Consider the following 49,765-nt stretch of genomic DNA (forward strand, 5'->3'; position numbering starts at 1 on the left):
GCACTAGCGTGAACGGCACCCTCATTGTACCGAGTGTGGTCGCGTCGAACGTGGAAGTCACCAGCGTTGGTCGGCCTCGGACACTGGAGCAGACACGCACCGTGTCCGGCGAGATCGCCGCGACCGCTTGGCTAAGCGGGTCGCGTTCGAGGGCCGTCGCAGCGGCGCCATTGATGTCGTAGGGGCAATCGCAGCGGACGGTGCGGCTGATCGATCTGCTTTGTACTAGCGCTCCGATCGCCGCCGCGAGCGTGCGTCATATCAATAGCTCGCTCATTGTAGTCGCGAACGGTGCGATGCCGGCGCAGTCTCCCTCGGAGACCGGCCAGCCGGGCAGGCCCGGATGAGCGCTATGAACGATGCGCGGTGTCGGCCAGTTATCCAGCGGCATCGGTTATACTTCGGAATCAGTTCGCGCTCGACGCGGCCCCCCAACGAACGGCAGAAGCCGCGTAATTGAGAAGCCGGCGAGGTCGCTGGCAAGCTGTTTGTTCGTTCCCCTTCATTCTCTAAAATGTGCGTTAACGTTTAACGGGCAAACTTGCCTTGGGAATAATGACGTTTCTTGTCGCGGAGCTGTTTTAGGTGCCGCATGAGAGCCATTGCCTCGACTGACCTTATTGCCGAACTCGACTATGTTTTGAGAGCCAGCCTGCCGGACCGCCGTGAGCAGATGTTGCGGCAGGTGGCCGAACTCTTCATTGAGTACGCTCATCGGCTGAGTGAGCGCCATATCGATATGTTCGACGACATTCTGATCCGCTTGACGGAGGATGTAGCGTTACGAAGTCTGACCATGCTCAGCCGCTCGTTGGCCGATTTGCGCCCGGTGCCAAGAGAGTTGGCCCGGCGCCTGGCCAATCACGATGACGCCGATGTGGCCGCGCCCATCTTGCGGCAATGCGACTGTATTCCCGATGCCGATCTGGTCGATATCGCGTGGATGCGCGCCGAGGGGCACCTTTGTGCCATCGCGAGCCGCAAGACCGTGAATCGAGAACTCGTGGACATCCTGTTGATGCGCGGGGATAGTAACGTGGCGCGGGCGCTGGCTCGCAATCCCGGCGCCGTCATCGACGGCGCGGGCTTCGCCATGTTGGTCGATGCGGCCGAACGCGACGAAGACATCGCCTGCTCGCTGATATCGCGCGGCGACCTACCACCCAGCTTCCTTAGCGGTCTGATTTCGAGGGTGCCCCCGCGCCTGCTGGCTCGCCTTGTCAAATGTGCCCCGGCATCCGCTCAGAGTGCGATCCGCATCGCCATCGATGCAGGTGCCCCGCGGAAGGCTCCCATCATCAACTACGTGGATGCGCAGGCCACAGTTTCGGCCCTTAACAAGGCCGGGCAATTGAACGATTCGAGCGTCAATCGCTTCGCCATGAGAGGCGAGCGCAGCAATGTTGTAGCTGCATTGGCGCAACTCGCGACCGTCCCGATTGAGGCGATCGAGCCGTTGATGGAAGCCGCTGATATCACGGGCTTGATTGTCGCTTGCAGGGCGTCGCGATTGAACTGGGATACAACTGCCGCCATCGTCAAGAACCGGGAGGACAAGCGAGCGGTCGCGATAAAGGAATTGGATGGCGCCAGACATATGTTTGACGCGCTCTCGCTCTCGATCGCGCAGCGTACGATCCGGTTCGGCTCGATCACCGAACTGACCGCGACGTTCTCAGCTACGGCCGGAGAACGCTGATGGCATATGGGAACCGCAAGGCGGAGCGGGTTCGGCTCGAGACACGCTACCCGGTGAACCTCATGGGCATCGACGGAACTTGGCGACGGAGCTGTGTCCTGCTCGACGTCTCGCAGAGTGGTGCCAGGCTGGAAGTCGACGGAACGCTCGACGTGCTGCGAGCGCAAGAATTCTTCCTACTGCTGTCGTCAAGAGGATTAGCCTATCGTCGCTGCGAACTGGTCCGCGTCGAGGGCGCACAGGTCGGCGTACGGTTCATTGAAGAGAAGAGGGACAAGAGACGCCCTGTCATTCCTAAATGAGGACCTACAAGAGCCGTTGGGTCAATCAACCACTCGATCAGACTTCATGACGGGCGGTTCTCTCTATGATCGCTCGGCCCGAGTTTGCGCGGACTGTCGACCACCGGCCAGCATGTTGAGGGCTGTCCAAAGCCCTCCTCCGCGTGCGAGGTCGGAGAAGTACAGCGCGACATAGATGCCAACTGTCCCGTATGTGCTACCAAGCAAGACAACCATCAGTGCGCCGACAGTATTCGTGACGCCACTTACGATCGTTGAGACTTTATGATGCTCTGCCGCATTGAGGGCGTCGAATGCCAAGAACTGCACGGCGGTTGGAATAACTGTCCAGGCCAACGTCCTTATGACATCTGAAGCGGGAGCAAAGGCGTGACCGAAGACAAGGGATGCGTATGGTGCAACCAGAAAGAGACCTACACTCGTCGCCGCGCTGATCAATAGCGAATAGGGAAGATACTTCGTTGCCAGACGCAGACTGGCACGAGCGCCATTTTTGCCGGCGACCGCGAGCTTACCGTAGATGACCCTATCGAAGGCGCCCGGGACGACGAGTGCGGCGCCTATCAATCTTCGGCCCGCGCCATATACGCCAACGAAGTCCGGCGAAGTGACGGCGCTGAGAACAAGTACGTCAACGTTGTGCCGAAGCATGATCAGAAAGCTTGAAAAGGCCAGATTCCCGCCCAGCCAAGCCTCACGACGAAGGATGTTCCAGCGCGGGAGGCCAAACCGTCGAATCATGATCACACAGATCACGCCGATCGCCAGATGAACGGCTGCCCACCATAGCGCCCAGTCCCGTAATGATGTGACGCCAAACAGGCCGCAGGCCACCACCGCGGCGAGTGCGCGTGCGACTCCACTGCCGCCATTAATGAAGTTGCCACGCCGGAAATCGCCGTGGGCCAGAAAAACGTTCTCGACGAGGTTGAAGAAGGAAGGGAACATCACGTTGATGGGCACGAGCAGGAGCAGGATCTGCAGCCGCTCGGCTGAACCAATGCCACCGTCCGGTGGAGGAAACATCAGCATCCCGCCGATCAGCAGGACCGTCAGAACGATTCCCGTGATCAGAATCATCAAGATGGTGTGCCCGAGCGCTTCGGGATAATCGGACGCGTCGCGGCTGACGATCCGTCGCAGGACTTCGCCGGGGCCGAACCCGCACCAGGTATTCGCCAAAGCCGTCACTGCGCTGATAGTCGTGAGTTCCCCGAACTGGGTCGTGCCGAGATACCGAGCGAGCAGGACAAAGGCCACCGCCTGGGCCAAGACCCCAATCGCCAGGCTGCTGATCGAACCGGCGAGCAGCCGAAGCATCGGTAATTTCGGCTGCAGAAACGCCGCAACGCTAGACATGTTGGATGACTTCCGGCGCGAGGTCTGCAGCGCGCAATTGAGCTTTAGCCTCAGTGTGAAGACCTAAGCGCGATTGAGAAAGGATTAAACGATACTTGTGCGGCACGAATGCTGTCCGCCTATCTAATCGAAATGAGTTATCTGGTTGACGAACCACTACCTTGGTCGACCTTATTCGGTCGCCAGTCGGGGAGCAACACGTCCTTCCACCGGGTGTCTCGAGCATTGGCCTGGCGAACCGTACCGGGATGGATTGTTACAAAGAGGCATTCTCTCCCGTTTACCTTTTCAGCCGCCGACCGTCATTTGCTGCGCAACCGAGCATAGTAGCCGCGGCTTGTCGACCGTCCCAAATGAGGATGGGTTTGTATTGTTCGAGACAGCGCGGGAATCGACCATTCGTCGACAACTTCATAGCCAAGTGTTTCCAGCGACCTCACGAATTCCACCCGGTCGCGTATCTGATAGGGGACTTCGGCGCAGCCGAAGTTTTCGAGGGTAATTACGGTTGGGCCGTCGCGGGTCTGAACCTTGTTGAGCAGCAGGTGGCGCGGCAAAGCGGGCAGCTCTCTCAAGAAGTCCTCAAGCGGAACATCAAGGTATTGCAACAAGCCGGAAGCGAGCAGAACGTCTGCGTCGGGCGCGTCGGCCAAGTTATCGATGAATTTGGGACCCTGGAGCTCTCCCCGCTCCACGAGCCGGCGTCCCGCCCGAACGATCGCGGGGACATCGTAGATGATCCACTCGGCCGTTTCGGTAAGTGGCAGGTGCGTTCGGAACGCTCGGTATTTGGTGGCAAGATGTCCGCCGGCGTCCAGAATGACGTTGGTCGATTGCGCTAGACGGCCGAGCCAGAACAATATCGGGTAATCCTCGAGCTTGAGTTCGGACATATATTCGAATGAATGCATAACGACTTCATCGTTATCGTATCCAACAAGCGCGCCACGCCGTACAGAGGCGACGGCTTCTTCTAAAGTCGCATAGGCGCCGCGGTGACGAAGGTAGGGTGACCTGAGGAAAGCAAGGAGGCGCCCGATGGCGGCCTGAACCACGATTACTGGAAAGGACGAACGGTAGCGTTGGAGCGTCTGTGGCAATTTGGACATGTTACGATCGACGTCTAGCTCGGGATCGCGAGTCCGAGAAAGGCCCGCGAGTCAGCTTCAAAATGGACGGCCGTTCGATCAGGAATTCTCCCGGCCCAATTCTGGAAGCGCACCGCTAAGCCAATCGCAGCGGCGCCCCAATAGTAATACCCTGGAAATACCCATTCCGTTCAGAATTGTCACGGCGGCTCACGGTCACATACGGTCGAACAAGGGAAGCTTGGGCTGTTTGGTTAACCGGCAACTGACGTCCAGCTCAATTTTGGAGACCCCTCGGTGGCCTACGGCTGGGCGTCGTGCTGGCCCGCGGCCCATGTCCTGTGCAAGGGAGGACCATCGGTTCCGGGGAACGGCTCGGTCTGCTGGCGAACGAGCGCCTGCTACTTGCCGGATTGGGATGTAACCGCCGTTGGACCCGACTGGCACAAGGCGGGCCTCGTCTTTTGAAATTGGAAATCCGGGGCGTCGATTGGGGCATCTTCCAATGTAGGCTGGGTAGTACCCTTGAGGTAGCATGCGAAGAATGCAAGGGCATACTTGTCGACGATCTGGGCCGCCTTCGTTGGTGCGATTGCACCTGAACGACCAAACAGCCGTATTGGAGACGAAAACGGATAATCCGAGAAGTTGAAATGCTTGGCTCGCTTAATGGTGAGCCAGTAGCCTCCATATGTAGATAGCAACGCCCGCATCTGCACGAACTGTTCACGATCGAGTGTCATTTCGCGACGCTTCGTCGGAGTAATGTTTGCTAGTGAGTCTGGGGGGAGCGGATCGGCTTCACTCATGGTGAAGAGAGGCGCATTCGTACCTCTGCTTAGGGATTCGCCAGCCATTAGGCCGTCCATGTTGAGGCAGGCCTTAAACCGGTGATCGAGCCAGCAAGCTTGTGCGGCAACACCTCCACCAAGAGAGAAACCGAATATGCCGATTTGATTGAGGTTGAGCCGGTCGGTGAAGCGGCCGTGAGGGTCAGCCTCGTTCAAGTCATGGAGGGTGTCCAGGACAAATCGCGCATCGTCTGCCCTGATCCTGATTTCCATCTCGGCCGTCTCGAGAAAACGGCGAAATGACCGATCGGAAGAATAAAAGCCTTCGTCGGACAATTTGGTCCTGATCACCCGACCGTCAGGAAAGGCGGTTGCGAGCGAGCTATAGGGATGGTCCATTCCGACGACGACATAGCCGTGACTTGCGAGTTGCTCCGCCAGATGTGTGTTCTCCGTGCGCATGCCAGTCCATGATGGCGCGTAGAGCACGACCGGATAGCGCGATTCGGAGACTGCAAGCGGCGCGTCGATGGCGGAATGGGTCTTCGCCAGTGAAAAATGAGCATCCCAACCCGTCGTAGTCGCGCGCTCCTGGTAAGGAGCCAACTCCGTCTTGACCGATCTGCCTGCCGGATACCAGATCTGAAGCATTAACTCGCGCGGGTTGGAGGGTTCCGCGGGCTCGAGCCTGTGCAGGTCCACGACATGTCTGACCTCGGTTCCGACCGCGTACAGCCCATCCGGCGCGGGAAGTTCGAATACCGGGAAGACGGTGCTCAACACAACGCCGCCTCCGAGGAGAAAGAGACCTGTCAAGCAACTGAAGTACTGCAACTGCACGTCGGAGGTCCAACGCGGAACGATGGCTTGCATGGCGCAGCCAGCAACTACGAGATAGATCGGCAGCATTTGCCATCGGTACCCCTCAAACCAGACGTGCGCGACCGCGGCCGCAACGCAGATGAAGGGTAGATAGTGCAATCCGAGATAGCCGTGGCGATGGCCCGAGAGCTGGTCTGCAAGATAGACAAAGAGCCCGACGGCGACGGAAAGCTCAAGTGTGCGCATTGGTCTGCCTGTGGCTACCAACCGTTCCCGGAGAGGCGGCTCGTCCCGCAGGGATATCCGATGGCCCGCAGGGCAGCCTCATGTCAGATAAGGCTGCAGTTGCTCGGCAACCCTTCCAACAATGGGTTGACGCATGAACGACAGGTGATCGCCCGGTACGTGATGAACGTCGACACCCTTCTGGGCAACAAGCTCCCAGCCAAGTGACTCATTGAGGCTATACTCAGGATCCCGCCCGTCGACCCGGAATAGAATGATTCGAGCCTGGAGAGGCCGCGGCTCATATGACCGTGCCGTGGCCTTGAACATCGTTAAGTTGTCCCTCAGTTGCACTGGCATCGGACGGTTGGCAACGCGAAATACCCGTTGAGCAAGCGTCCACAGCCTTAAGCGCACATTCTTTCGGACAAAGAAGAACGCACTGGAAAGGGCGACGTCGATCTTATGGTCTGCCAGCCGCCGGTAGTAGCGCCAAATCCGATCAGCGATCCGCACGCTCCAAAACCGTGTCCACTGGTTAAAGGGCAGATGTCGATAGTACCCGGAGTTGCCCGTGTCCAACATCACAAGGACTGGGACATCCTCCCCCTGCGCGATGAGTTGCGCTGCCATTTCGAGCGCGACATAGCCGCCAAAGGAGTAACCGCAGAGTTGGTATGGCCCTTGGGGCTGAATGCGGCGGATTTCGCTGTTGTAAAAGCGGGCGAGTTCGGCAACGGTCATGGCTCGTTGAACACCGTCAAGCTCGGGCGATGCTAAGCCGTATACCGGCTGATCGCTAGGCAGCGCCTTCGCCAGTTCTTCATATCCAAGCACGTGACCACCGCCACCGTGCACACAGAACAGGGGGGTCTTGGTTCCCGATGCGCGAAGAGGGATCAGCGATGAGCGCCGGCTCCCGTCGACACCCATGATGGCTTCGGCGAGTTGTTCAATCGTGCGGTCGACCAATAGGAGGGAAAGATCGATCTTAGTGCCGAATTCCGTCTCGATCCTGGAGATCAATGATGCCGCGAGAAGCGAGTGGCCGCCCAGCTCGAAGAAGTCATCGCGAATGCCGACTTGTGGTAGATCGAAAAGTGCTTCCCAGATCGTAGCCAACTGCGTCTCGACAGCATTTCGCGGTGCCAAGAAATCGCGCGGCCGAATCTCTTCTGACACAGATCTAGCGGAGTCTCTGGCGCCAGGTGGTAACCGCAACGCTGAAATCCGTTGCTCTGGATCGGCTGCGATCTGTTCAAGAATGTGCGTATAGTAAGATAAGATGTTGAGCACCGAACCAGGTTCGAACAAGCCGCGATCATATTCCAGGTTCAGCCATACGTCGTGGCCGCGTTCAATGATCGCAAGCTGCAGCTCGAAAGGATTGCCGACGCTCACCGTAGGAATTGGCGCAATTGCCAGTCCTGCTGCTTCGCGGTGTTGAAGAAACGCTGTTTGATAAAGGAAGTAGAACTGAAAAAGAGGATTGCGGCCACGAACCGACCGCATCTTGAGCCGCTCCATCATGCTCTCAAAGGGGTACACGGCGTGGTCGAGCGCGTCCATGGTCACTTGACCGGCTTGCTTGAGAACCTCGTTCAAAGTGGGATCGTCGGCGAGGTTGAGCCGGAGGGCAATCGGTCCGGAAAATGGGCCGATCACCGGCTCCGTCTGCGAGTTGCGATTTGCACTCGGTGACCCTATCGTCAAATCATGCTGAGACGTGTAGCGCTCGAGCAGTACGGCAAAAGCCGCGAGCGTCAGCATATACATCGTGACGTTCGCCGACCGGCCGCGGCTCTTCAATCGCTGTATTAGCTGATCGGGCAATTGCACGCGCTCAACGGCGCCACGCACGTCTGGCCGCTGGCCAGGAATATGATCGGTCGGAAAGTCCAGCACGGGAAGCGGTCCCGCAAGCGACTTCATCCAATAAGCAAGATGTTGAACGGCTTCCTGCGAGGTCAACCAATCATTCTGCCAGACCGCGAAATCCGCGTACTGGATGGCCATTGGCAGGAGGTCCGGCTCTCGCCTCTCGGCAAGTGCCTCGTACGAAGCCCAAAGCTCGCGTTGAAGTATGCTTTGCGACCAACCGTCGGAGATGATGTGATGGAGCGTAACAATCAGCACGTGATCCTGCGGCCCGAGACGGAACAACCTAGCCCTGGCCAGTGGCCCGCGCTCAAGATCAAATGGAACGTGGGCTTCGTCGCGCAGCACGTTGTCAAGATTGAAATCGTCCAGCTCGGATGCGTTCTGAAGGTCCGAATGCTGCAGCGGGAAGGTCTCATGACTTGAGATGACCTGGAGCAGTTCTCCTGAGGATTCATTGAAGGTCGTGCGAAGGATCTCATGCCGCGCAGCGAGGATATTTAGGCTTTCCTGGAGGAGTGGGACCGAGAGAGAGCCGCCAATTCGGATCGAGGCCGGCATGTTAAAGGCAGAGCTATCCGGTCTCAATCTTGATAGGCGCCAGAATCGAAGCTGGCTGACGCTGGCCGGAAGCGTGCAGATATCCGGATCATCTTCAATGGGGAGCGAGGGAGCGACGGGTCCAAGAACACTATTGCTAGACCCCGAGCCGAGTGTCGGAGCCTCATCATTGGTTGGACCGGGCAGCCCGGACAACCGTATATCGTGGTTTGAAACAACGGCACGGAGGGTGTGATCGAAGTCGTCGACCAGCCGAGCAGCGGTGGCCGGAGTGTAAAGGTTGGTGTTGTATTCGAGCGACAAACGCCAGCCGTCTTCGCGCTCTACGAGAAAGAAATTGAGGTCATAGAGTGCACCTGGTGATATTGATGGTATGGGCCGAACCCGGACGCTCGGAAAGTCAAACTCCGAATGCACTGCGCCACCGAAGGCTCGCTGACAGACGAAATTCACAAAACAGAAAGGTCCCTCTGGCGGCTTGTCGTCCTCATCGAGTGCTTCAACGACGGTCTCGAAGGGAAGGTCCTGATGGGCGAGGAGTTCCCACACGTTGTCACGGGCTCGCGCAGCCAGTTCTGCAAAGCGTGGATCTCCTGAGGCATCTAGCCTGATCGCAACCTGGTTGACGAGCAGTCCGATTAGTCCCTCGAGCTCTGCCAAATTGCGGCCCGCGAGTGGCGTCCAGACTGCAATGTCTGTCGCCTTTGAATGCCGGTGCAGGACGGCAACGCAAGCTGCCAACGTAGTGCTGAACATCGTGCCGGAGTAGCGCTCGCTGAAGGCCCTTACGGCGTCCGTCAAGTCTTTCGGCAAGAGACGCGACACGATCGCGCCATCGTTGGTGCGATTGCCCGAGACCTGTCTGTCCGGCTGTAACCGGAACGGGCGGTACCCCTGGAGCTTTGACGTCCAATACGCCAATTCCTGCTCGCGGCTGCTCCGCGCGCGCTCGGCGCTCCAAATGACGTAGTCGGGAAATTGGATCGGTAGCGGAGCCAGGGTTGGGGGCTTGCCCTCGGACAGAGCCGAATAAAGCGTCCGCAGCTCGCGCATGATGACGCCTATGGACCATCCATCACAGATAATGTGATGTAAGGTAAGCATAAGGACATACTGCTCTTCGGCGATGTGCAGTAGGCCGACCCTAATGAGGGGGCCCTTTTCGAGGTTGAATGGCCGCGTCGCCTCGGCAAGGCACATCCGCTCGACCTCCGTGTCCCTGTCGGAAGTTGGCAGACTACTTAGATCGGTGACCGGGATCAGTAGTCGCAACGATGACGATATGAGCTGATGGAGCTCCCCATCGATGCGCGCGAACGTTGCGCGCAACGCCTCATGGCGAGCGACAATGTCATTGAAGCATCGTTGTAGGACAGGAAGATCCAACCTCCCTGTCAGAGCCCATCGGAAAGACGCGTTGTAGGCCGGCTGATCGTCGTGCGCGAGCCAGATGCGCTTTTGCGCAGGGGAGATTGGAAATGCTAGCACGTCGTCATCGGACCTTGCTTGTGTGCCCGGTGTCCGACCTCCTTGCATGGGGCTCAATGCGATCATTTGATGGTCAGTCCTGCGCTTTTCTGCTGCGAGTCACCTCCCGCTTAACCCGATACATGCTCCGTTCAACCGGTGTGATGGTCTGTGATTGAGCGGCGGTCTGGTCTTGCTTCAGTTCGGCCAAGATGCCGCGGATCGTTCGTTGTTGAAGCACGAGCTTCGGCATTATCGGCAGGCCCACCTTGGCGGCTCGTGACGTGATTTGAAACACGTGGAGCGAATCGGCCCCCAGCTCGAATAGATTGTCGGTCACTCCGATCTTTGGCAGCTTCAATATTTCGCAGACGATCGTTGCAAGCGCCTGCTCGTGCGGAGTCGTCGGTGGCACGTATTCTCTGGATTGAACGGCTTGACCGAAAGCCGGCGCCGGCAGTCTGCGCTGGTCAACCTTTCCGTTTATGGTCAAAGGCACGGAATCGATGGCAACGCAAGCGTGCGGAACCATGTGCGCGGGCAGTTTGCTCTGGAGAAGCTGCCGCACTTCCGAGGGAGCGATTGTGATCCCTGACCTTGCGACAAAGTAGCCAACTAGCCGAGGATCGCCCGCGTCATCTCTGCGGACGGTGGCGACCGCGTGCTCAATGGCCGGATGCTCGACCATGGCTGCTTCGATCTCGCCCGGCTCAATGCGGAAGCCCCGAATCTTGATTTGTGAATCGGCCCGGCCGAGATACTCAACGTCACCTGTAGCAAGCACGCGGGCAAGATCACCGGACTTATACATACGCGCATCGGGCGTGCCGGCGAACGGGTCAGCGATGAAGCGCTCTGCAGTCAGGTCTGGCTTGTTCAGATAACCACTCGCAACCCCTGCCCCGCCGACATAGATCTCGCCGGTCACCCCGGGCGGTACGAGACGACGGTTTGCATCGAGGACGTAGAGCCGCAGATCGGGAATGGGAGTTCCGATCAAGCTGCGACCTTCGCTGGCGATGTCGTCTGCGTTCAATAGACGGTAAGTAACGTGCACGGTTGTTTCGGTGATTCCGTACATGTTTATGAGCTGCGGGCGTCGATCCCCATGGCGCCCTAACCACGGGCGTAGACTGGCAAAATTCAAGGCTTCGCCGCCGAAGATCACATACCGAAGAGATAATGGCTTGGTCTCGCCCGACTCCTCGACCTGGATCAGTTGATAGAATGCCGCCGGAGTCTGATTGAGGACGGTTACGCGTTCGTCGGATAAGAGATTGTAGAATTCCTGTGGCGACCGGGTGACAAGGTACGGGACAATGACAAGTCGCCCACCGGTCAGGAGGCAGCCCCAGATCTCCCATACCGAAAAATCGAATGACGACGAGTGGAATAAGGTCCATACATCCGTTTCGCCGAAGCCGAACCACTGCTCCGTCGATTTGAGCAGTCTGACGACATTATGATGACTGACGAGAACGCCTTTCGGGTTGCCCGTAGACCCGGACGTGTAGATAACGTAAGCATGGCTTTGAGGAGTGGCGAGCGCGGGCAAATTGCTTGCGTCTTCACGGCTGATGTTCGACCAGTCCGCATCGAGACGGACAAGCGTCGCGCCGTCCTTTGGCAGGCTGTCCGCGAGTGCTTTATGTGTCAGCAGGACCTTTGGCTTCGCGTCCTGCATCAGCATTGTCAATCGTTCCAGTGGATACGAGGAGTCCAGCGGGACGTAGGCCGCCCCCGCCTTCAGGACAGCCAGCATCGCCACGATCATGTCGATTGAACGCTCAAAGCTCGTCGCGACCATCGATGCCGGCGTCACGCCGACCCGCTGCAAGTGTCGGGCTAGCTGGTTGGCGCGCGCGTTGAGTGTCCGATACGTGACGCGCTCGTCGGCGAATTGTACCGCGATTGCCTGCGGGCTCTGGGCGGCTCGTTGCTCAAACAGATCAACGATCGAGCGAGACGGTGGGATAGCGACCGGGGCTGGATTGAGCGTGGCGATGAGAGACGAGCGTTGCTCATCGGTCATGATCGACAGATCGGATACTGCCTTCTCCGGAGCCGATACGGCGTCGAGGAGGAGTGTTTCATAGTACCGCATCCACAGCGATACCGTGGCCTCATCGAACAAATCGACATTGTAATCGCAATCGATCGTCAATCCTGTATCGGATTCGATGACGTTAAAGAACAGGTCGAGGATCACCGACGCTTTTGGATTTGGCTCGACTGCCATATCGAGCTCTGCGAAACGCGTACCCGTACCGAGACGCTCGAGGTTGAATTGAACTTCCATCAGCGGTAACCGAGCGGGGTCACGGGTAACGCCGAGCTTCCGTACCAGAGTACCATACGTGTATGTCTGGTGTTCATATGCATCGAGCAGGACACGTTTGGCTTGGCTCAAGGCCGCGTCAAACGGCATGCTGCTCTCGATCGTGGTGCGGAGGGGAAGGAAGTTGACGCAGTGACCGACGAGATTGCTTTCGTCGAGGGCGCTCTGCCCCGCGGTTGGGACGCCAACAACAATGTCACTTTGGTTACTGAGGCGGTGCAGGAGCACATAGAAGCCTGCGAGGAGCGTGGCGAACAGCGTGCAACCGTGCCTCGCACCCATCTGCTTGATCTTGCGATAGTACTCGGCATCGATGTGGTACCGCGTGGTCGCGCCCGCGTGGGTCTTGACGGAAGGTCGCGGGCGATCAGTCGGTAACTCGAGCGGAGCTGGCAGATCGCGGAATCGGCCCAGCCAGTACGCTTCAACGCTCGCATTCGTGCCGGAAATGCCAGCCTGCGCGTTCGCATACTTGCTGAATGGGACTGGTTCGTTCATTTCGGGATGTGTGCCGCCGACCTTCGCCGAATAGAGAGTTGCGATCTCGTCGACGATTAGGTTGGCCGACCATCCGTCGCAAACAAGATGGTGAGATGTGACGTTCAATTGGTGGTGAGCTGTATCAAGCCGTACGATCTCCGCTCGAATGAGCGGACCGCGGACGAGATCGAAGGCCTGGCAAGCGTCTGCAGCCAGAACGCGTTTATATTCGGCGTCACGTGCGTCTGGCGGAAGGGACGACAGATCGCGAACCGGGATGTCCAGCGAAAGCGCCGGCATGACATGCATGAAGCGGCCCTCGGCATCTATGGTAGAGCGAAGGGCTTCATGTCGGGTGATCACCTGATTCACCGCCTCGCGAAGGTCAGCAATCCGGAGCGCACCTTGCAGGCGAATGCCAAATGATTCATTGAACGCACAAGAAGCCTCGCTGCCGAGAACGGCGGCAAGGAATATCTCGCGTTGTGCTTCAGTTAGCGGAATCGGGTCTGGGATACGAGAACCCGTCTCGGCCGTGCGCTCCACAAGCTGCACAGGCGGGAGTGCGCCGGCCGGCTCCGAGAAGAAGCCACCTCGTCGCATCTCGATTGCGCTGTCCCGAAACGCGCGGACGATGATGTCGAGATCGGCCTCGCTGTGGGAGGTCGTGAGGAAGCACGGAAAGCCCTCCCGAATGTGGACGCCCTTGTCGCGGATGTAGAAGTAGAAGAGGCTCGCAAGGCGTTCCGACGTTGGGAAGCCGAAGTAGAAGAAGCTGCCGAATGCTTCGATGCGGGTCGGGACGTTCTGCTCCTGCAACACATCGTTGAGCCGATGGACGAGCGCAGCCGTTCGACGAGTCAGACGCTCTTGGAGTGCGGGACCCTCCTCCTTGAAATGTAGCAAGACGGCTCGCATCGCTGCGAGAGCGAGCGGATGGCGTACAAACGTACCCGCAAAGAAGGTGACGCCCGTTTCGGGATAGGAGTCGTCTCCGAACTGCCACGCACCGCCATCAAGGGCATCCATGAAGCGCCGGCCGCCTGCGAGAATGCCGACCGGCATGCCGCCGGCGATGACTTTGCCATAGGTCGCAAGATCAGCTCGGATTCCGAACAAGGCCTGGCAGCCACCCGGATGAACACGAAAGCCTGTGACAACCTCGTCGAAGATCAACGCCGTGCCGGCCGCCGCTGTGATCTCGCGAAGAGCCTTGAGGAAATCTATGGGTTGCAGTGCGGGATGGCGGCTTTGAACAGGTTCGACGAGCACGGCCGCCAGATCGCCAGCGTTCTGTCGGATCCATTCGAGCGAATCATCAGCGCCATAATCGAGCACGATCATGTTGGATACGCTTTGCCGCGGAATGCCCGGCGCTATCGGAGCGGATTGTGGGTCACCGGTCCTATCTTTAAAACCCTTGGCGAGGACCTCGTCGAATAGGCCATGATAGTCGCCGCCGAACATGACGACCTTGGTTCGGCCGGTGACTGTGCGGGCCACGCGGATGGCCGCGAGAACGGCCTCGGAGCCAGTGTTGCAGAATGCCATGCGGTCATTGCCGGTCATCTCGCAAAACAGGTGCGCAACTTCACCGGCGAGTGGGCTTTGCGGTCCGGTTTCAAATCCGGCGTGGAGTTGCTCTTCGATCGCGCGTTCCACAAAGTCCGGACGATGTCCGAGCATGATTGGGCCGAAGCCATTGACGAGGTCGACGTACTCGTTGCCATCGATGTCCCATAGCCGGGACCCTTTCGAACGGTCGGTGACGATCGAATAGACCATCTCTTTCCATTGTGGACGGAAGCCGGAGACGACGCGGGGATCCGCAAGCACGTCCCGATATCGTTGGGTGAAGCTCTTCGATTTGGCCGTACGTTGCGTAACGCGATCGATCAGCAATTTCAGATGCGTGGTCTGCTGCTCGGTCAGCTCTTGAGACGTGCCGACTTGAGGCGGCTTATAGGGGCCGTGCGGCTTGCTCGCTTCGGTGGGCGGGAGCTCCGGAACGGGTCTGGTATCGACTGATTGCCGAGCGACCGCTGGCGCAACGTCCGTGGCGCTGGAGGCGATCGGGCTGGAGGACCTGGCTACTCCGGCTTGGAGCGTCTCGAGCTGTCTGGCAAACAGTTGGTTCATGGCCTGAAGCTGGTCACGCATCACGCGCTCGAGAGCAGTGTCGGCAACTAGCGCGGAAACGGTCGGCGCGGCGAGCGCGGATGAGGCAGCCGAGATGGTCGCGGGAGCTCCGGCCGTGGATACGGGCAGCGTATCCTTGGTGGACGGCTCCAATGCCGCCGGCTCCGCGTAGAGGTGTGGAGCAAGGTTGCTGTCGACATACTGAGTTAGAGCGGCAAGGCTCGAAACCTCGTTGAGTAGCTGCCGGAACGTGATCTTGACGTCGAATTGCTCCTGAACAGCCTGTGCAACCTGGGTCAGAAACAGGGAGTCAAAGCCGAGTTCGAGGAACGTTGTTCCGTCTTCCGCCGAGGCGACATCGATGCCGGACAAGTTGAGGAACATCTCGATGAGAGCAGTCCGGAGTCTGGCCGCCCGCGCGACCGCTGGACTGGTCTGAGGCTGGGAAGTCACATTGGGCGCCATGGTTACGGCTTCCATTTTCGGAGTTGACTGAACGTCGCTGTCGATGCCGTTCGCCGAGCCATCAGGCTTGGACGCAGGTCCGTCATTCGTTGCTGGAATGCGCTCAAGCCAATGACGCTGACGTTCAAAGGGATAGGTCGGCAGGGAAACGCGCAGGGGATGCAGCCCATCATGGAGGGCCGTCCAGTTTGGTTGGACGCCGCCGACCCACAGGGCGCCAAGGGCGGTCAAAAGTGCGTCGCGATCACCCTCACCGGAAAAGCCGTCGGAAAGCGATGAGACGACCGTCTGGTCTGCGGAGCGGTCGGAGTGTTGCCGCGCCAGCATGGCAAGAGCGTTGCCGGGCCCTACCTCCAGGAGGACGGCCCCAGGCGCTTTCCGCAACTCCTGGACTGCCTTGGAGAACTGGACGGAATCGCGTGCGTGGCGGGCCCAGTAGCGGGGATCGGTGGCCTCCGCCGTTGTTATCCAGGTCCCGGTTACGCCCGAGACATACGGAATGTTAGGCGGAAGGAGCTTCGTCTTGGCGAAAGCGTCAGTAAGTGGATCGACAAGAGGATCCATCATCGCGGAATGGAACGCATGCGACGTTTTCAGCCGTCGACAGGCAATGCCGTTGCCAAGCTGTCGCTCAAACTGTTCAAGCGCTTCATTCGGACCGGCCACCACGCAAAGAGAGGGTGAGTTGACGGCGGCAAGCGACAAAGATGCCGGGATCAGTTTGCTGATTTCGCTTTCCGGAAGGCGGACTGAAAGCATGCCGCCGGCAGGAAGCGCTTGCATTAGCCGACCTCGCAGCGCGACCAACCTCAGCGCATCCTCGAGTGAAATCACACCCGCAAGACACGCCGCCACAAACTCACCCACACTGTGGCCGACCATCGCCGTCGGCCGAATGCCCCAACTCATCCAAAGTTGGGCGAGTGCGTATTCAACCGTGAAGATGGCCGGTTGGGCGATAATCGTGTCCGTAACGGATCGCTTGGCGGCTTCGCTCGCATCTGCGGGCGGATAGAGGAGATCGCGAAGGTCCAGGCCAAGGTGTTCCTGCAGTAGCTCGGCGCACTGATCGACCGTCTGACGAAAGACCGGTTCTACCTCGTAGATCTCGCGTGCCATGTTGGCATGCTGGGACCCCTGCCCTGGAAACATGAAGTAGATCGTTGGGGGATCGCCGGGCGCAGAGCGCGTTTGCAGCCGTTTGCGGTCGCGCGTCGACAACGCGGGTATTGCCTCGCTGGTCGAGCCAGCGACCACGGCTCGACGGTAAGCGAATGCCCGTCGTCCAGTCTGGAGCGTCCAGGCGACGTCGGACAAGTCGAGCTCTGGATGGCAACGCAAATGCTCGACAAGGTTGTCCGTCGCACGCTCAAGGGCCGTCGGCGACTTCGCCGACAGGACAAGCAGATTATTCGGCTTGGTGGACGGCTCGCGTTGGCGCTCGGGAGGTTGCTCCAGGACGATATGTGCATTCGTTCCGCCGACGCCGAACGCGCTGACGCCAGCGCGGCGGGGGTCTCCGTCGGATTTCCACTCAGACCGCTGGGTTACGATCCGAAACGGGCTGCTCTCAAGGTTGAGCTTGGGATTGGGACGCTTGAAATGCAGTGTGGGAGGAAACACACCGTGCCGGACAATGTGCGAAGCATTAATCAGGCCGGTGACACCCGCCGCGATGTCGAGGTGCCCAACGTTGGTTTTGGCAGTACCGATCGTACAAAACTGCTCGCGAGAGGTACTCGCACGAAATGCCTTCGTCAAACCGGCGAGCTCAATTGGATCGCCCAGGGGGGTTCCAGTTCCGTGGGCTTCGATGTATCCGATTGTCGCCGGATCAATTCCGGCAGCCTCGTGGGCCATAGCAATGACGCTTGCTTGGCCGTCGACGCTGGGCGCTGTATAGCCGACCTTCGCCGATCCATCGTTGTTGGCGGCAAAGCCGCGAATTACGGAATAGATTTGGTCGCCGTCTCGGATCGCGTCGTCCAGACGCTTGAGCAATACGACGCCTACCCCGCTGCCGAACACCGTACCCTGCGCATCGGCATCAAACGCTCTGCAGTGTCCGTCCGGCGACGCCATACCCCCATCCTGATAGGGATAACCTCGTCGCTGAGGCAGAGTAATCGAAACGCCACCGGCGAGGGCCATATCGCTCTGGTAGGTCAGCAGTGATTGGCATGCCTGCGTTACGGATAACAGCGACGTCGAACACGCCGATAGCATTGTGAAGCTTGGGCCGCGCAGATTGAGCTTATAGGAAACGCGCGTGGATAGGAAATCCAGGCTGTTTCCAATCATCTCGGTGTAGTTCGAAATCTGATAGCCCGAAGTAAACCGTTCTATGAAACCAGGCGTCGTGCACAGCCGCGACAGAAAATACGATGAAAGACTGGAACCCGCGAAAACGCCGATCAAGCCCGGATAGGTATCCGGAACATAACCGGCATCCTCTATGGCCTCCCAGCAGCATTCGAGAAATAGCCGCTGCTGGGGATCCATCAGTTCAGCTTCGCGGGGATAGATCCCGAAGAACTCCGCATCAAACAGATCGACATCGTCGATCACCGATCGAGCTCTCACATAGCCTGACGCACCGGTCCCGGCTTTCTGGTCCCTGGCCTCGAGTTCACTGACGTCGAATTGTGAAATAGACTCGATTCCGTCGAGCTGATTTTGCCAAAACTCAGAGACGCTGCGCGCACCGGGAAATCGCCCTGCCATGCCGATGATGGCGACACCGTCAAGAGTGTGACTCTCCGCGTCCAAATCGCTCACGGTCTATCCTTCCGGCGCTGTTCGTGCTGGCGGGCGAAGGCTGCGCGTTGTTTTTGCGCTCTCTGCTTGGCCTCATCGAATGAGGCGATCGAGAGAGTATCGCTTAGCCGGCGGGCAAGAGCGCGAATCGTGGTGAACTCGAACAGAACGGTGATTGGCACATCGACCCTCAATCTGTTGCGGAGCTCGCTGTGCATGGCGCCGAGAAGCAGAGAGTCGCCACCAAGGTCGAAGAAATTGTCGGCCACCCCGATGTCTCTGACGCCGAGGAGCTGGCGCCAGATCTCGGTAACGGCAGCCTCCATTGGGGTTGACGCGAGTTCGCGCCCGTCGCGAACCGTCTCCCGAGGCGCTGGCAAGGCGTCGCGATCGATCTTCCCGTTTATCGTCAACGGGAATGCGCCGAGCTCCTCGTAAGCGTAGGGTACCATGTGCTCGGGAAGACGTGTCGCGAGAAAGTCGCGCAGGCTCTGCGGCGCCGGAGATCGTGACGGTTTCGGAACAAAGTAGGCTAACAGTTTCGGCTCGCCGAATGCGCCCTTCCGCGCGACGACGACCGCTTGCTGCACGTCAGCGTGATCCGTGAGTGTCGCCTCGATCTCTCCAAGTTCGATACGAAAGCCCCGGATTTTTACCTGAGTATCGCCACGGCCAAGATATTCGAGATCGCCTGTCTCGGTGAGACGTGCCAGGTCTCCCGACTTGTACATCAGGCTTCGTGATCCCTCTGCGAACGGGTCGGAGAGAAAGCGCTCAGCGGTAAGTTGCGACCGATTGAGATAGCCGCGCGCGACTCCCGCCCCTCCGACGTAGATCTCTCCTATCTCACCCTTCGCGACAGGGAGGAGTTCGGAATCCAGCAGATAGAGCCGCAGATCCGGAATTGGAGTGCCGATTAAGCTCCTGGTCTCTACGCGGGAATCCGCGCTTGTCACCGGTCGATAGGTCACGTGGACGGTCGTCTCGGTGATCCCGTACATGTTGATCAGTTGCGGCTTGCGATCACCATGTCGTGCGAACCACGGGCGTAGTGCCGCAAAGTTGAGTGCCTCTCCGCCAAATATGACGTAACGAAGCGACAACTGTCCAACCGTACCAGCCTCTTCAACTTGGATGAGTTGATAGAATGCAGCCGGCGTCTGATTCAACACCGTGACCTGCTGCTCGACGAGGAGCCGGTAGAAATCGGCCGGAGAACGAGCAACCCAATAAGGCACGCATACGAGGCGTCCCCCGGTAAGGAGACATCCCCAAATTTCCCAGACAGAGAAGTCGAAAGCCGATGAGTGGAACAGGGTCCAGACGTCGCTTGAGCCGAAATCGTACCAATCGGCTGTCGACGTAAAAAGGCGACTTGCGTTTCGGTGTGTCACCATCACACCCTTTGGCCGGCCCGTTGAGCCCGATGTGTAGATGACGTAAGCAAGGTTGTCCGGCGAAGCGATGTCACCGAGTGGGCTTGCATCCTGCAGCGCGACGACGTCGCGATCTCGGTCCACGCAGATAACCGATCGCACTTCATCGCGGCTCAACAGCTTGGAGGCAAAGGCTTCCTGCGTCAAAATGACGGACGGTTTCGCGTCCTCGAGAATCATCGTGATCCGATCGGTCGGATATGACGGATCAATCGGTAGATAAGCAGCACCAGCCTTAAGCGTTGCGATCATCGATATGATCAGGTCGAAAGATCTCTCGAAACATATGGCCACCAGTGCGTCTGGATGCAGGTCTGACTGGCGGAGAAGCCGGGCGAGCCGGTTTGAGCGTTCGTCGAGTTCGCGATACGTGAGCCGTTCACACCCGAACTGGATCGCAATGCCGTCCGGCGTCGCTTCTGCCTGCCGTTCAAAGGACCGGCTTAGCGTCTCTGATGGGAGAAGGGATGACCTTTGTGGGTCCATCCGGTGAGCCGACAAATTGAGCTCTGAGCCTGCCATTTGTATTTTTCACCTCGGCCGGTCACCGTCAAAGGCGCGAAGGAGAGCCAAGCCAACAATCAAAAAATAACAATTAAACCGGGTGCAGTATAATCGTCGGAAACCTAGAGGTCAGCCAAATTGCTGACTATGACGTTCTGTATCGCCTCGTTGGTTAATCGAACAGGGATGGTGCTCTAAATTCCCTCCCTGTCTGAGTATAGTCGACAATCCGAAATGATTAAACCCTCAGTTGTGGCTCCGGTACCCTGCCAGCGCGCTTTGACATTGTCCTGCGCCATGCCTGATGAAATCGCTATCGTTTGCGGGTCTTGTCCCTCCATTGGCGCTCGGTTCATCACATCAGGGAGTGCTCCTGACTTCAAAATGCGAGCCGGGTTTCCTCCGACAACGCAATGTGGCGGAACGCTCTTGGTGACCACACTGCCTGGACCGATGATCGCGCCGTCTCCAATTTCGATACCGCCGACAATGATCGCCTGTGGTCCGAGCCATACATCGTCGCCGATCACGGGGTAGTGGGTCTCGCGACCCTCGGCTGTGATCTTGTCTTTGCGTCCGATAACAACCCCGTTGAACAGCGTTACATTCGAACCGAGGATGGCGTCCCTGTTTACGACAAGGCCCCATCCGTGCACGATAGTTAGCCCGGGACCAGCGCGTAGGACGGATGGCATATCGATCCCAGCCTTGGCTTGGGCGAAACGGTGGAATAGCCGCGCGATCAGGTTAAGTAGAGGCCTCGAGCCGGCGGTCGCCTGACAGAGCCGTAGCGTCAGGATAGGTCGGAAGCTTCGGTTAAGGGCCCCCAGCACCAAGATCGAGCTGATCGATGCTGGTCTGCCCTTGATGCGATATGCGTCTGCCTTGATGTTGGTCCAGAATGAACCCATCAGCATTATTTCCGGGATACAAGAGGGGTCAAAAGCCGCCTGACCACGTTACTGGTCAGAACGTCCGACCCGCTTGCCACGCTCAACTTCGGTGACCGGGTCTTGGCAACTAGAGTTTGGTCGAATAGAGCTGCGTATGCCTTGAGCAGCTTCGGAGCTTCGTGTGGCCAGGCGAGCTGGTTGATCACACGATCCCGTCCGAATTCGCCCAAGCGCCGGCGGCGCTCGGGGTCGCCGAGCAAGTCGAGGATCTTGCTGGCAAAGTCGACTGGATCGTTTGGCCTCGCGTAAAGCGACGCCTCCTGCGCCGTATACCGACCCTCAGTAAGGTCAAATTGGACGATCGGTTTGGCGAGAGCCATGTATTCCATGATCTTGTTCATGGTCGACTTGTCGTTCATCGGATTGAATTCATCCGAGTTCACGCAGACGTCGGCGGTATTCAGAATACGGAGAAGTTGCTCATCGGGAACTCGTCCCGCAAACGTCACGTAGTCGTCGACGCCAAGTTCAACGGCAAGTGCCTTGAGCCGCTCCAGCTCAGGGCCGCCGCCGGCTATGCAAAACTGCACGTCGTTGCGCTTGAGATCGTAAACGATGTGACGAGCCGCCGCGAGCAGATAGTCAATGCCCTCCTGCGCTCCAAGCACTCCGACATAGCCAACGCAGAAGGTGCGACCCTTCCTTAGCGAGGGAGTCGGAGCGACAATTCGGAGCCGTTCCAGGTTCGGGCCAGATCGTACGACGAAAACGCGTGCCGGATCCATGCGGCCCCGCTCGATAGCAATGCTGCGATACGAATTGTTGGTCGCGATGGAAATATCCGAGATCGCAAACGTTAGGCGCTCAAGTGCGGTGACAACTCGATAGAGCAGATTTCGCTTGCCGAATTTCGCCTCAAACAGCTCCGGATTGATGTCGTGATGGTCGAAGACAAACTTCTTTCCCAGGAATATTTTGAAGAAACCGCCCACTAGGAAGATGAGGTCGGGAGGATTACACGCATGAATGGTGTCAAATCCCCGCTCGAAGAGTACCCGCCAAGCCAGCAGAAACTCCCAGAACAGTGCAACTGCGTACTCCACAAAATAGAAGTACATGTTGCGGGCTTCGATGACCGGATGTCGATAGATATGCACGCCGTCGATAACTTCACGACGGGCGGATGCGCCGTGTCCAACGGGGCAGATGACGCTGACCTCATATCCAGCATTGACTAAGGTCGTGGCTTCATTCCAGACCCGGCGATCGAAGGGCACCGGAAGGTTCTCGACAATGATCAGGATCCGCTTCGGAAGCGTCGCTTTACCAGCTGATGCCATTGTAGTTTCCATTCAACCGTCGGTGGTCTTTGATACGCACGAGGTCAACCACGTACTGGGTCGGCAGAACGCGATCGGCGATCGCGCGAAACTCAGGATCCGCATTGCCGATGACGACGATCTCCCCGTGTGAAAGAGCCTCGTCGAGCGATTCGACTAGCAGCGACGATACGTGCGGAATCATTCGCAGCAGATAGTCTTTGTTTGCTCCGACAAGCTTGGACAGATTGATGTTTCGATCATAGATGCGAACGTCATAACCCTTTCCGATCAGCCGTTCGACTATTTCGAGTATGGGACTTTCGCGCAGGTCGTCCGTTCCTGCCTTGAAGCTCATGCCCAGGATGCTCACGGGCCGCTTCCCTAGCTGAGCAATCATTTCGAAGCCGCGGCTGGTCTGCTTCTCGTTGGATGGCAGAATTGATCCAAGGAGCGGAAGATCAAGATCGAGCGAGCGAGCTTTGTGGGTGAGCGCGCGCACGTCCTTCGGCAGACACGATCCGCCGAACGAGAAACCAGGCTTCAGATAGTAACTTGACAAGTTGAGCTTGGAATCTCTGCAGAAGATATCCATCACCTCATGACTATCGATAGTGAGACTCTTGCAGAGCACCCCGATCTCATTGGCAAAGGCGACTTTCACGGCGTGCCACACGTTATCAGAATACTTGATCATCTCAGCAACCTCGATCGAGGTGCGGATTAGTGGGGCTTCGATGGCGCCGTAGAGGGCTTCCAGATTGGCGGCCGTCCGTTCGTCCTCAACACCAAGCACGGTCTTGGGGGGCGCGATAAAGTCGTCCAGCGCCGTGCCTTCACGCAGAAATTCGGGATTCGATCCGACGCCGAAATCGACGCCGGCCTTCTTGCCGCTGGCTTTCTCGAGTGTCGGGATGACCACATTTCGTATCGTGCCCGGCAATACAGTGGATCGCACGATGACTGAATGATGTGATTGTTTCTCACGCAGCGAGGTGCCGATCTCGGTGCAAACCTGGTTGAGCGCGGTGGTATCCAGGTCGCCGTTTCGTTTGCTGGGCGTGCCGACACAGATAAGTGATAGGTCGGTGGCGAGTACAGCATCACGAGCATCATTCGTTGCTCGCAAAGCCCCCCTTGCAACGGCCTCGGAGATTGTCTGGTCCAGCCCCTTTTCGATCACCGGGGCTTTACCTTGATTGATAAGGGCAACTTTGGTGTCGGCTGGGTCTACGCCGACTACCGAATGACCGAACGAGCTGAGACAGCCGGAGGTGACTGCGCCGACGTAGCCTAGCCCAAAAACACTAACTCTCATGCTTTTAATATCACTGTAAAAAGGAAAAGGATGGAACTAATGGATCGGAATTGTTGCTTTGAAGAGTGTACTGCGTTTAAACGAGGTCGATCCATATAATTACATAAAAATGATTAACTGGGCAAACATTTAATGGCGGCCGGCGCCGGCGGTGCGGGCCGCGCTTGCCCCTAGCCGCCTTGTTCAAAGGCCAGCGGCTTTCTTCCAGATTTCGGTCAGGCGGGTCGTGTAGGTTCCGATTTCATATTTGGTTGCGTGGTCAACTTTGGCCGCGGCGCCGAGCGCGGTCCGGAGTGATCGATCGGCTATCAGCCTGCGAAGGGCGGACGAGAGTGCATCCACGTTCCCGGTCGGCACAAGCAGACCGTTTGAGCCGTCGCGGACTACATCGGAGACTGCGCCAACAGGCGTAGCAACGACGGCAAGACCGAAGGCAAACGCCTCGAGAATGGACATTGGCAAATTCTCGGCGAAGGACGGCAGGACAAATATGTCCGAGCTCCGCAGCACATCGTTGGTTGCCGCCGCGTCCAGCCAGCCTGGCACCTTCACGCGGTCGATGATGCCAAGCTGTTCGGCTCGGGCCTTGGTTTCTTCGATCTGTCCGTTTCCGGCTATCGTGGCTGTCCAGTCCTGACGATCGGCGAGAAGTCCCAATGCTTCTATCAGTTGGGGGGTACCCTTACGTTGACCGAGCTCCCCGAGGAAGGAGATTCTGGCGCGTCCATCTGGAGCCGGCTCGTGACCAATGCACGCTGGCGCCGTTGCGTTGGGAAGTACAACGATCTTGTCCTCGATGCCTGGGACATGAGCGCGAACCAGTTCGGACCAGACATTTCCCAACACGATCACGGCCGAGCTCTCGGCAAACATGCGGTCGACCCATCTACGCGTGCGCGGTCCTGCAGACGGCCAGAATTGTTGAAATCGGGATCCATGAAGATGAACGATGTACGGAATTCCAAGTGCTTGGGCAAAGCGCGCAAGAATGGCCTTTCGGACGGCGCTCCCTCCCGCAGCGACGTTAATGTGCAGGAGATCGACGTGGCCACTGCGCTTGGCGGTCCAGAGTGCCGATAATGCCTGCGCAAATACGACGGGCGAGGCCAATAATGCTCCAGGCCCCCTGGTGACCAGCCGGGAAATCATAAGGTCCCCATGGCTGGCGCGGACATCTTCAACGATGAGGTCGGTCAGGCGATCGATCCCGCCCCTTTGATGTTCACCGAATGGAGTCGCAATCAAAATTCGAAACGGCCGTGTTTTTGTCATTTACAATGCCTGCCAAATCGAAAAGGCTCTGATATTGGTCAGTTTAGGATATCTGTAGTGCCACGAAATTGATGCCCGCAAAATAACGGAGAATGGCTGACGGTTAATCCATACGATCCGGAGCTGTGGCCGGGGAAAGGTCTACCCGGCCCACGGCGCCGTTAATCTCAAGAGCAAATGTGCCTCATCCTGGCGGTTTTGATGTACTTCGATATAATCCGAACTGATATACTTTAGCTATAATCTAAATTTTGGAGCGGCGCGATGCTGTCGAACCCTGCCTCTCTCATTGAACTAGATTGGGCTCATTTCGATCCTTGGGCGGTCATGCCCGTGACTCATAGGATTTCAGATCATCCGAGGCTTCAGATAGAGGAATTGGTCGAACTGGCTAAGCGCTTGGAGAGCAAAGGCCGCATCAGGGCGCATACAAATGCCGCAGAGGCCGGGACCTCCTTCAGCAACGCGCCTGATTTGCATCCCGTGAAGCAGCCTTTGGTGCGAACGATGGAACATATCGCGGCGGCGCAGGCGTGGATGTCCCTGCTGAACGTGCAGACCGATCCGATTTACCGCGAGCTGGTGGACGAGGTGCTAGATAGCGTCCAACCTAACGTCGAGTTGAAGGATCCCGGGATGAGCTATCGCGGCGGCTGGATCTTTGTCAGCTCGCCGAAAACCGTCACTCCTTTCCACGTCGACAAGGAGCACAATTTCATCCTTCAGATCAAGGGACAGAAAACGATCTACGTTTGGGAGCCCGACGATGTGCGGGTGGTCAGCGATCGAGCACGCGACCGATTTCACTCGCGACACGACCGAAGCCTGATCACTTGGCGGGAGGAGTTTCGGAAACTCGCACACTGCTTCAAGGTTGGTCCGGGGCAGGGAGCTTACATGCCGTCCACAAGTCCGCACCTGGTTGAGGTCGGCGACGAACCCTCAATTACGGTAAGCTTCACGTACTATACCGATAGTACTCGCCGCGATAGCTTGATCCACAAGATCCGCGGACGGCTGTCAGAGTTGGGCCTCGATATTCCTTCCGCCCAGGGCAAGGGCGTGTTCAACAACGGTCTGTACTTCGGCGCGCGTGCGGCCCGGGCGGCCACGCGCGCGGTCTATCGTGCCACTGGACGGCGGGTCGGCGAGGAGAATGCTGTCTACGCCCGGGCAGAAAACGCCTGAATGAAGCTAGATGCAGAAGCCGCAGTTGCGGCATTACGCGCCGATCGGCGGATCCCGCCCGTCCGCGGCTACGGATCAGACGCTGCACGCAATTGTCATGAGCCATCAATCGAACCCTGGGTTCGCTATTAGTACGTTGTGAGACTGCAAAAGATGAATCTTTGGGACGAGGCTCGCCGTGAACTGGATGCGTGGGCGGACGCGAGTTTAAAGGCCAGGTTGTGGGTTCGCGACGACGACGCGTTCGAGGTGTCCGAGAATCTGGTTCGGTTGCGCGACGTTGCTGCAAAATTCGATACGAGGATCGGGCTGGCGATCATTCCAGGCAAGATCGCACCAGGGTTGTGCGAGTTCATCAGCGATAATCCGGGACAGTTCTATCCGATGTGTCACGGTTGGAAACACATCAACTATAACAGCGGTAAGAGGCCCGCCGAATTTGGGCCCGATCGCCCGATCTCAGACATGATCAGCGATGCGGAGTTCGCTTTACGGTTGTTCAAAGAGCACTTTGGCACGTCGAAGCCCATCTTCGTGCCCCCGTTCAATCGGATCGCGCCCGCCCTGACCAAAGCTCTGCCGAGCATCGGATTTTTCGGAGTGTCTCTCATGCCGAACGAATTGGAGCGGATGCTCCTGCGGATCGGCTCGTGTATGCCGTGGAACGCTGCAATCAGGCTTCCTCATTTCAAGGGCAGCCCTCGGATTGACGTTCACGTCGACCTCATCGACTGGAGCGCAAGGACGGCGCAGGGTGCCAGGGTTGTCGCCGATCAACTCGTTCAGCATTTGCGAGGCAGACGCTTGGGCATTCGATCGCCCCATACGCCGATCGGTCTGCTGACCCATCATTTGGCGCACAACGAGCCGGTGTGGCGTGCAGTCGACGACGTGCTCGGCTTTCTGAGGTCGCATGACGCTGTAGAATTCATCGATGTCGGCGAGTGGATTAACGAATGCGCGCCCGGTCCCGTCGTCGCGGATGTTGGCGACCAGAGGGGTGCTGTGAGCCGAAGGGGCTAGCCGGAGACGCGTCCGCCTTGCAGTTGGCGCGAATTCGAGTGACGGAGGAGTTCGATTTGGCTGTGCACTATCGAGACGCAGAGCTGAGGCTGGTCGGCGGCAAGCAAGCCGTCGAATTGCGAGCCAGGCCCGCGCGCGGAGCGGTCGATATCTGGCGGCTGCGCTTCGCTGATGGTGAGCTGGCCGAGCGCGGTTGGCAGATGATGACCGACGACGAGCGTGGGCGGGCCGACGCGTTTCGCTTTGCTGCTGATCGAGAACGCTTCTGTCAAAGCAGGCTTTTGCTGCGGATGGTGCTGGGCGGTTATCTCGGGATTGAGCCTGCCGGCGTCGCTATAAAAGTCGATGAGAACGGCAAACCGGCAGTGGACGGGCCGAGCGACGGCCGATTGCACTTCAATCTGGCTCACAGCAAATCGACGGCATTGCTGGCTGTCACGATCGACCAACCGGTAGGGGTCGATGTGGAGGATAGCGATGGGGTGAGAATTCCCGACATTGGCTCGTTAGCCGAGAGCGTGATGAGCGAACGCGAGCTCGAGGTGATCTCTGAACTTGAAGGCGAGAGCCGATTGCATTGCTTCCTTCGATGTTGGACCCGCAAGGAGGCATTGGTGAAAGCTATGGGCGTTGGGCTTTCAGTAAAGCTTGACGCGTTCACGGTCCCCTTGGACCGCGCTGGTGCTTGGGAGATGCAATGGCGTTCGGACGAGGCGTCCGAGGAAAAGATGATTCAGATAATGGACTTATCCGAGGGAAGCGTATTTTCCGCGGTTGCGGCTTCAAATTTGACGGGAGGAGTCCAGACGTTCGAGTTCGTCGAGGGGACGCGAACATCTCGACATGATGCCAATATGCTGATGATATGAGCCTCGTTCAACCCGTGCAAAAGCGGTTCGGGATACTTCTGTTGGTAGAGCTTGGGAGTGACTAGTGCCCACCAAACGCTTCGCGCGGCAGATTGACGAAATTTGGAATGCGGCGTCGGACGAATGAGGAATTTTGAACGCCCGATTTTGGCGACGGAGGTCGGTCCTGGTCCGCGTCGTCTGATGCCAAGTTGATGATGGCGCCGGCAATGAGTGCAGCTACGCCCTGTGTTCTGATCGTGTCCACTAAGCGGTGGCCTATCCCCGCGCGTGTCGCGTTGGCGCTAGCGAATGCGGGATTCGCGGTCGCCGCGATTTCGCCAAGGAGAGGGTTTGTTTCCCAGACGCGAGCGGTCTATCGACACTTCCACTATCGCCCGGGAGCGCGTGCGAGCTCAATCGTTCGGGCGATCCAGGAATGTACGCCGGAGCTCTTGATCTGCACCGATGATCCGTCCGTCAAGGAACTGCACCGTATCCATGCGAAGTGCGGGAATGGTCCACAGACAAACCACGCGAAGATGATCTGTCGTTTGATCGAAAGATCGCTTGGGGCACCCGACGGCTTCGAGATCGTGGAGAGAAAGGCTGAATTGCTGCGGTTGGCCGCGGCGCTCGGAGTTCGCTGCCCAAAGACAATCTCGGTTGCGCATGAGGGATGCGACGAGGTCCTCGAGAGAGTCCGTTACCCCATTTTGGTTAAGGCGGATGGATCGTGGGGAGGCAAGCTTGTACGTATCGTCGAGGATCCTGAACAGGCAAAGACCGCAATCCGCGTATTCCGGTTGCCGAGCGGTTGGCCGACGGCCCTGAGAGAGTTTATCGGGAGGTGGACCTGGCTTTCGGCAGCTCCTTCGCGAGCGAGAGACGGAGCCGGCGTGTGTCTGCAGGAGTTTGTCAGTGGCTGGCCTGCGAACCGGGCTGTGTTGTGCTGGCATGGCCGTGTGCTCGCGGGGATAAGCGTACGGGTGCATAAGACAGTGTACACCTTTGGACCTGCCTCCACGGTCGAGATCGTCGACTTGCCCGAGATGACGAAGACCGTTGAAACACTTGTACGTCGATTGAAGCTGTCCGGATTGATCGGATTTGACTTCGTTCTCGATTCGGAGAACCGCGCATGGTTTATCGAGATGAACCCGCGAGTTACTCCGGCCTGTTATTTGCGGGGAGGAGCAGCGGATCTAGCTGCCATGCTCTACGCACAGATGACTGGCAAGCCGTCACCATTGCAGGGTTGCGACGAGGAGATGCGCGGGCTGATTGCTCTCTTCCCGCAGGAGATACAGAGGTCGGGGACATACGGGTTCGGGGCGGCCCAGATTGATGTTCCTTGGGATGATCCTCAGTTGGTTCTCGCGCTATTGAAGTCCGCAATGAAGATGGGCTTTGTGAAGAGACTAGGAATGAGACGCCAGAATCGACAAAGCCGTCTGACAGAGCAGAGCAAGGACTCATATCCGGAGCAACCCGGGCGTGCGAGTTGATTTAAGTGGTCAGCGTCGCTGACCGGTTGTTGTTACGTAAGCGTTTTCGTTGTCCAAGTTTTCTGATCCAAGGGTTACCCAATGAATTCATACTCTCCGGTTGTGATTGTCGGCTGCGGTCCGTACGGTCTGTCGCTCGCCGCGCATTTGCGCGCAAGGGGGATTGAGTTCCGAATTTTTGGGAAACCGATGGACTTCTGGAAGCGGCAAATGCCGCGTGGCATGTACTTGAAGTCCGACGGCTTTGCATCCGACCTGTACGCTCCTAACGATGGTTTCACGCTGAAGCACTTTTGTGCCAAGCAAGGCATTGCCTACGCGGACATCGGAATACCAGTCGGTCTGGAGACGTTCGTATCCTATGGGCTTGCATTCAAGGATGCGATGGTGACCGAGCTGGATGAGAGACACGTGGCCAGTATCGCGCGCGATCCGAGAGGATTTTCTGTTACCCTGGAAGATGGCGAGGTTGTAACGGCCGGGCGCGTCGTGGTGGCCGTTGGCATCTCCTATTTCCCGTATGTCCCTCCTGCCCTCGCAGGCCTTCCGTCCGAACTTCTGACCCACAGTTCGGAACACCACGATTTGACGTGCTTTCGGTCACGAGACGTCGTGGTCGTTGGTGGGGGCTCGTCGGCCACAGACATCACCGCGTTGCTCTACGACCTCGGCGCGAATGTGCAGATGATTGCGCGACGAGACAAGCTGAACTTCAACGAGGAACCAGACTCGATCAGGGAGTTCTCCAGATCGACGTGGCAGCAAATCAGGAAGCCCATGAGCGGAATCGGTCCAGGTTGGCGTTACAAGCTATATGGCGACGCGCCTTGGCTGTTTCGTCAACTGCCCCGCACTCTGCGCCACAGGGTGGTTCGGAGGTCGCATGGACCGGCCGGAGCCTGGTTTATACGAAAGAAGGTGGAGAATGGTCCACGCCTGCTTCTTGGGAGCATTTTGGAGCGAGCCGAACGTCAAGGGGATCGGATCAGGCTCGAGCTGCGAGCGGCTGACGGCGCAAGGCTGAAGGTCGAGCCGCAACACATTATTGCCGCGACCGGCTACAAGCTCGATGTTCAAAGGCTGCCGTTCCTTAGCCAGGAAATCAGGGCTCGATTGAAGACCGCTGCTGGAACTCCAGTACTCTCTAGAGAATTTCAAGCGTCCATTCCCGGTCTCTACTTTCTGGGCACCCTATCAGCCAACTGCTTTGGTCCGGTCATGCGTTTTGCATTCGGAGCCGGCTATGCAGCCCGACGCCTGACACAAGCACTAGGCCAGCAGCGAACGCTGGCGCATCAGCCGGCTCATTGAGGGCTTAGGCGCCGCTGATGTCATCGTGGCCCGTTGATGCCTCCCGAGCGCAGGCCGATGGCGCGGGCTCCAGAAGTGACCGAGGTGACCCGCTTTCCAGGAGCCATCTTCCACGTTGACTTGCGACCTTTGGTGAGAGGCAGAGCATGCAAAACGCACAAAAGACGTTTTCCGCAGCCGCGGTATCCATTGTTGCGGTTTTGTCGTTGACTTGCATTTCCCTGGCCCAAGACCCGCAACGGACAGGCTGGCGACCGATTGCTGGTTCGAAAGCTCCTATCAACATCCGGGGCATCAACTATGTGCCCGAATCCGCCATGAGTGATTGGAGTATTGGTCGATCGACAGCAAGTGCGACGGATATCACGCGGTTCGAGGTCCGTGCCGGGGATGAATGGGCGGAGGATCGCGAGTCCGGTGAAAACAAGGAACGTTCTGAACTGGATGGTTACAAGCGCAGATTTCCCCACGGCGCCGATATTTGGGGCGCTTACGCATTGTTCATCGAGCCCGGTGCCGACTATCAGTCAGACTGGACGGCAATCAGCCAGATGCATGGGTCCAAGATCAGGCCCTTTCACATACATTTCAAACGGGGGCGACTGATCATTTACAGCGAGGCCGCTAGTCCGCGCCCAGCGACGAATGTGCGATACAGCGGGCCATTGAACCGCAATCAGTGGCACAATCTCGTATTCCATTTGCGTGAGGGTGGGGCCGATGGCGGTCAGTTAGACGTCTGGCTCGACGGCAACAAGATTGTTCAATTCGTTGGAGCCATCGGTGCAACTGGCAACGAGGCCTATTGGAAGTTCGGAATCTATCGCGGTTACGGTCCGATCGCGACGCCGTTCGCCATTCAGTTCGCCAACATGGAAATTGGCACGACCGACCTCACTTCAAGGATAACCGCGCCCTTGCCCGTCAAATAGCATCACGTCAGCCACGAGTTAGCTCAGGCCGAAACGTGATCGTGAAGGCAGAGAGAGCATCAAGCACCGCTGTCCATATCGCTGGACCAGGCCGCATGATCTCCTAAGTCTACAGTCCGGCCGGAATTGGTTGTGTTACGATGGTTGCTCCCGTACCCGTGCTCAAGGCTTTTATGGAGTTCGCAAGTGTGACTGGATCCTGAGCTGTTGCCACGATCGTCCGAATGTAATTCATGAACTTTGTGGATTCGACCGAGGCAGCGTTCGAGACGTAGAGCACATCCTTATTGTGCATCTCGAACCTGGAGGTGAGGAAATAGCCCCCGGGATCCCTCAAATCGACTTGATAAATGATCGGGATAACCGGCCCATCGAACTGCGAAACATCGACCCCCATGAGTGACGCGACCTCGCGCGTTTCCCCGCGATAGACGAAGACCGCTGCAGGATCGGCCGTGAGGTCGCTTAGGCCAGTGGCCTTTGCAATCGCCTCAGAAAGGGAAACGCGCCACGCTTCGAACGGGAATTGACCCTGACGACCTGACGCGCCAAAGGCGACGAACGTTTGCGGTTCGCGAAACACGTAAATCACGTCGCGCGGTCGGACATATATATTGTTTGCCGGCTCATCGATAAGGGCGCCAAAGGGAGTCGCGGCCTTCTTGCCGCCTCTCTCAAGGACGACCCACGATTCATTGCCTGCCCCCACCAGTCCGGCTGCCCGCCCTATCGCCTCCAGAATACGTTCGCCACCGGGATTGACCGGGAAACGACCCGCGCTGCGCACGTCACCCAGAACCGTGAACGCCGATGAGCGTTGATCGAGCAGAGTGACGACAACGCTGGGTGCAAGCGCGCGGTTCTTCAGGGCACTGACAATGGCGCGCTCGATCTCGGCTATGGTGCGCCCTTTGGCAGGTATGGAGCCCGCCGACGGGACCGTAATGTTGCCGTCGACGCCCACCGCCTGGGGTGGAACGGTGAAGAAATTGCCGGGGCGCACCCCCGTTTCGTTCTGAACAAAAAGGCCGGCGCCCGTTTCGTAGACAGTCACACCCACAATGTCGCCGATACCTACAACGACCGTCTGGGGCCCCCGCTGGTCGGCGATCCTGCCTGCAATCCGTGGGGCATGGGCAGCGAGAACGTTGAGGACCTCAGGCCTTAAGCGCACGAGGGCATAGGGAACGTTGCTCTGACCGGACGCAATATCCCAGCTCTGCGGTCCGGCAACCGGCGTAACCCCGCACCCACCGAGTGCCAAAGCAATTAGCGCAGTCAAAAATCCAAGGCGGAAACCCATGCCCCTCACCCCCAATTGCAACTCCGCTCTACCACGGCGCCGCGTCGGAGTAGGATGGCAGGGAGCTGAAAATTTAATATTTTCAAATGGGTGTTTCCCGAAAAGCACACTAAAACCTAGCTTCGCGGCCCGCCTGAGCCGATCCCGTGGCGAAGGCGGCCTCTGGCTCGGTTGCAGGCCAGAACGAGGCCTATCCGTTGACCCTAGCTGATTCGGGTAAATGCTCCGCTAGTGGCGATCTTCGTTGAGCGCCCGTTATGCTGCGGCGCACCTAGTCAGACTGGTGTTGGAATGGACTGCCTCCGGTTATGCATCAGCCTTGTTGGGTTAGGTCCGGCAAGGTGTCGGCGGCGGCGAAGTGGGCGGATTGAACTCCACCAGGAGTCGTGAGTTCAGTCGAACAAGCCACGAGGCGGCCGGAATGGAGCTATCGTCGCGAACAGCTTGACTGTGTTCTCGAGCGACTGATCGTGCTCAGATTCCGACCAACTGAATGATCTTGCTGCGGATCGGGTCGGCCGGAGGATTGCGCTTCCTGAGTAGGCCAAGGACAAATCCCACTGCAGAAAGATGCCAGGTAAGCACGCTGAAAAAGCCCAAATTGAGCGACCTTGTCCGGATCGCCATCACCGCCACGGGCGCCACAAGTGCAGTCAAGAGCACCGCGACCGGGGCCGTCAATGTGGCAGCCAAGATCGAGCACGCCCAATAGGCCCAGACGCCGATCGAGAGCGGCACGATGCGGACTTCTCTGAGTAGCCGCGATAGATATCGGCCAGGCAGTGCTGCGCGAAACAACTCCCCCGCGCTCAGAAATCGACCGCTCAGAATGCGGTGCCACAGCAATCGCCACGTTCCCATCGCATAGCTATAGTGATCGACGGCCCTGTCCTCCAGCAGCACAAGGCGCCAGCCCTTCGTTCTAAGCCGTGCTCCGAGATCATACTCCTCAAAAGCGTGGAGGTTTCGATCAGAGAAGTAACCCACTTCCGAAATCGCGGTGCGCCGATAAAGACCGCCTCCGTTGAGGCAATCAACATCCAGAAGGTTCTTTCTGCGTGCACGCTGGAATCGCTTGATGCGGCCCTGAAGCTCGAGATTGTCGGCTCGCATCTCCTGAATGTATCCGCCAACGCCCGCTACGGTCAGTTCACAGTCCAGAATTGACACTGCCTTGCGGAGGAATTCAGCATCGAGCTCCATGTCGCCATCAAGGACGTAGACGTATTCACCGGAGCTGTGCTGATAGCCCAATTGGGGTCCGACACCGCATCTTCGCTCGGAAGCCTCTTCCAACACGACGACCGATGTCGGGAACTCTTTTGCAATTGCGACTGTATTGTCCGTCGAAGCGCTGTCGGCAACAACGACCTCGCCCTTCCAATCCTCGACCGCAGCAAGCGCGCTTTTCGTGGCTCTTGCAATATTCGCCTGTTCGTTAAGCGTCTTGATAATGATACTGACCTTGACCATGGGCTAATTCTCTTACCCCCGCGAGGCAGGGCTGAAATAGTAGTCGCGAAGCCTTTATCCGAGATACATTGAACGACCAACATATCAAGCGATCTAGCGCAATGTGCTTTATGAAGCCGCCCCGGTGCTACTCTCGGTCACGAGCGGCCTCGCTGCTGGTGCCGAACGCCTGTCGCTCCACTGCGGAAAAACTCGAGCCACGAACCGTCGGTCCGATCCACAGGACGTCAGTTCGGCCCCCGACTTTCCCTCCGCGATAAAGGCCCTGCTTGACGTAGATTCGTTGACCGGAAGGAACAGCCGCGATCCCCTGAAGTGTCAACTTGAACCGATCGTTTCCTTCGTCGCGCCGCCAAATCACATAGGTTCCGGAAGTCCAATCCACTTCAAAAATGAAATCGGTCCACTTGCCTAAACTTACCAGCCCTCCATCCGATAGTCTCACATTATTAAATGTGTATGTCGGGGGTTCATCAATTGTCCGCTGCGCGGCAGCGAGGCTGCCCCACCCGTAGAATTGCCAGACATAGGACCAACTGTTGCACGCATTCTGATGCTCGGTTGCGCAGTCGATGGGCGAAAATGCCGACCAGGGTAGCTGTTGTCCGTTCCAGTTGGTCGGAAAGTAGTAGCTTGTAGCGTAGTACTGAGTGCCGCTCGCTACGCCTTCCCTGATTTCCCTGCCGTCGCTGTCCTGCATCGAAAACATTTCAGCGCGTTCACTGTTCGCATTCAGTGCAAGCGGATCGTCATGCGGCTGGACTTCAACGCGAACGGCCATATCGCCGTGACTCGTCCGAAAGCCGTCGGGATGGATGCGACAGTCGTCTACGGCCTGACGACCGTACCAGCCGCCGGTCTGGATCCGGTTCCAGTCCGTCGCAAACGTGATGCCCTCCGGCAGAGATCTGTTCGGCGCAAGTCGATCGACCACACGTCGACCGGCACTTACTGAACTCGGACACAGTTTGATGGGAATCGGAGCGGCAGAGCGGATCGAGCGTCCGACCTTTTCGCCTGCCTGCACCCGAGCATCGTTTACTATCGCGAACGCAGCAACGAGAATCAGGAAGCAAGTGCATTTCGGCCAAATCGGCTCAAGCATTTTGTGAAACCCGCGGCGAACCAAAACCCGGAGCCGTGGCTCTCGAGCGAAATGTCGCTCTCTCGACTGGATGCGGCGGCTCTTTCCTCCATTGCGTGCGGAGCCATCCGTGAGCCCTCGGCAAATGGTGGCAGCAACCCCATGGGTTTGGCTCGCTGGCAGTGGTTCGGACATCGGGTTGGTTAATTAATTATTTGCGCGCCGTCGGTTTTTTGCCTATAGTTCTAAAATACGTTAACTAGCATTTAAATCAATATTCCCGAATTAGCGATTGTTGTCTGCTTATTTATCTGGTGCTGATTTGACAGACAGTTTTGACGTTCGCGACGATGTTGATCGGCTCGGGGTGGCATCGGCGGGATCGCCACTGCGTATATCTGAAGACGCAATCCCCTATCTATTATCTACGGCAGATCTGTTTACCATACTGCTATCTAGTGTCGGAGCTGGGAGCAGCTATCAGTTCCTGACCGGCCACGGTCTACCCAATCTGCTGCCGTACTGCGCAATCGGTATCCTTGCAGGGCTACTCTACGTTCTCCGAATGGGAGGCAGGGGGCATTATAGTTTCCTGGACGCTATGAGCCCGCGCCTTGGCACCGGCGAGATCATTTCTTGCTGGTGTGTCACGGCGTTGCTGCTGGTCCTACTTGCATTTCTTCTCAAGATTGGTCCCGATTATTCACGAGGAGCGTTCGTCGTCTTCTGTTTTTTGGCGCCAATGTCTCTGTTCGTTGCTCGATACCTCTCGAAGATCATCCTCAGGGAAGCGGTGTCGCGTAGAGCGGTTGGAAGGCGGCACGCGGTTGTCGTCGGCATGCCCAATGAGATCGCAAGCTTAAGAAGCCAGCGATTATTGGCGCGATTCTGGGCGGGAGAAGTTAAGAGCTTTACGCTGAGCGACGCAGACCCCTCCGTGTCGGCATCTGCTGATGCTGCGGTTATGACGTCAACTATTGATTTCGTGAGGCGTCATGATTGTCGAGAAATTCTGCTTGCGCTGCCTTGGACAGACACGACGCGTCTTGAGTTCGTTCGCAATCACATAAGAGTGCTTCCGGTCGCCGCGCAGCTGCTGCCAGATGTCAGTGTTCGATCGCTGGCGAGTAATCGATCATCCGAGTGCGTTCGGTCGCTGGCGATCAATGTCCAGAGTGCTCCTCTTAGTGAGGCTCAACGATTCGTGAAGCGCATTATCGACATTGTCTTGGCGCTGCTGGCACTTGTATTTTTCTCACCAATTATGGCCGTAACCGCCATCGCCATAAAGATGGATAGTCCCGGTCCAGTTATCTTCAGGCAGGATCGTAAAGGCTTCAACGGCAGGCGCTTCACCATATTCAAATTCCGGACCATGACGGTTCAGGAAAATGGCGCAGCGGTCGCTCAGGCGACGCGTGACGATCCCCGCGTGACGGAAATCGGACGCATATTGCGATCAACCAGTTTCGATGAGCTACCTCAGTTATTCAATGTGCTGATGGGCACCATGTCTATGGTTGGACCTCGCCCCCACGCCCTGGCTCATGATGTCCAGTTCGAGAGCATGCTACGCGACTATGCGGTTCGCCAGAACGTCAAGCCGGGCATTACGGGTTGGGCCCAGTGCAACGGTGCGAGGGGGGCCACTCCTTCAATCGACAAAATTGCAGAAAGGGTTCGGCTGGACCTTTGGTACGTCAACAACTGGAGCCTGAGGCTGGATATCCAAATCCTGGCCAAAACCTTCGTTGAAGTGATCAAGCAGCGCAACGCGTACTAGCAATGGTGTGCCTGCTCGCATGAACCTTACCCGAAAGGAAGCTGGCCGGATGTCCTAGGCCCCTACTCTCGGGGCGTACGATCGGCGGCGATTCAGCGCATCTCTTAAGGAGAGAATGGAGGCGATCGGGTGGACACTCATTGCCGGAGGAGTGGCCTCTCTTTGCAGTGGGCTTTTCTTTCTCCGTCCGGCCGTTGGCAGCCGTGCATCTGTGCCGTCGTTCGAGACAAGCCAATCCGAACTCGTGGGATATCTGGATGAACTGCGAAGGCAGCACGAGGTGAGCCCACGGAAGTGACCACGTCTGAGATGCGATGCGTCCGCCGAGCATGGATCACTACCGGCTGAAACAGGACATCTCTCTCTCAGCTTACCCGCAGCGGGCGTGAAACGTTCGGCTACCCAGGATCTCTAAGCGGCACCACAGTCATCGATAGAATGGCCGCCGGCTGTCATTTGGTTACCTCATTCGAACCCAATGCCCCTTTTGCTTGCAATGATCGCTCTCCGATCCACCCCGTTTGGGTCAATGGAGGGATTGAGCCCGTTTGATCGGCGGGCGCCGGCGACAAGCAGCCTCGGCAGATGATGAGAATCCTTTTCAACCTTTCGTCGGCAGCTCGATTCATTGCATCCAGTGCGGCGCCCCACTCCTTGGAATAAGGTTTCAGCTTGGCCAAATCCTCATCGGTGGGAACGTGCTCGGTCGGCCTCACAACCGCGGGGACTGCATCCACCTTCTGCACGGGCTCCGCATGTTTTCTGACCAAGGAAGCGCGCCGAACGGGTGGCCGGCCAAGGGCGTCCGAATGTGTCGCGGTGACCAGTGTTGGTCTATAGACCGCTGGGCCCCTGCAGCAGGCACCAAGATCCAACGCAATCGCGACGAGGAGCAGGAACAATCGCGTCATCGGCGGCAAATTGCCCAATAGTCAGCTAATCTCGCGTAAAGGTTTAGGGAAATAGGGTTAATACTGGCTTACCAGCGGTCATTCCGGGGCCAGCGTGATGAAAAGGCCTTAAACTGCTAGGGGGTTTATTGGCGACGGTGCGAGGAACCGGTCTAGCGGGCTGCCCCAATGGCTGGACCTGGACGCGTATGCTTCGCCAAATATAGGATTATTTGCTCAAGGTTCAGTTCCAGCGAATGCTGCGAACGAACCGAATGTTCTCGTTGACGTTGGAGCCGCGCCTTGAGAACCGCATCGAATTCGTGGGCAAGGTGGACGCGCCTAGCAATCCGCTCGAAAATCGTGGTCCGAAACGCGTGAAGGTGACGCTTGCAAAAAGCTAGGGGTACAGCGTCTCACGCCTAGTAACAGAATAACTGATCACCATAGCGCTGGCACGAGCGACCATCGCTGAAAATGGTCGTGTTGCCATATGTCTGCGCCGTCGTGCCGTTGCTGAAGTAGGTGGTATTCCCATAGCTTTGGAAGCTCGTGCCGTCACTATTATAGGTGGTGCTGCCAAACCGCTGGGAGACGTCGCCGTTGCTCCAATAAGTGGTGGCTCCATTGCCGTTGGCCGACAAGCCGCTCCCACATTGAGCCTGGCCGGCCGCGAACTGGCAGTTCTGAGCCTGAGCAGACGATGTCCACATCAGAAGTGCAATCACAAGGTATCGCATAGCCACGCCCTCGCTTGGAGGACAAAGTCTACACCCCTGCGCGGAATTTGCCAGACTCTTCGTTGCCGCCCTGCCCGCTTCGAGCGAATTTCGCAATCGAAATGAACTATACGAGTTAACTGACCCCATCGCGACAATAGCCGTTAGCTCGACGCCACGCGGACCGGCGAAGGAATCATTGTCGAGCAATGGACCTTCTTGCTTACTTGAAACGGAGTTACTGAGTGGCACCGGGGTCCTCGCCCTCGATGATCCCATCGACTTCTCCTACTAGTTACACGATAAGCGATTGCGCCACTAGGTCGCATACACGCGCTCAGCGGAACGTGAGACCTGTGTGTTTTTCACCAATTGGCATTATCGGATGATAATTTCTCCAGGGGTCATGGTTTCTGTCTACATCTTTGCCGCACTTGGCGCGTTCGAGCAGATGTCGGAACTACTTGGACTGACGCTCCTCACCTTCATGCCGCTGGGCGGCATCTCGGTTCCTCTGGAAGCGATTATTGCTGAAGGAGTCCCCAGGACCCTTTGGCCATTCGCTGCTGCAAGTTCGCTGCCTGCATTTCGCGGAGAGGTGACGACGACAAAGTCGCGTTCGAAGGTTCGGGTCTTGCACTATATGGGCACAAATTTCGGTATGACCGGTGTCGAGACGTTCATCCTGCAGCTCTGCGCGGCCCAGAAGCGCGCGGGTCTCATTCCGTCGATTGTGATGGACTTGAGCAATCGACAAGACGTGCGCACCATCGCGAACGATCTCGGCATTTGCGTGTACGACCTCCCTTCCGAACGGCCGTTCGAACATCGATTTCTCCGCAAGCTTGGCACCGCAATCCTGCGGGCGCGGCGGATCCATGTGCTGCGTCGGATGCTCGGACAGAACGACGTTCTTCACATCCAGGCGGTTGGGATTTCCTGCCTAGACGGCTTCATCGCGGCTGCACTGGCGCGGACCCGCGTCGTGGTCACCCATCACGGAACGTTGAGCTGGTTCGAGCCTCAATGGGACTTGCTCGCCGACATCACCTTGTGGATTGAGAAGCGGATAGCTTCGACCATTGCTATGCCGTACGCTGCCGCGACGGCAGAACTTTGCCGGGAGGGTATTTCGCCCGATCGCGCAAAGGTGATTCCGTTCTGTGTCGACGAGCAGTTGTTCTCGGGAGTCGCGCCTGCGCCTTCCACCGGGGAACTCACCCTTGTGCTGGTCGCCCGGATGGTCGAAGGAAAAGGGCACGTCGACTTGCTTGCAGCGTTGGCAAAGCTGACGCCTAGTTATCCCAGACTTCGCGCAGTCTTTATCGGTGATGGGCCGATCCGCACTCGGATTGAAGCAGAAATCGACCGTCTCGGCTTGCGTCAAACTGTCGACTGCACGGGCAAAGTTGATCATCGCGAGGTGCCGGCATTGCTGCGACGAGCTCATGTCGTCGTGTTGCCGAGCTATGAGGCCGGTGAGATGTTCCCACTCTGTCTCCTCGAAGGCATGGCGCTAGGGTTGCCGGCGATCGGATCACGATGGTCAGGAATTCCGGACATCATAGAAGACGGTGTGACAGGCATCATCGTCGAGCCACGCGACGAACGCGATTTGGTGCGAGCAATAGAGCGTTTCCTCAGCGATCCCGACTTTCTCGCGCGAGCACGAAAAGGTGCGCTCGAACGGGTGCGCTCTCGCTTTACCGCGACAGCGATCGCAGAGAGCTATGCGGTCTGCTATCGAACCGCGTTATCGATCTAGAATATCGGCTTTCGAAGGGTTGGAGCGGCGGCAAAGCTTCGCCATTTCTGGCCGCCCAGTGCTAAGCCGCGTCGTAGGCCCCTTCCCCCTTTGGGGGGCAGGGTCGACGTTCACGTCAATACTCTTTCGGCGAGCCGCGCCATCCAGCGCAAGATGGAACTATCCGACAACCTACCCGCTATGCGGATGGCACGCCACGGTGCTACGATTTATCAAAAGCCACGCTCGGAATGCCGATCCTTATGCGTTAGTGGCGGGCGCGGCTTGATCGAGTAGACGATCCGCCAATTGATTTGGTGGCGAGAGCCGATGAGCAGTGCGTGAACCGTGCTGATGGCACGACTTGCTCCAGGGATTGCATTGCCTTGCCAGCAATCGACGCCAATCGCTGTTTCGTTTTGCCCAATGGCCGAAGAAAGGTCGTAATCGTGGAACGGGCTAATCCATTAGGGGTAGCTGACGGCGCATTGAACGAACCGGTAATTTAATCGCAGATAGTCAAGTTCCAGAAAACAATTAGCCGTTTTGGCTCGGTGACAAATGTTGCAGTGCGTCGATTTCACAGTGGTCATTCCTACGTTCCGCCGGCCAACTGAACTTCGTGAAGCCATTTCAAGTGTGCTTGAGCAACGCGAGGTAGAGGTTGAGATCATTGTGGTTGACGACAGTCCGGAGCGGTCCGCGGAAAAGGTCGTCGAGAGCATGAACGAACCGCGGATTACCTATCTCGCCAACCCCAAACCTTCCGGCGGATTTCCGAGCGCCGTTAGAAATTTGGGTTGGCCTCACGGACGGGGGGAATTCGTGCACTTTCTCGACGACGACGATGTCGTCCCCCACGGCCACTATGCGGCCGTCAAGAGCGCATTTACCCAACACCCCGATATCGGTGTTGTTTTCTGCCGAATTGACCCCTTCGGCGATTGCGCTTCTGAGCAACTGGAACATGAGCGAGCCTACTTTCGGAAAGCAGCTAAGCTCGCTTCCTTTTGCAAGCGGCTTCGCTCGCGCCGAGCCTTCGTGGCATGTCTTATGTTCCATTGGGCTTTATTGGTTTGCGGCGCCGGCGTCATGCGCCGCCGATGCCTCGAGCAGCTCGGCGGATTTGATCGCCGGCTTCGTCTGCGCGAGGACGTTGACCTCTACGCAAGAGCCATGCGACAATTTGACGTGTGCTTCCTCGAGCAAGTTGGACTTAAATATCGAATTGGAAGCCCGTCGCTCATGCACGCGCCTGTGCTTGCACAGAGGGATCTTGATGATCTTCGCGCGGCGCAAACCTACACCAATGCGACGTACAAGTCGGTGTGGGGTAGTCTCGAATTTTACACGTTAAAGATATTTGCTCGCACGGTATTGAAATTCATATAAGCCCGAAATTCGAATGATAGAAACAACGACGTTGGTGGTCAATCGACTGTCACATTCAACGGCCTTCCAGCACCTTTGGCAGGAGTGGGAAGACCTTGATCGCAAGCTCACTCCGCGCACACCGTTCACCTCGCCGATCTGGAATCAACTGTGGTGGAAGCATTTCTCTCGTGCCGGCATGATGAGGCTGGATGAGTTCTTCCTTCATGAGGTTCGTACCGCGAATGGAGAACTTGTCGCGGTTGCCCCACTGATGCGGACTTACGAACCAGGCGTCGGTCCGTTGCGTATGTCCAAGATACAGTTCTTCGGGACGGACCCTAGTCTCACCGAAATCCGGGGTCTCGTCTGTGACGTCCGACACCAGGACGCAGTGCTCCGCGCTCTGGTGAGGCACTTTAGCGAGACAGAAAAAAACTGGGACCTGCTCAAATGGAGCGGCATTCGCGCTGAAGGGATCGGGCAGTTGTCGACTGCCAAACTGAAATCAGAGCGGCTGCTGCCCGACTACATCATAAAGCTGCCCAGTCGGTGGGAAGAGTTACATTCGACACTTTCCAACAATACCCGCAAAAGCATAAGGAAAGGATACGAGTTTCTTGAGCGCGATGGGCACCGCTTTGCTTTGCGTGCCGTGGGTTGTGAGGACATCGATGACGACAGTCTCCGCCGTTTCTTTCAGCTTCATCGTGCGCGCTCCTCCGCTGTCGACATGAAGCAACATCGCGACAATTTTCACACGACCCGAAGCCGAAAATTTCTCGATGAAGTAATCGGCGTGATGGCGTCGCGCGGATTGGTCCGCTTCTTCGAGCTCGAGGTCGATGGAAAGGCCGTTGCCTCCCGCATTGCTTTCGTGCTCGGGGGAGACCTCTATCTCTACTTCTCGGGATATGATCCGGACTGGAGGAAGTATGGCGTCATGACCACCCTCGTCGTCGAGATCATCAAGTGGGCGATTGAGCGAGGCTTCTCTCTGCTGAATCTCTCCACGGGTAGCGACCAGTCGAAGTTGCGCTGGCTTCCGACCGAAATCCTGTTTCACGACGTGGTTCAATCGACAGCGTCGATGCGTAGTCAGCTCGCACTTCGCTCCGAAGTCTGGCGGCGGGGTCGTCTCAAGTCCATGTTATGACACCGGCAGGTGACCGGTAGAACTGCGAGTGTTTCCGGAAGTGTTGAGGACCAACTGGTCCGCGCAAGCCGCTCGAGTGGTTCGCGGACAGAGCCGCAAGAAGTCACAGCTTCGCCCTAAAATCTTGCCAGAGTAAGGCTGCTGCTTGGAGTGTGGGGTGTCAGAACAATGGGCCAAACACACGCTTCGGAAGTCGTCTTGATCCGTGTTGCGACCGCAGATCGTGAAGTGCGGGTGTGGGCCGCGGCGATGCCGCGCGACGAGGCAATCGCTCGGGTGTTGACACTCGTTCCGGCCGGCGCAACCGCCGAGCTGGCGGACTTCGGGCTAAAACCGCAAGATTGTCTCCTTCTATCCATGATGCCAGGCGAGATCAGGGAATTGCACTTTGTGCGGACGCAAGCCGGCACTGATCCCGCGGATGAGGCGCCCGTGGACCTGCCTAGCGAGAGTTCGCCTACGTCGCTGTGTCCAAGGTAAGTTCAACGGCGACAGAATTGTCGAGCACATTTGCATCACCTAATTATGGTTAATCGTTAGCCGTCGCCCATGCCCCACGCTTCAAGGCGACGCGCTTGTGGTTGCGCCACCGCTTTATCTGCTGTTAAATGGAACGATTACATCTAAGGACTTTTTAAATGAGTAATTCTGGAATCACGACCCCGCCGATCTCCGGCGTGGATCGGATCGGTGGCCAATTTTGCGATGAGAATCCGCCGGTTGGCGTCGAGGCGCCGAAAGGGGCGTCTCAGGCGGACACGAACCTCGTGCGGCTGCGAACGCATCACAACAACGTTATTCGGTACCGTCAATTGCTGACGACGCCACTCACGCCGCTCGAACGCCAGTTCATCGAGCGTCGTTTGACGGAGGAACGCTCGGCAATTGATCTCCTTGCGTCGGCGGCGCGGCACATCGGCGACAGCGCAATGCGATGAAATCGGGAGTTGGAATCGGGTCAAGCATTGTCGCTCCCGTTTCCGCGCCTCGCTGGCCTATGTGACACTGTCGCCTGGCGGCAACAGCCGGCCGGACATTGGCTTGCCCGACGTCGTTGGGGCAACCGATCGACTCTTTGGCTGTGGAAATGTGGGCGGGCGGCTATCAGCCGGCATCCCTCATCGGATCGACGAGCCTTCCGACCAACGGCCCTTGGCAAGCTCGCGGGCCACGCCTGGTCGCATGGCCGATAGCCAAAGCTTTCCTGCAGATATTGAGCCCGATTGGCGTGGCCGTATCCCTTGGATGCGGCAGAGCACTCGAATGTAGCCAATCGCGCATATAAATCGACAAATCGGCCGACACGCGGTAGCTTATGGGTTGCGCAACACCACTAGGGGAAGGGAATCGTCATGAGGGAAGTGGCCGCTTGCCTGGCCAAGACAGGTTTGTTGGCATTGCTCATAGCGACCGTGCCGATTGCCGCGGACGCAAGAGTTCGCCGGGATTCCAGCGTGCACCTGATTGGACGCTCGTTTGCTTACACCTGGGGCCCCGACTATGGATATTACCACGCCCCGTTCCACACTGGCTGTCGATGGGTAGACAGTCCCGACACTCCCGTCCTCGGCACTACGACATTCGTCAATCAAGGGACACTGACCCCGCTGGGCTTTTGGGGCCGTCGATCCGTGTTCTACGGTGCTGCGCAGCCTACATGCCCAGTGAGATGAGGCCAAGTATGACAGTCTGGGAGCACCGGCCGGGCGTGCTTGATCTGCAAGTAATCCGGTCATGGTAGCGAGCCCCCAACGACTGACACGAGCCATTTCCTGAAGTCGAAGAGTGCTTTCCAGCGTCTCTGCTCCGGGAGCTCGGGTTGTCGCTTCCGGAGATCCAGAAGACGATAATACTCCTCAACGACAGCTCGTTGGGAAATCCAACCCTTTTCGATCCGAGCCAGATCAAGGAGTTCGGGATCAATCGCGTTGCTGAATGCGCCTCTCGCGTGCTCCAGGAGCTGCTCGAGTTGCTGGTTCTCAGGGACATTCATGCGTTCGTGGACGCGTATCATCGGCAATCAGTCTTCTCCCTCGTGGTGTCGTATTTAAATCGCCTGGTCCGCTGAACCACGTTTTTGATGTTGGGCCGGTAAGATCCAACATAGGACTGCTTTGCTCCTCGAATTAATGCCAGAAATTGGCATGTCTGCAAACCGGGTCGGTGTTAGGTTGCGGCCGCGTCCGGACGAAAGAGCCGGTGCATAGCCAGCCTTTGGCCCGCCTCAAATCCCAACCCCAGAAATCGAGGCGGGCCATTTTCCTGGATTGGGGAGGCGCCCGATTTGCTTCGCTAGCCCTCGCCATCCCTTGTGATGGGATTTAATTTGAGATTAAATGTGATGGGAGCGTGAAATTGACCCGTGAGGTTAGTTTCGGGCCTAGCTTATTTTTGCCTGATCGTCGCGGACATCCCGGAGACGTATTTCATAGCCGTATTTTCAAGAATACTAGCTCACAGCTCACCTGGAGCTCGATCAATGAAAGGTATTTTAGTCGGATTGGCTATACTCGTCGGACTTTATTTTGCGGACCAGCGGTTCATGGGCGGGAAATACACCGCTGCAATCGATCGGATGGCGATCCAGATACGCCATTCTTTCGGTATTTGAGAGTGTCCGACCTATTTCCATTGCTCCGATCAGGGTGATCTTCAGAAATGCGGAGAGTATGCGAGCCAGTTGTAGTTGTTTGGTGCTGTCAATCTGGGCGCGGACGTTCTGCCTCGTCCGATCTCCCCGGCGCGAAGCTGGATTCGCTCGATTTCGAGGACGTGGCTTGTTCGCCGAGATTTCAGCGGGCCGCGGAATTCGTTGGCGCTCACTGAACAACGCTGAGGACAATGTCTGCCGGCTTGTACGCCTTGCAAGATGAGCGAACCTAAAGAAGCTCTTCTAAAAGCTATTGCGATTCTCGCGTCGCTGTTCGTTCTTTGGGCGCTCCAGCGGATGCGCTCGGCCCAGCGAGAGCCGCGCCGAGCGCGACTCTCGTGCTGTCTGGTCGTAATTGGAACTCTGGGATACCTCAATTTTGGTGGTTTGCACATCGATGGCACCGCGTTCCACATCTGGGATCAATTTCATTACGTACTGGGCTCCAAGTACTTTCCGGAGCTTGGATATGACGGGATTTACGCCGCGACGCTCGATGCGTTCGAGGAAAAAGATCCGGAATTCGTTCCACCGGCCCGGGTTCGCAACCTGAAAACCAACGAAGTGATCCCGATTGCACAGCTCGCCGATTTGCAGCGAGACGTGCGCACGCGCTTTTCGGATGCGCGATGGGCCGCGTTTCGTGACGACGCAACGCACTTTCGCATTCGCCCGGATATCTTTCTTGATCACGGCTACAATCCCACTCCTGCCCACGTTGCAGTTGAGCGCGCTGTCACGGCTTGGTTTCCATTTCGGCGGCTGACCGTTGCGGCTTACGCATCATTAGATTTCCTCCTGCTGGCGTTCACAGGTCTCGTAGTCTATCGTGTGTTCGGCCTGGAGGTTCTGGCGGCGGTCTCCCTCTCATTCGGTTTAGGCTACTGCTCGCGCTACTTTTGGATCGGTGGCGCCTTTCTGCGCCAGGACGTATTGGCCTCCCTGCTACTATGCGCCGCCGCTCTGGAGCGCGGCCGTAACAAGCTGGCGGGTGCTTTGCTTGCTTACGCGGCCTGCTGCCGCGTGTTTCCCGTTTTCATGATGGTTCCTTTGGCAGCCTTTGCAATCTTTCATTGGCGTGAGGAAAAAGGCCGAGCCGGCCAATTTGCGCTAGGATTTGCAGCGAGTGTCGTCGCATTGATCGTGCTCGGTTGCCTGGCCGGGCGTGGCCCGGAAGCGTGGCTGGAATCAATCCAGCGACTGTCGCTTCTCGGCAGCGTGATGGGACCCAACGCGGTCGGGCTCAGGGTTCCTCTCAGTGCCAGCCTTGCCAATATGCGCGGAGATCTCGTTGATCCGACGAGCTTGTATGTCTACACGCGCATTGCCATCGATGTTGCGCAGACGGAACGGGAGCACTTGTGGCTCATCCTCTTGGCGAGTGGCGCGCTGATCGCGGCCTGCTTGCACCTTGCCTGGAAATCTCAAGATATCGTCACGGTGTTCGCATCGGGTGTCGTGGTGATCATGGTGATGACCACACCTGGATGCTACTATGCCTCATTCTTCGTGCTTCTGGTTCTTGCGAACCCCTTGCGGACGGCTACGTCCTTTCTTCTTGCCAACCTCTTCATGTATCTGGCCGCCGTCGCCGTAGTGATGCTAGCCCGGCACGGCACCATCCAACTCAACGGAGCTGCCTTGTATGTACCCGTATCGATCCTTTTGTTAGTGGTGATGCTGGATTGGTTGCGCACTTGCCTGAGGAGCGCTCCTCAGTCCGGCCAGGCTCACCGGACGCTGATGAGCGCCTTGACGCCTTAAGTGTTGCGGGTCGGAGATCGGGTTCTGCTGGGGTGGCCTGCAGCACCCTTCCGCCAGAGGGATCAGCATCGCCTCAGTGCAACTCCACCTGCCGTCTACATTGGTCGGCAGCGCACCACGAAAGCTTTGAGATTGGCAAGGACATCACACAGTTGGTTGATAGAGTGCTTTCGACCGTCTCAAGGCGCGCAGTAACTCGTGAAGTAATGGGTGCTGCGTCAAGATCAGGCCTGCGCTCCAGCCAAATGCGAAAAGGAGCGTGCCAGCCAAGGCCGCTGCAATTGACAAGTCGGAGGTGCCTTTGTTCCAGATCAATAAGGCCGGTCCGATCGCGCTCAGAACTGACACGGCGATGCTGCTGCGCAACGCGGCGAAAAATTCACGCCAGCGGAATCGGAGGTGTCGACGAACGATTGTGACGGCAACCAGAGCGTTTAAGGGGACCACCCATGCCAAACACCATGCGATCGCGAAAAGGCCTTGTTTCGCGACAATGGCAACGGCTGCAGTGTTCAACATTGCTTGCCCTGCGACGAGAAGTGGCAACGATTTGACACCGCCGACTGCAACGAGGATTGGATACTGAAGCGCAAAGGGAAAGGAGAAGGCGGCCGCAAAGCACAAGACTTTGACCAGCGATGCTGCCTCGAGCCATTGAGCTCCAAGCAGCAATTTGATCAGTGGGGTCGAAAGAGCAGCCAGAAGGATCAGGCAGGGCCATTGAATGACGGTAATCAGTTCAATGGCGTTGAGATAAGTGGTTCGCGTATCCGAGTTCTCCCGCACACTGCGAGAAAAAGTTGGTAGGGCCACCGCACTCACGCCGGCAAGAATCACACGCTCCGGAAAAACGGACAGCAAGACAGAGCGCTGTGCAATTCCCACACTAGCTGAATCGAGCACGCGACCGATCACCAGATAAGGGGCCTGTTCGCCGATGGCGGCAATCAGAGCAGTCGCGCTGTCGAACGCGCCAAAGCCCAACACGCTACGCCAATCGCTTAGGGTCGGGTGATAAATCGAATGATTGGAGTAAAGGAAAAAACATAGAGCGCTTCCAACAACTGTGGATGCCACGCTCGCCCAGGCAAGTGACATATATCCGAACCCCAAATGTGCAAGTGTGATACCTGTGGCCCCACCGGAGACCGCCATCGAGACATTTACAAGCGCAAAGGAACGGAATGCCATTTCTCGGCTCATGAGAGCGAAGACAGGGAATATGAATGGACCCAGGACGTAGGCGATGGCGGCGACTTGGATGTAACGCTTCACTTCGGGAAGGTCATAGAACGACGCGACCAAGTCGGCGCTGAAATACATGCACAGTGATATCGCGATAGAGGCTATGACGCTCGTTGTGACGCTCGTGCGGATTTTTTCGAGAGTTAGCTCGCGTTGTTGGATCAGATAGGCGCCGCCGCCGAGCTCACGGAGTGCTTCTGCGATCGCATAGGCCGCACCACCGATCACGGAAACGCCGAATGCGGCTGGCCCAATTAGCCGAGCCATGATGAACGCCACGGCAAGGTTAACGAGCATCACGAGATATCGGCCGGTCGTTGCCCAGAAAAAGGCCCGTCTCACGCCAGCCATTAATCGTCACCCCCCGAAAAAGTAGACGTCGATAGAATGCGAGAAGGCTCGACGGAACTCACCACGGATCGAAGCCTGGTCGTGGTCCGGCCCGGCGGCAAATCGACACAGCAACGGGCACGGTTTGCCGCAAAGCAATAAGCCCTTGAGTTCGCGCCTGCCCGCGAAGTTTCTCTTAATCTTAGCCGCCGGGAATGCCGGCGTGCGATGGAGATATTATTCTGATATGGTGAAATCTATAGTACCACAATGGTATAGCTACGACGTAAGGTTTCAGGCCAATTTTCGGCGGATGGAGCATACTTTACC

The 49,765-nt window shown here is 57.6% G+C and carries 31 protein-coding genes (1 of these 31 running past the window's edge); 16 read left to right on the forward strand and 15 right to left on the reverse strand.

All coding sequences use genetic code 11. The features are described 5' to 3' along the window. The 3 genes from P6U25_RS35770 to P6U25_RS35780 all read left to right on the forward strand — a co-directional run. A protein-coding gene (locus P6U25_RS35770; protein WP_407152810.1) for a polysaccharide biosynthesis tyrosine autokinase crosses the window boundary here: on the forward strand, window positions 1-7 show its end. The gene continues 1,517 nt to the left of window position 1, outside the view; the window shows 7 of its 1,524 coding nt (coding positions 1,518-1,524); its start codon lies beyond the left edge, outside the window; the stop codon is at window positions 5-7. 585 nt (window positions 8-592) lie between these two features. Then, a complete protein-coding gene (locus P6U25_RS35775) occupies window positions 593-1,699 on the forward strand; it encodes a DUF2336 domain-containing protein (RefSeq protein WP_407152751.1) in 1,107 nt (368 codons plus the stop codon). Beyond that, window positions 1,699-2,001 carry a PilZ domain-containing protein gene (locus tag P6U25_RS35780; RefSeq protein ID WP_407152752.1) on the forward strand — a complete coding sequence of 101 codons (303 nt, stop codon included), beginning with the start codon at window positions 1,699-1,701 and terminating at the stop codon, window positions 1,999-2,001. The genes P6U25_RS35775 and P6U25_RS35780 overlap by 1 nt, the downstream gene beginning before the upstream one ends. A gap of 63 nt (window positions 2,002-2,064) precedes the next feature. Here P6U25_RS35780 and P6U25_RS35785 read toward each other — a convergent pair whose 3' ends face one another. From P6U25_RS35785 to P6U25_RS35830, 10 genes are all read right to left on the reverse strand, one after another. Next, window positions 2,065-3,360, reverse strand: coding sequence for a lipopolysaccharide biosynthesis protein (locus P6U25_RS35785; RefSeq protein ID WP_407152753.1), 1,296 nt, complete (start codon window positions 3,358-3,360; stop codon window positions 2,065-2,067). A gap of 302 nt (window positions 3,361-3,662) precedes the next feature. Further along, on the reverse strand, window positions 3,663-4,469 hold the full coding sequence (locus tag P6U25_RS35790; protein WP_407152754.1) for a methyltransferase, TIGR04325 family: 807 nt from the start codon (window positions 4,467-4,469) through the stop codon (window positions 3,663-3,665). Window positions 4,470-4,849: 380 nt separating this feature from the next. Then, window positions 4,850-6,307: an alpha/beta hydrolase family protein gene (locus tag P6U25_RS35795; protein ID WP_407152755.1), complete on the reverse strand. Its 1,458-nt coding sequence runs from the start codon at window positions 6,305-6,307 to the stop codon at window positions 4,850-4,852. Window positions 6,308-6,385: 78 nt separating this feature from the next. After that, entirely contained in the window at window positions 6,386-10,279 is a 3,894-nt protein-coding gene (locus P6U25_RS35800) for an alpha/beta fold hydrolase (protein ID WP_407152756.1), read from the reverse strand. 7 nt (window positions 10,280-10,286) lie between these two features. Then, window positions 10,287-18,392 carry an amino acid adenylation domain-containing protein gene (locus P6U25_RS35805; RefSeq protein WP_407152757.1) on the reverse strand — a complete coding sequence of 2,702 codons (8,106 nt, stop codon included), beginning with the start codon at window positions 18,390-18,392 and terminating at the stop codon, window positions 10,287-10,289. Then, the gene (locus P6U25_RS35810; RefSeq protein WP_407152758.1) at window positions 18,389-20,329 is read right to left on the reverse strand and encodes an amino acid adenylation domain-containing protein; all 1,941 of its coding nucleotides are present in this window, start codon (window positions 20,327-20,329) and stop codon (window positions 18,389-18,391) included. The genes P6U25_RS35805 and P6U25_RS35810 overlap by 4 nt, the downstream gene beginning before the upstream one ends. A gap of 176 nt (window positions 20,330-20,505) precedes the next feature. Beyond that, window positions 20,506-21,222 carry a serine O-acetyltransferase gene (locus P6U25_RS35815; RefSeq protein ID WP_407152759.1) on the reverse strand — a complete coding sequence of 239 codons (717 nt, stop codon included), beginning with the start codon at window positions 21,220-21,222 and terminating at the stop codon, window positions 20,506-20,508. A 5-nt stretch (window positions 21,223-21,227) separates the two neighbouring features. Next, on the reverse strand, window positions 21,228-22,544 hold the full coding sequence (locus P6U25_RS35820) for a glycosyltransferase family 4 protein (RefSeq protein ID WP_407152760.1): 1,317 nt from the start codon (window positions 22,542-22,544) through the stop codon (window positions 21,228-21,230). After that, window positions 22,528-23,841 carry a nucleotide sugar dehydrogenase gene (locus tag P6U25_RS35825; protein WP_407152761.1) on the reverse strand — a complete coding sequence of 438 codons (1,314 nt, stop codon included), beginning with the start codon at window positions 23,839-23,841 and terminating at the stop codon, window positions 22,528-22,530. Before P6U25_RS35825 ends, P6U25_RS35820 begins: the two co-directional genes overlap by 17 nt. Before the next feature lie 183 nt (window positions 23,842-24,024). After that, the gene (locus P6U25_RS35830) at window positions 24,025-25,113 is read right to left on the reverse strand and encodes a glycosyltransferase family 4 protein (protein ID WP_407152762.1); all 1,089 of its coding nucleotides are present in this window, start codon (window positions 25,111-25,113) and stop codon (window positions 24,025-24,027) included. A 264-nt stretch (window positions 25,114-25,377) separates the two neighbouring features. Here P6U25_RS35830 and P6U25_RS35835 point away from each other — a divergent pair, with 264 nt between their 5' ends. From P6U25_RS35835 to P6U25_RS35860, 6 genes are all read left to right on the forward strand, one after another. Continuing rightward, window positions 25,378-26,301 (forward strand): cupin-like domain-containing protein, encoded by a 924-nt coding sequence (locus P6U25_RS35835; protein WP_407152763.1) that lies wholly within the window; start codon window positions 25,378-25,380, stop codon window positions 26,299-26,301. A gap of 153 nt (window positions 26,302-26,454) precedes the next feature. Then, the gene (locus P6U25_RS35840) at window positions 26,455-27,324 is read left to right on the forward strand and encodes a hypothetical protein (protein ID WP_407152764.1); all 870 of its coding nucleotides are present in this window, start codon (window positions 26,455-26,457) and stop codon (window positions 27,322-27,324) included. Window positions 27,325-27,386: 62 nt separating this feature from the next. Then, complete coding sequence (locus P6U25_RS35845) at window positions 27,387-28,193, forward strand: 4'-phosphopantetheinyl transferase family protein (protein WP_407152811.1); 807 nt, start codon at window positions 27,387-27,389, stop codon at window positions 28,191-28,193. A gap of 533 nt (window positions 28,194-28,726) precedes the next feature. Further along, window positions 28,727-29,680, forward strand: coding sequence for an ATP-grasp domain-containing protein (locus P6U25_RS35850; RefSeq protein WP_407152765.1), 954 nt, complete (start codon window positions 28,727-28,729; stop codon window positions 29,678-29,680). 81 nt (window positions 29,681-29,761) lie between these two features. Next, window positions 29,762-30,991, forward strand: coding sequence for an NAD(P)-binding domain-containing protein (locus P6U25_RS35855; RefSeq protein ID WP_407152766.1), 1,230 nt, complete (start codon window positions 29,762-29,764; stop codon window positions 30,989-30,991). 146 nt (window positions 30,992-31,137) lie between these two features. After that, window positions 31,138-31,923 carry a heparin lyase I family protein gene (locus tag P6U25_RS35860; protein WP_407152767.1) on the forward strand — a complete coding sequence of 262 codons (786 nt, stop codon included), beginning with the start codon at window positions 31,138-31,140 and terminating at the stop codon, window positions 31,921-31,923. A gap of 109 nt (window positions 31,924-32,032) precedes the next feature. Here the strand turns inward: P6U25_RS35860 and P6U25_RS35865 are convergent, their stop codons facing one another. From P6U25_RS35865 to P6U25_RS35875, 3 genes are all read right to left on the reverse strand, one after another. Then, window positions 32,033-33,226, reverse strand: a complete 1,194-nt coding sequence (locus tag P6U25_RS35865) for a polysaccharide biosynthesis/export family protein (RefSeq protein WP_407152768.1) — start codon at window positions 33,224-33,226, stop codon at window positions 32,033-32,035. A gap of 474 nt (window positions 33,227-33,700) precedes the next feature. Beyond that, entirely contained in the window at window positions 33,701-34,699 is a 999-nt protein-coding gene (locus tag P6U25_RS35870) for a glycosyltransferase (protein WP_407152769.1), read from the reverse strand. Window positions 34,700-34,826: 127 nt separating this feature from the next. Beyond that, window positions 34,827-35,804 carry a heparin lyase I family protein gene (locus tag P6U25_RS35875; protein ID WP_407152770.1) on the reverse strand — a complete coding sequence of 326 codons (978 nt, stop codon included), beginning with the start codon at window positions 35,802-35,804 and terminating at the stop codon, window positions 34,827-34,829. 271 nt (window positions 35,805-36,075) lie between these two features. Between P6U25_RS35875 and P6U25_RS35880 the strand changes: the two genes are divergently transcribed. Further along, window positions 36,076-37,566 carry an undecaprenyl-phosphate glucose phosphotransferase gene (locus tag P6U25_RS35880; protein ID WP_407152771.1) on the forward strand — a complete coding sequence of 497 codons (1,491 nt, stop codon included), beginning with the start codon at window positions 36,076-36,078 and terminating at the stop codon, window positions 37,564-37,566. Between the two features lie 1,312 nt (window positions 37,567-38,878). On the opposite strand, the gene P6U25_RS35885 is transcribed toward P6U25_RS35880, so the two are convergent. Then, entirely contained in the window at window positions 38,879-39,196 is a 318-nt protein-coding gene (locus P6U25_RS35885; RefSeq protein WP_407152772.1) for a hypothetical protein, read from the reverse strand. 385 nt (window positions 39,197-39,581) lie between these two features. On the opposite strand from P6U25_RS35885, the gene P6U25_RS35890 reads away from it, so the two are divergent. The 6 genes from P6U25_RS35890 (at window position 39,582) to P6U25_RS35915 (ending at window position 47,860) form a co-directional block, all read left to right on the forward strand. After that, on the forward strand, window positions 39,582-40,940 hold the full coding sequence (locus P6U25_RS35890; RefSeq protein WP_407152773.1) for a glycosyltransferase family 4 protein: 1,359 nt from the start codon (window positions 39,582-39,584) through the stop codon (window positions 40,938-40,940). Between the two features lie 540 nt (window positions 40,941-41,480). Then, on the forward strand, window positions 41,481-42,311 hold the full coding sequence (locus tag P6U25_RS35895) for a glycosyltransferase family 2 protein (protein ID WP_407152774.1): 831 nt from the start codon (window positions 41,481-41,483) through the stop codon (window positions 42,309-42,311). A 13-nt stretch (window positions 42,312-42,324) separates the two neighbouring features. After that, the gene (locus P6U25_RS35900) at window positions 42,325-43,446 is read left to right on the forward strand and encodes a GNAT family N-acetyltransferase (RefSeq protein ID WP_407152775.1); all 1,122 of its coding nucleotides are present in this window, start codon (window positions 42,325-42,327) and stop codon (window positions 43,444-43,446) included. 677 nt (window positions 43,447-44,123) lie between these two features. After that, window positions 44,124-44,384, forward strand: a complete 261-nt coding sequence (locus tag P6U25_RS35905) for a hypothetical protein (protein WP_407152776.1) — start codon at window positions 44,124-44,126, stop codon at window positions 44,382-44,384. An 881-nt stretch (window positions 44,385-45,265) separates the two neighbouring features. Then, the gene (locus P6U25_RS35910) at window positions 45,266-45,514 is read left to right on the forward strand and encodes a hypothetical protein (RefSeq protein ID WP_407152777.1); all 249 of its coding nucleotides are present in this window, start codon (window positions 45,266-45,268) and stop codon (window positions 45,512-45,514) included. 801 nt (window positions 45,515-46,315) lie between these two features. Beyond that, on the forward strand, window positions 46,316-47,860 hold the full coding sequence (locus tag P6U25_RS35915) for a hypothetical protein (RefSeq protein WP_407152778.1): 1,545 nt from the start codon (window positions 46,316-46,318) through the stop codon (window positions 47,858-47,860). 144 nt (window positions 47,861-48,004) lie between these two features. Here the strand turns inward: P6U25_RS35915 and P6U25_RS35920 are convergent, their stop codons facing one another. Further along, window positions 48,005-49,456 (reverse strand): oligosaccharide flippase family protein, encoded by a 1,452-nt coding sequence (locus P6U25_RS35920; protein WP_407152779.1) that lies wholly within the window; start codon window positions 49,454-49,456, stop codon window positions 48,005-48,007. Window positions 49,457-49,765: the final 309 nt, after the last annotated feature.

It is taken from the genome of Bradyrhizobium sp. ORS 86 (assembly GCF_045571475.1).
Taxonomy (GTDB): Bacteria; Pseudomonadota; Alphaproteobacteria; order Rhizobiales; family Xanthobacteraceae; genus Bradyrhizobium.

Excerpts from the sequence above, each read along its gene's own strand:
- P6U25_RS35775 (WP_407152751.1), top strand. The coding sequence starts at position 593 with ATGAGAGCCATTGCCTCGACTGACCTTATTGCCGAACTCGACTATGTT.
- P6U25_RS35780 (WP_407152752.1), top strand. The coding sequence starts at position 1,699 with ATGGCATATGGGAACCGCAAGGCGGAGCGGGTTCGGCTCGAGACACGC.
- P6U25_RS35785 (WP_407152753.1), bottom strand. The coding sequence starts at position 3,360 with ATGTCTAGCGTTGCGGCGTTTCTGCAGCCGAAATTACCGATGCTTCGG.
- P6U25_RS35790 (WP_407152754.1), bottom strand. The coding sequence starts at position 4,469 with ATGTCCAAATTGCCACAGACGCTCCAACGCTACCGTTCGTCCTTTCCA.
- P6U25_RS35795 (WP_407152755.1), bottom strand. The coding sequence starts at position 6,307 with ATGCGCACACTTGAGCTTTCCGTCGCCGTCGGGCTCTTTGTCTATCTT.
- P6U25_RS35800 (WP_407152756.1), bottom strand. The coding sequence starts at position 10,279 with ATGATCGCATTGAGCCCCATGCAAGGAGGTCGGACACCGGGCACACAA.
- P6U25_RS35810 (WP_407152758.1), bottom strand. The coding sequence starts at position 20,329 with ATGGCAGGCTCAGAGCTCAATTTGTCGGCTCACCGGATGGACCCACAA.
- P6U25_RS35815 (WP_407152759.1), bottom strand. The coding sequence starts at position 21,222 with ATGGGTTCATTCTGGACCAACATCAAGGCAGACGCATATCGCATCAAG.
- P6U25_RS35820 (WP_407152760.1), bottom strand. The coding sequence starts at position 22,544 with ATGGCATCAGCTGGTAAAGCGACGCTTCCGAAGCGGATCCTGATCATT.
- P6U25_RS35825 (WP_407152761.1), bottom strand. The coding sequence starts at position 23,841 with ATGAGAGTTAGTGTTTTTGGGCTAGGCTACGTCGGCGCAGTCACCTCC.
- P6U25_RS35830 (WP_407152762.1), bottom strand. The coding sequence starts at position 25,113 with ATGACAAAAACACGGCCGTTTCGAATTTTGATTGCGACTCCATTCGGT.
- P6U25_RS35835 (WP_407152763.1), top strand. The coding sequence starts at position 25,378 with ATGCTGTCGAACCCTGCCTCTCTCATTGAACTAGATTGGGCTCATTTC.
- P6U25_RS35840 (WP_407152764.1), top strand. The coding sequence starts at position 26,455 with ATGAATCTTTGGGACGAGGCTCGCCGTGAACTGGATGCGTGGGCGGAC.
- P6U25_RS35855 (WP_407152766.1), top strand. The coding sequence starts at position 29,762 with ATGAATTCATACTCTCCGGTTGTGATTGTCGGCTGCGGTCCGTACGGT.
- P6U25_RS35860 (WP_407152767.1), top strand. The coding sequence starts at position 31,138 with ATGCAAAACGCACAAAAGACGTTTTCCGCAGCCGCGGTATCCATTGTT.
- P6U25_RS35865 (WP_407152768.1), bottom strand. The coding sequence starts at position 33,226 with ATGGGTTTCCGCCTTGGATTTTTGACTGCGCTAATTGCTTTGGCACTC.
- P6U25_RS35870 (WP_407152769.1), bottom strand. The coding sequence starts at position 34,699 with ATGGTCAAGGTCAGTATCATTATCAAGACGCTTAACGAACAGGCGAAT.
- P6U25_RS35875 (WP_407152770.1), bottom strand. The coding sequence starts at position 35,804 with ATGCTTGAGCCGATTTGGCCGAAATGCACTTGCTTCCTGATTCTCGTT.
- P6U25_RS35885 (WP_407152772.1), bottom strand. The coding sequence starts at position 39,196 with ATGCGATACCTTGTGATTGCACTTCTGATGTGGACATCGTCTGCTCAG.
- P6U25_RS35890 (WP_407152773.1), top strand. The coding sequence starts at position 39,582 with ATGGTTTCTGTCTACATCTTTGCCGCACTTGGCGCGTTCGAGCAGATG.
- P6U25_RS35895 (WP_407152774.1), top strand. The coding sequence starts at position 41,481 with ATGTTGCAGTGCGTCGATTTCACAGTGGTCATTCCTACGTTCCGCCGG.
- P6U25_RS35900 (WP_407152775.1), top strand. The coding sequence starts at position 42,325 with ATGATAGAAACAACGACGTTGGTGGTCAATCGACTGTCACATTCAACG.
- P6U25_RS35915 (WP_407152778.1), top strand. The coding sequence starts at position 46,316 with ATGAGCGAACCTAAAGAAGCTCTTCTAAAAGCTATTGCGATTCTCGCG.
- P6U25_RS35920 (WP_407152779.1), bottom strand. The coding sequence starts at position 49,456 with ATGGCTGGCGTGAGACGGGCCTTTTTCTGGGCAACGACCGGCCGATAT.